We start from the raw sequence: 53,738 nt of genomic DNA on the forward strand, positions 1-53,738 counted from the left end.
GGCCGTCTCGAGGACCGTCCGCTGGCGGTCGGTCAACACGTCCGAGAGGTGATCCTGAATCCGATCGATGGACTCGGTGATCGGCGTCACCTGTCGCCTCGCCACGTTTTCCGCGGCGGGATAGACCTCCTGAATCGCGGCGGTGACGGCGCGAACGTCCGTCCGCTTCGGAAGGTGGACGACCATCGCGTAATCGCCGTCCTCGAGAACGGCCTGGTCCACGTAGCCGCCGTGGTCGGCGACGACCGAGAACATCGGTGGCGACGTAATGCGGAGTTCGAACGACACCTCGCCGTCGACGTCGTCGAGTACCGTCACCTCGTCCCAGTGAGAGACCCGCTCGACGAATCGCTCGAACGCCGGAAACGCCGCGGCGGACGTCGTCCCGTACTCGAGGTACTGGTCGTCGTCGACGCGGATCACCCGATCGAAACTGATCCGCTCGTCGGTGCCGTCGGTGACGCCGAACAGTTCGAAGGCGTTCCGTATCTCGTACTCGAGTTCGATCAGATCGTCGCTGACGAGCGCCCGCTTGCGGTCGTGGGAGGCGATCGCGTGGCCCAGAATGTCGCCGATCTGGGCGATGATCTCGCGCTTGTCGCCGTCGAAGGCGGCCGTGTGCCCGCTCGTCAGCCCGATCACGCCGTACAGCGTTCCCTCGTGGACGATCGGAATCGCGGCGGCGGATCGGTAGCCGCGTTCCCGAGCGTCGTCGCGCCACGGCTCGAAATCGGGATCGTCGAAGACGTCGGTCGAGACCTGCATCGACTGGGTCCGAATCGCGCGGCCGAGCGGGCCACGGCCAGCGGGATCGTCCGGGTCCGTCGAGAGCGGTATCGTGTCGACGTAGCCGTCGACACCGGCCTCGACGCGGTTTCGGATCGACCCGGTCGACGTGTCGACTTCGGCGACGAACGCGAACTCGCAGCCGGGAACGTCGACGAGCGATTCGCAGGCGGTCCGCTCGAGTTCGTGGCGAGTCGACCCCTCGACGACGGCGTCGGTAATCTCGCGAACGACGCCGGTCACTCCCTCGAGCGCGGCCAGCCGTTCGCGCTGGCGCTCGAGTTCGCGCTCCCGTCTGTCCCGTTCGGTGACGTCTCTGAGGATCGAGAGGTGGGTTCCGGGACGCACGTTCGCGACGGCGTCGTACTCGACGACGCGCTCCGTTCCGTCCGGACGAACCACCGAGAACGAGTCGCGAAGCTGCCCCGTCTCGACGAACGCCTCCCACGCCGAGGAGCTGTCGCGGTCGTCGCGGAGAAACTCCCTGAGCGAACGGCCGTACAGCGCCGACCGGTCGAGGCCGAGCAGCTCGCCGGCAGCCGAGTTCGCGGCAGTGATGGACTCCTCGTCGCCGACGAGAATCGCGTCGTGTGCGTCCTCGAAGATCGCTCGAAGCAGCCCGTTCTCGGCCTCGAGTCTCTCCTCGTACGCTTTCCGACCGGTGATATCGTGAACGCGGACCGCGAGCCCGCTCTCGGTCGGGGTCAGCCGTGCCTCGAGCCACGACGACGTCGGCTCGTGATACTCCTCGACGGTGAGCGGGCGCTGGCGCGCCAGTGCCCGCTCGTGGGCCGCGTCGAACGGAGACGCGGGTGGGGACGGCGTCGGGTCCGTCCCCTGAACGGCGCTCGAGCCGTCTCCGCCGTCGCGGTCGGAGCGGGATCGATCGGAATCGAACCCCAACAGTTCGGCGGCCCGCTCGTTCACGAACGTATACGTCAGGTCGGCGTCGAGCGTGTAGAACCCGCCGGAGCGGTGACCCAGCAGCTCGCGCAGGGGCGGAAGTTCGCCGCTCGATTGTCCGCGTTCCCGCGCTCGTTTTCGGTCCCGTCTCGATTCCACGCCGTCGCGGTCGGGCGGCGGCTCACCGTCCGACTCGCCGTCGGGAACGGGAGCGACGGCGGTCGACGAAGGGGTGCGCGATCGGACGATTCCAGCGATCCGGTTTGGCCGGTTCGGATCGTCGAGCCGTCGCAGTCGGTGCGTAGACGATACCGTCTCACCGTCAGCCGACAGGAGCGGGAGGTCGATTTCGATCGTCGTCCCGGCCGGCGGTGCCGTCGCAGTCCCCGACTCGGCATCGGTCGCGGTGGGTTCGCCGTTAGCGGGTTCGGCGTCAGGGGGTTCGCTGTCGGCGGCCAGGAGCGTTCGAACCATCGGCTCGACGCATCCGGTCGTCTCGCCGTCGACCACCGCCGAGAGCTCCGCCCCGAGCAACGCGTCGCGCTCGGTGCCGGTCAGCGCGACGAAGTCGTCGTCGACGGCGACGAACCGGCACTCCGAATCGAGTTCGTACGCCCCGTCACCAGCCGTCGAGATCGGTCGTGCGCAGTCGGTCCCCCCGTCGGTAGCTGCGCCCGGGCCGGTCGCGAACCCTGGCCAGTGTTGTTCCATGTCACACTCCCGGAAACCGCCTGCGATAAGTATACCGGTAATACGTGATTTCGACGCGCTCGGGGATCTACGGGTACGGTCGACAGTTCCGACTGGTGAACGGCCGGACAGCGTCGCCCGCTCCCGTCTCCGAGCGCCGGTCCGTACTCACTCCGAATCGGCCTCGTCGTCGGTCCCAGACTCGAGTTCCAGCCCCCGGAACACGTCCACGATCGCCTCGCGGTCGCGCGCCGGATCGACGTCGAGCGCGGCCGCGAGCAGGTCGGAATCGGGGGTCTCGAGCGGGAGGAGTCCGCCGGCCAGCACGTACGCGTCGGCGGCGGGCCAGACGGCGACGTGGGCTTCGGCGTCGATCGCCGCGTCCTCGACGTCGTCACCGCCGTCGGCGCTCGCAGCGCCGGTCGCCGTTCCCGAGTCGGTCGGATACGCGACCTCGAACACGGTGAGATGACCGACGGAGCCGTCGGGTCGGTCGATGTATTCGCTCGCGCGTTTCTCGCCGACGGCGATCCCGTCGTCTTCGACCGTCTCGACGAATCCCTCACGGGCCTTCGGGGCGGCCATCTCGAGCGCGTCGGCGGGCGAGAGCCCGATCGCGGAGAGCGACGGACTGATATCGAGAGCGACGGTGAACAGCGACCGCGCCGGAATGTCGCCGTCCGCGCGGAGCCGCTCGAGGGCCTCGGCGGTCGGACGGTGTTCGAAGATCGTCGTCTCGGCGGTGACAGTCGCCAGCGAGAGGGTCCGTTCGTCGGTGCGGCGATCGAGGCGACGCCAATCGTCGACGACCGCGGGCGGCAGGTCGATAGCCATCGTCGGCGCGTACGCGACCGGAGCCGTTCAGCGTGGCGGTTCGCGGCGGTCGGTCGGCGATCAGTCCGCACCGAGGCCGTCGAAGTAGATCGCTCGCCGCTCGGCGGCCGCCGGCGAGGTCAGCAGGGAGACGACGACGGTGACGACGAGTCCGAGCCCCATGCCGACGAGGCCGGCCGACCAGCCCGCGTACGATCCCGGAACGGCGGGCAGAAAGAGGCTCGAGACGTAGAAGAGCTGGCTCACCACCACGCCGGCGGTGATGCCGGCCCGCGTAATCCGCCGCCAGTAGAGCGCGAGCAGGACCGGCAGCGCGAGCTGGGCGAAGCCGCTGAAGGCCGCTTCGCCGAGTTCGAACAGCGTCGCCGGCTGCTGCAGGCTGGCGACGAACGCCGCGCTCGCGAAGAACACGACGCCGCCGCGAGCCAACAGGCCCTCTCGGCGGTCGGATAGGTCCCGCTGGATAAACGGTCGATAGAGATCCCGCGTGAAGTACGACGAGCCCGACAGCAGCATCGAATCCGAGGAGGACATCATCGCGGCCATCGCGCCGGCGATGACGAGCGCGGCGAACCAGGTCGGCGTGTACGCCGCGAGGACCAGTGGCAGGACGTTTGCGCCCTCGGGAACCGCCACCTCGAGACCCCGCGCCCACGCGCCGAGCATGAACGAGGGGACGAACAGCAGGACACAGAGGATCGGCCACAGGGCGAACGACCGCTTGAGGACGGTTCGCGATCCCGCGGCGAAAAAGCGCTGATTGACCTGCGGAAACATCGCGACGCCGAACCCGATCACGACCGCCGTCGAGAGCATCCACTGGGGTGTGTAGTACCCGCTACCCAGCGAGAGGAAGTCGGCTGTCTCCGGGTTCGACGCGAGCGCCGCGGTCGCCGCCCCGGGGCCGCCGACGGCCGCGAGCACCCACAGCAGCGCGACCCAGGTGGTGACGAGCATGAAGGCACCCTGCAGGGTATCGGTCCAGGCGACTCCGCGCATCCCGGCGACGACCACGTAGAGGATCATGAACGCGGTGATCAGCCCGGCCCCGGCGGCGTAGCTGACCGCGCCGTCGGTCAGCGCCTCGAGCGCAGTGCCGGCACCGACCTGCTGGAGCATGACGTAGGGAAAGAGCCACAGGAGGCTGACGCCGGCGACGAACCCGCGGAGCCACCGCGAGCCGAAGCGGTCGCCGAGCATCTCGCCGAGCGTGACGTAGCCGTACTGCCGGCCGAGCAGCCACTGTTTGTAGCCGATCACGTACCAGAGGATGGCGAAGATGATGCCGTCCATCAGCCCCATGACCAACACCCACTCGGGGCCCCGTGCGTAGGCGACGTTCGGCCCGGCGAAGAAGGTAAACGCCGAGAGCAGCGTCGCGAAGGTCGTAAACAGCAGGACGACCGTCCCGAGCGTTCGGCTCGCGAGGTAGAAGTCCTCGGCGGTGCGGTCGGTCATTCGGTAGGCGACCAGTCCGACCGCCAGCGCGATCAGGAGGTAGCCGACGATGATGCCGAGCTGGAGCGCGACGCTCATGGCGACTTCCCCCCGGATCGGGTGTCTCGCGTTCGGTCCGGACGGCCTGGACCGTCCTCGTGCGTGCCGTCGGCGGTCGCCGCCGTCTCGATACCGATCCCCCACGCGCGTTCGGAGAACTGCCAGAAAACGACGGACGCGAGAGCCATCCAGCCGATGTGCCACCAGAGCCAGAGCGGCAATCCGGCGACGACGGCCGACGAGCCCCACAGGAACCACGGAATCGCCAGTCCGGCGAGGACGATCCCGACTGCGATCCAGCGCCCGAGTTCGTTCCGTCCCATGTGTGACGGTCCGGCCCGACATGGGTAGTTCTTACTATTCGAAAACCGATATCGAAGAGAATTATTCATCGATAAGGGAGGAGCCGGTCGCGTCCCGCGATTTTGGTAGCTGAAATCGCTCTTTTACCGAGGAAAAAGAGTATATGTGTCTGACAAAGAATAGGAATCGAAACCCCATATGGCCCGTCTGTTCCCCTTTCGCTCCGACACGGCGACCGAAGAGGGCCAACCCCGCGTCGTCGACCTCGAGGGAGAGGACGCCGACGCCGTGTTCGGCGCACTCTCATCGACGACCGCACGGGAGATCTATTCGCGGCTCGACGACGAACCCGGAACCCCGAGCGACGTCGCCGAGGCGATCGACTCCTCGATCCAGAACGTCCGGTACCACCTGGAGAAACTCGAGAACGCGGGGCTCGTCGAGGTAGTCGACACGTGGTACTCCTCGCGGGGCAACGAGATGAGCGTCTACGCGACGACCGACGGGCCGCTGATCGTGACGAGCAACGAGTCGCGGGCGACGCAGTTGAAGGAGGCGCTGTCCCGGTTGATCGGCGGTATCGGCGTGCTGGCAGGCGGCAGTCTGCTGGTCCAGCACGCGATGACGCAGTGGCTCGCGCCGACCGGAACGGGATCGACGGCGAACGGCGGAGCGCAGCCGACGGGAGCGGACGGCGGCGACGAGACGTACCGGGAAAGCGAGAACCCAGCGAGCGAGGACTCGAGTTCCGGGGCGGCGGACGGGAACGACGGCACCGAATCCGCCGATGTCGACGCGTACGACCAGAGTTCGGCGGACGGTGCCGGCGACGGCGATGCGGGGGGAATGGATCCGGTGTTCGATGGCGACAACGAGACGCTCCAGAACGCGACGGACGGGGGCACGGAAGCGATCGAGACGGTGTTCGGGACGGTCCCGCCGGGTCTGCTCTTCTTCCTCGGCGGGCTGGTCGTCCTGCTCGCGATCACGATCTACTGGTACTGGTATCGGCCGACGTACTGATCGCGAACGGCGGTCCCCCCGACTCCAGAACCAGCGGTGGTATCGGAGAACGACCCTGAGACCCATAGCACGGAACCGGTCGACGAGCGTCTCGTCCCGCGCGCCCGGGTTAAGCACTGTATAGCTCGTTTTGTGCGCGGTGAAACCGGGGCCACTGAATCGTCGTCGGAGCCACGCGACTGCGGAACCGAGCACGGCCGACACACGCGGCGGTCAACAGCTATTTGCCCCCCACGAACGAATTCGTATATAAATCGGTCTCTGTACGCGACTCCCGCGTCACCGCGCCCCTCGCGGGGACAGATCTCCAATGGAAGACACATCGAAATACCTCATCCACGCTGACGTTACGGCTGACGGGATCGTCGAGCGGAGCGACGTCGTCGGCGCGATCTTCGGCCAGACCGAAGGCCTGCTCGGCGACGACCTCGACCTCCGCGACCTCCGCCAGTCCGGCAAAGTCGGCCGTATCGACGTCGAAATCGCGAGTACACAGGGCAAGTCACACGGCCAGGTAACGATCGCGACCAGCCTCGACAAAGTCGAAACCGCCACTCTCGCCGCCTCCCTCGAGACGATTACCCGGGTCGGTCCCTGTCGGGCCGATCTCGAAGTATGCGAAATCGAGGACGTCCGGGCGGCGAAGCGAAAGGAAGTCGTCGACCGCGCGACCGAACTGCTCCGGACGGGCTTCGACGACACGATCATGTCCTCCGAAGAGATCCTCGCGGAGGTGCGCCAGCACGTCCGCGTCGAGGACATCACCGAGTACGAGGGACTCCCCGCCGGACCCCGCGTCACGGACAGCGACGCCATCATCGTGGTCGAGGGCCGGTCCGACGTGCTCACGCTACTGAAGTACGGCATCAAAAACGCGATCGCGGTGGAGGGGACGAACGTCCCCGACGCGGTCGCCGAGCTGACCCGCCACCGCACGGTCACGGCCTTCCTCGACGGCGACCGTGGCGGCGACCTCATCCTCGAGGAGCTCGCACAGGTCGGCGACATCGATTACGTCGCGTTCGCCCCGTCGGACAGCTCCGTCGAGGACCTCGACCACCACGAGCTGTTCGCCGCCCTCCGGAACAAGGTCCCCTACGAGACCGTCTCGGAGCTGAACGAACCGCGGGAGGCGGTCGCCGCGACGGACGGCAGTTCGTCGCCCGCACCGCCGCCGTCCGAACCCAGGGCCGCGTCGCCGAAGACCATCGACGAGGAACCGCCACAGCCCGACGACGGACCGGACGACCCGTCGGAGCAGACCGGCGACTCGAGCGTCGAGACGGGGACCGAGGTCGACGACGGACCGGCCGCCCGGTCGACGGCGAAGGCGAAAACCGAACGAACGGACGCGACTCCGACGGCGGTCCAGGCGGAGTCGTCCCGGGCAGCCGACGAGGACGAGTTGAAGACGGCCGCGCGCGACGGCGCTGACGTGCGCCCGCAGGCCGAGGCCGAGGCCGCGGCCGACGCGGACCGCAGTCCGGAAACCGTCTACACCCACGCCGACGCCGTCATCCGGGCGGAAACCGACCGCGTTCGCTTTCTCGACGCCGACGCCGAGCCGATCGACGAGACCGACGCCAGCGACGCCTACGGCGAACTCGAGTCGCTCGAGACGGTGCCGACGACGGTCGTGCTCGACGAGATTCTCAGCCAGCGGCTGCTCGATCTGGCTGCCGACCGCGGCGTCGACCGGATCGTCGCGCGCTCGCTCGGGCAGTTCACCAAGCGGCCCACGGACGTTCGAGTCCACGCGATCGACGAGATCGCCGAGCGGTCGCCGGACGAGGCCTAAGCGGCGTCCGCCGTTCGGGACGCCGAAACCACGATTCCCCTCGGCGAGGACGGCCGCGTCGGCGACCGGCGGCGTCGACCGCACGACGGACGACGAGCGAGGACCGACTACCCGACGATTCGCGCAGCGATCTGCCGGGGCGAGTTCGGTCCCGTCGCGACGAGCAGAATCGTCACCGATCCGAGGACGACGGCGAGGTTCTTCCAGTCCGGTCCGACGTAGAGGATCGCGACGATCATCACGGGAAGGAGTGCCAGCGCCGCGATTCGTACGCCGATCCCCGAGAGCAGCGACAGCACCGCCGCCACTTCGACGAGTCCCGCGACGATGACCGTCGCCGCGGGGGCGGGCACCCCGTACGCGTCGAAGAAGGCGACCGAACTGTCGTACGTGACGAACTTGCTCGCTGCCGGTTTCGCGACGAGCGCGACGAGAACGAGGCGAACGAGCAGGGGAATCCATTCGGGTGTCCGCTGGCCGATCGACCGGACGGTCTCGAGACGGGCGGTATCCATAGGCCGTCGGTGGACCGGAGCCGGAATAAGTGTACGCGAAGGCGGCGCTGAGTGAGTATCGTTTGGTAACCGACTTCGGATCGCGTATCAGGATCGCTGTTCCGACGTGGTCACGTTTTACTAGTTTCCGCCCACACGCTCGACGAGAGGAACGATGTGCGACACTACCGAAGAACGATGCGTCGCGTCGTGGTGTGCCGACGACGACTGGTGTACGGTCACGTGTACGGCCCATCTCATCGGGAAGAAGTGGCATCCGGTTATCGTTCACCGACTGCTCGAGCGAGGACCGCTCGGATTCAACGCACTCGGCGCGGAGATCGACGCGATCTCCAGTACGGTGCTCTCGAGCAGTCTGGAGGAATTAACGGCGAACGGGCTCGTCGATCGGGAGATCGTCAACGAGAAGCCGGTTCGCGTCGAGTACTCCCTGACCGAACAGGGAGCCGCGCTGGAACCCGTGATCGACGCCATGGATACGTGGGGACGGGACTACCTCCGAGGGTCGTCGTGTGGCTGACCGCACCTCTCCTCGCGTGGGCCGAGTTCGTTGCCAACGGTCGGTCCGGTCCGAGTCGTTGATATACCGCCAGTCCCGAGCGCCTCGCATGGCACCACCGCCAACGGCCGCCGTCGCGTTGCTCGGTGTCTGGGTGCTCGTGACCCTCTGGGCGACGACCACCGTCGTCCCGCCGCAGTCGCGGACCGACGACCGGTTCGAGAGCCCGACTCCGGAAGACCGATCCGATCAGCACGACTCGTCGGATCGCGCGTTCCCGGCGGACGACTGACGGCCCCGCTCGCCCCCGGTGGACGAACCGGCTATCGCCTCCTCGCTGGCGCGAAACAGCCGCTCGAGCGGCGCGTCCCCGTCCACGACGATCGTCCGCCCGACGCGCTCGAGGGAGTCGACCCGAACGCTGTCGGGACCGGTGTCGACGTCATCGATCGCGGCCCGGACCCGATCGACCGAGAGCCGATTCGGCTCGGCGACGAGCGCGCACCGCAAACCGACCCGGTCGCGTCCCGGCCGAACCGTCGCCGCCGCTCCGGCCGCGTCGGCAGCGCCGACGAACTCCGCGAATGGAGCCGGCACCTCCCCCGCGATGGGAGACGATCCGGATCGACCCGCCGCGCCGAGGTCGGCCGTCACGACCGCGTTTCCGCCGAGTACCCGATCGAGGTGACCGAGGGCGGGCGACGACCGCCGAGCGGTCGCCGCGACGGCGTGGCGAGTCGGACGGGCGGCGTCGACGCGCTCGAGTCCGGTTCCGGGTCCGTAGCCGAGGACGAGTACCGACCGGGCGGCTCCGACCGCAACGCGCCCGTCGCCGGAGACGAACCGCGCGAGACCCCCGCTCGTCCCGACGGCCGTAAACTCCCGCTGGCGGAGTTCACGGCGGAGCGCACGGCCGTCGAACGAGCCGGTCACGACGACCGTTCCGTCGACGAGACGGGACCCGTCGACGCCGGCGGTCCCGGCCAGCCCGTCGACGTCCGCGAGCGAAACGGCATCGATCCGGTTCTCGAGCGCGTCGACGACCGGCGCGAGACGCGATGGGACGCCGGCGGCGCGAACTGCCGATCGGTCCGCGCTGACGGTCAGCGTCGTCGGTGCCGACGCGGTGCCGTCGGATCGCCCCGTCGCGGTCCGACCCGATCGAGCGGTCGACGCGAGCGAGCGACCGACGAGCGTGGCAGTTCCGGCGACGGCGGTTCCGATCGTTCGAACGAGGGATCGTCTCGAAGTCATAGATCAGTGTTTCGAACGGTCGAATAAAAAGCGGGACCGGCGTTTTCCGAGTCAGAAAGCGGTGGCGACGAATCGAGGGCGGTTCGTTCGCGGACGCACGCGACGGCCCGCGGTCAGCCGAAGAGGGCGAACGACAGGACGAGAAACGCGGCGACGAGCGCTCCCGACAGCGTCGCGAGGAAGTTCACGCCCTGGTTGCCCAGGAGCGTCCCCTCGAGCGTCGCGCCGAGCAGGCTATCGACGGTCATGCCGGCGATGCCGGCGGCGACGATGATCGCCGCACCGACGACCTCGACGTCCGGGAAGAGCCCGTAGGCGAGCCCGGCGACGACGGTCGCGCCGGCGATACCGGCGAGTTCGCCCTGCCACGTGACGCCGCCGTCGGTCCCGGGATCGACCGGCTCGAGGGTCGTGATCAGCCGCGGCTGTTCGAAGACGCTGCCGATCTCGCTCGAGAGCGTATCGCTCATCGCAGTTGCGATGGAGCCGGCGAATGCGAAGAGGAACAGTTCGGGTTCGCGAGGGAGGAAGCCGGCGTCGCTGGCCGCGTAGCCGAGCACCGCGACGAGTGCGACGGCGGCGTTACCGAGGACGTTCCCGCTCCCGCGCGCGCCGTTGTTGTCCTCGGCGACGCCGAGGGACTGCTTGCGGTCGTAGCGGAACTTCGTCGAGAGGCCGCCGATGGCGAAAAAGGAGATGAGGACGGCGAACCAGCCGTAGCCACCGAGGACGATCGTCAGCAGCCCCAGCAGGACGCCGGTCAGCATCCCCGCGATCGAGGCCGTCTCGAGGGCGTAGGACGCGTATCCGAAGGCGGCCGTGACCGCGAGCGCGATGACGACCTCGCTGGCACCGATGGTCGGCTCGAGTTCCGCGAGCAGCCACAGCAGGAGGCCGACGGAGAGAACGACGATTGGGTCGTCGGAGCGGAGGAGGATGTCGCGAAGGAGTGCGGCGAGAAGCGCCCCGCTGGCGGACAGAAAGACGAGTACCGGGATCGCCGACGCGGCGGAATTCCCACCGAACGAATGCGCCGCGGCCTGTCCCGCGACGGCGGCTACGATCCCCGCGAGACAGAAGGTGGCGAGACGAACGACCGACTGCTCCGTTCGGAGTCTGACGAGTTGCTCACCGAGGTTGCCGTAGCCGACGAGCAGTAGCGTCCCGACGAAGACGGCGACTGGCATCGACGTCGCGGTCGCCATGAGACCGAGCGCGACCCCCGCGAGGACGAACGTAATGAGGCCGTAGAGGCGGGAGTCCTCGTAATCGCCCGGATACGCGAGCAGGTCGAACAGCGGGCCGTCGGTGACGACGTAGGCGCCGAGCAAAACGCCGCTGGCGAGCACGGCCGCGACCCGCGGACCGAAGAGCGGAACGGCGAGCGAGAGCGTACAGAGGACCGCGAACACGCCGGCTCGCCGAACGGGTGCTGTCACGATATCGATCCCTTTCTGTGGCGTTCACTTGAAGGTTCGTGAACCCGGCTCGAGCCGGTTTTCACCGGCCTCAGCGGCGTGGTACGGTGAGTGAAGATGACAGGGTGTCCGACTCGACCCGTAACCCGTATGCCGCCGGCCGTGAAAGTCCCGAGCGTGGGACTGTACGAACGGTATCTCGCCCTCCGGATCCGCCGCCACGAGGCTGGCCCGCCCGACCACGTCGCGCTCGTGATCACCGAACGCGACCTGCTGGAACGGGGTGCCTACGAGACGCTCACCGACTTCTTCGAGTGGGCGGTCGAATACGCCACGCAGATTACCGTCTACGTGAGCGTCCTCGACGCCGCGGCGGTGCCGGCCCTGCAGCGCGAACTCGAGACGATCGACGCGCCGCGTCCGGTCGCCGTTCGCGGGCCGGGAGACCAGACCCGGGCCGACGCACCGATTCGGATCGGGATCGGCCTCGGCGGGAAACACGAGTTCACCAGCGCGGTTCGGACGCTGGCGGAGCGCGTCGATGCGGGCGACCTCGAGCCCGACGAGATCGACGACGAGCACGTCGAGGAGCACCTCGTCTTCCCGTCGGAGCCGGATCTGGTGATCAAGACCGGCGCGGAGCGGCTCTCGGATTTCATGATCTGGCAGTCGGTCTACTCGGAACTGTACTTCACCGACGTGAACTGGCGGGACTTCCGCAAGCGGGATTTCCTGCGGGCGGTTCTGGAGTACTGCAATCGATCGCGGCGGTTCGGTCGGTAGGCGACCGGGTCAGGCGGTCGGCTGTCCGTCCTCGTCGGCTCGAGGGCTGTGCTCCGCGATCGGACCGTCGACGGCGACGACCGGCCGGTCGAGTCGGACGGTATCCGCGTCGCGGTCGTAGTCGAGGACGTCGTGGGTCTCGAGTTTCGGCAGGACGACGTGGGCCAGCGAGACGCGGATATCGCGTTCGTCGGCATCGTCCCGACCGGCGACGGCGTCGGTCAGGCTGTCGACCGAGAGCGGTGGTTCACACGTCGAGAGGACGTGGAGCGTGAGACGCGTTCGCGGATTCGCGAGGAGCGCGTACGCCTCGTCGAGCGGGACGTCCGTGAGTCGCACGAACCGCTCGACGTCGACGACGGGGGCGGGAGTCGGTGCCGACATCGTGGGTTGTGTTCCCATAATTATATATAAAGATCTTATGGTGAGCGGGGTCGTTCGGCGACCGGGACGGCACAGGGTCGTCAGTCGGCAGCCCGGCCGCTCGAGTCGCTCGGTTCGAACTCGTCGTCTTCGGGCTGTTCGGAGGAGGGGAGCGAATCGCGGAACCGGTCGACGATCGAGCGGGCTTCGGCGAGTTCGGGTTCGCTGACGGCTCCGAGCAGGGCCAGCGCGCGACGAGCGCGGGTCCGCCGCCATGACTCCTGGCGGTGTTCGTAGGTCCTGATCCCCCGGAGGAAATCGGCCTTCGAGAACTCCGGCCAGTACGGCGTACAGAAGAAGACGGCGGCCTCGTTCCCGTTCGCGTGCCAGGGCAGGAAGTTCGACGTGCGCTCTTCACCGCCGGGCCGGATGATGAGATCGACGTCTCGGACCGGCTGGTCGTACAGCCGGCGTTCGATGTCCTCGACGTCGATCGCCTCGTGGTCGAGGTCACCCGCGTCGACGCTCTCGGCGACCCCGCGGGCCGCCTCGAGCAGTCGCGAGCGACCGCCGTACGCGAGCGCGATGTTGAGGACGAACTGATCGTAGCCGTACGTCCGGCGTTCGGCGTACTCGACGGCGTTTTGAACCCGCTCGGGGAGCATCTCCGTTTCGCCGATCGCGCGGATGCAGACCTCGTTCTCGTGGACGCGGTCGGCGTCCGCGAATTCGTGCAGCTTCTCACAGAGGAGATCGAACAGCGCCTCGTTTTCCTCGGCCGGTCGCTCGAAGTTCTCCGTCGAGAACGTGTACAGGGTGAGCTCCTCGACGCCGATGTCCTGACACCACTCGAGGACGCGTTCGGTCGTCTCGGCACCCGCGCGGTGGCCCTCGTGAGCGTCACCGCCCTGCCGTCGGGCGTACCGTCGGTTCCCGTCCTGAATCACCGCGACGTGGGTCGGTGCGCCGGAAATTTCCTGCGAGAGCAGCCGCTCGTAGGCTGCATCGACGCGCTGACGGAGCCACCGCTTCATTACCCGTAAAAAACTCATCGACGACTATGTGTCTTGTGTGTCAGGAGGTGTCATCGAGAATGAGACGCCGCGCATCGTCCTCGACCGCCACCTCACGTGAATACCCGTCGAACGACGGGACGGTCACTCCGCCGGAACCGTGACGGCTATCAGTCCAGCCCCGCTCGAACCGGACAATGGCAAACACGAACTCCGACGCGCTCGACGAGGATCTCTACCAGCGGACCAAGGCGTTGCTCGAGCCCGGCGACATCGCCCTCAACGGAGCGATCGTCCACACCGACTACGACGGGCAAGAGGACGTCAAGATGATGCAGGCGACGATCGACGTCGGCGACGTCATCGCCGACCACTCGGGGTACGACCCGAAAGACTGCTACGTCTACTCGGGCAACGACGACCCCGACTTCTCCTCGAACCAGCACCAGGGACTGACGCTCGAGGACGAGGCGTTCGTCTGGGAGTGCCAGCAACTGCTGCGCGAGGGGAGCTTCGACATCGTCATCTACTACGAGGCGAGCGCCGACCACGAGGCGATCCTCGAGGACATCGAGGACCTTGGCTTCGACGTGACGGGCGTCGAAGGGGAGTAACCGCCGGGACTCGAGCAAACAGCGAGGCTTAATCGCGGATCCGCTCGAGTAAGTCGGACGGCACGCCGCAGCCGCAGGGTTCGACGGTGCCGCTCCGGGGGCCGGTGACGACGGCGAAACTCACCGGCTCGCCGCAGCGCGGGCAGTCGTCGACCGGTGCCGGCTGAACCTCGCCGCCCGCTTCGTCGCCGTCGCTCATCGGCGGTCCTCCGTGATTGCTCTCGGTCGCAAAATCGGACTCGAGACTGGTCGTGTCGGGCGATTCAGTCGTCGTGCGGGACGTTTATATCCCGGTAGTTTGAACGTAAGCGTGGCTCCAGAACCCTTGCGGGTTTGGAAGCCAGTCTCGGGTGACCCTACCACCCGGGACATTTGACGGACCGTCCCCGACGGAGACCGGCTTCCGTCCGAATCGTTGACGCGTTATGACCTATATCTACTGCTAATACGTCGGAATGAGCGCGTCCGCTCGAGTCGAGTCGCCGTTCCAATTCGCTTATACACCGCCAGCCGTAGTGATCAATATGACCACGGACGTCGACCTCACGGAGCGCGAGCGGGCGGTCATCAACGCCTTCCAGGGCGGGTTTCCCGTCGCGGAACGGCCGTTCGAACCAGCCGCGGCCGCCATGCGCGATCGCGGGGTCGACATCGATGCGGCGGGACTGCTCGAGACGATTCGGGAGTTAGACGAGCGCGGCGTGCTCTCGCGGTTCGGGGCCCTCGTCAACGCACAGGAGATCGGCGGCGCGGCGACGCTGGTCGCCATGCACGCCCCCGCGGACCGGTTCGACGAGATCGTCGAGCGGGTCAACGATCACCGCGAGGTCGCCCACAACTACGAACGCGAACATCCCCACCTGAACGTCTGGTTCGTCGTGAGCGTCGCGGACGAGGATCGCGTCGAGGCGGTGCTGGCCGAAATAGAGGACGAAACGGGACAGGAGACGTACAACCTCCCCAAGCGACGGGAGTTCCGCGTCGAGGCCAAGTTCTACGTCGACGGACCGTTCGACGGCGGCGGCGACGTCAGGGCCGCCGGGATCGACTGCACCGATCTCGGTCCCGACGTCGCACCGACCGACGAATCCGCGCTCTCGCCGGCCGAACGCGACCTCGTCCTCGAGATCCAGGACGGCTTCCCCCTCACGGAGACGCCGTACGCCGACATCGCCGACGCGATCGGTCGGGAGACGGAGTGGGTGCTCGAGACGGTCGCGCGGTTCGAACGCGAGGGGAAGATTCGCCGGATCGGCGTCGTGCCGAACCACTACGCGCTCGGCTACACGGAAAACGGAATGACGGTCTGGAACGTGCCCGACGACGTCGTCCCCGAGGTGGGCCCCGAGGTCGCCTCTCTGCCGTTCGTGACGCACTGTTACCGACGGCCGCGCCACGAGGGCGTCTGGCCGTACAACTTCTTCGCGATGACCCACGGCCGGAGCGAAGACGAGAGCCAGCGGCGCATCGAGCAGGTTCGCGAGACGATGAACGAGTACTGGGACGTCACCGACGACGACTGGGACTCCCTGTTCTCGACGCAAATATTGAAGAAGACCGGAATTCGGTTGGGCGAGCGCGCCGATGCGAACACGACGGAGCGGTAACGCGGGAGAGACAGGACGGTGTTCCCACGATGATACCACTGTTGCACGATTTCACGGACGCGACGGTACTCGTCCTCGGCGGAGGGCACGTCGGGGCACGGAAAGCTCGACGGTTCGCCCGCGAGGCACGGGTAATCGTCGTCAGCCCGGCGTTCGCCGATCGGGACTTCGGTGGGGCGGCACTCGTTCGCGCCGCGCCCGAGCCGGCCGATATCCCGGCGTGGCTCGAGCGCGCCGCGCCCGCGCTGGTCGTCGCCGCGACGGACGACGAGACGATCAACGACGCCGCCGCCGACGCGGCGCGCGAGCGAGGCGTCCTCGTCAACCGCGCCGATCGATCGGGAGAGCGCGACCCTGGCAGCGTCGTCGTACCCGCGACCGTCCGCGAGGGGCCGGTGACCGTCGCCGTCGCGACCGGTGGGACGGCACCCGCGCTCAGCAAGTACCTGCGCCAGGAACTCGAGGGGACGCTCGACGGAGCCGGCGAGATGGCGCGGGTCTGTGCGGAACTGCGCGCGGCGCTCAAATCGCGCGGCGTACCGGCGGACCGACGGCGGGAAATCGTCACAGATGTCGTCAATTCTCCGGCGGTTTGGACAGCTTTACGTACGGGTACTTCCAACTCTTCGCAAGTGATCGAGGACGTGCTCGGCGAGGAACTGTCATCCGGGGGTGGCCGACCATGATGTCCACAGGGGTCGTGACTGCCGCGCGAGTGACACACAGGTGCGGCGGCGTCGACCAGATAGCCGCCGCCAGCCCCGAGAGTCAGGAACGCGCCGTAACGGAACTGCTGACCGTTCCCGAGATCGAGGAAGCGTACGTCCTCTCGACGTGCAACCGAGTCGAGGCGTACGTCGTCGGGGCCGACCACGCCGTCGGCCGGGCCGCCCTCGAAGAGTTTTTCGCTGCGGTCGACGACGAGGCCGTCGTCAGCACCGACCACGACGAGAGCCTGCGCCACCTGCTTCGGGTCGCCGCCGGACTCGAGTCGGTACTCCTCGGCGAAGACCAGATCATCGGGCAGGTTCGGACCGCCTACGAAGACGCTCGCGACGCTGACGGCATCGGATCGATGCTCGAGGCCGCCATCACGAAGGCGATCCACGTCGGCGAGCGCGCCCGCACCGAGACCGCGATCAACGAAGGCGTGGTCTCGTTGGGTTCGGCCGCGACGCGACGAGCCGCCAACGAGGTCGACCTCGAGGGTGCGACAGCGCTGGTCGTCGGTGCCGGCGAGATGGGACAGCTCGCCGCGCGCAGTCTCGCGGCCGCCGGCATCGACGAACTCGTCGTCGTCAACCGAACCGTTTCCCACGCCGACCACCTCGTCGCCGATATCGGGACCGAGACCGAGATCGAGGCCACGGCCGCGCCGCTCGAGGCGCTGGACACGGTCGGGAGCCGTGCGGACGTGGTCGTCACGGCGACCGGCAGCGAGACGCCGGTCGTCGAACCTCGACATCTCGGCGGCACGGCCGGTGCCGACGCGGATGGAATCGAGCAGGTGGTCGTCGACCTCGGCCAGCCGCGGGACGTCGCTCCCGCGGCAGCTGGACTGCCGTCGGTCCGGGTCTTCGATCTGGACGATCTGGAGTCGGTCACCGAGGAGACCCGCGAGCAGCGTTCCGAGGCGGCCCGCGAGGTCGAAGCGATGATCGACCACGAGTTCGACCTGCTCTGCGAGCAGTACAAGCGGGCGCGCGCCGACGAGGCCATCGCGGCGATGTACGAGTCCGCCGAGCGAATCAAGGAGCGCGAGGTCGAAACCGCGCTCTCGCAGCTCGAGGGCGAGGAGGGCGAGGCGCACCGCGAGGTCGTCGAGGCGATGGCGGACTCGCTGGTCAACCAGTTGCTCGCGCCGCCGACCAAGAGCCTCCGGGAGGCGGCCGCGGAGGACGACTGGAGCACGATCCACACCGCCCTCCAGCTGTTCAATCCGGAGTTCGAGGCGGACGACCGGCCGATCGTCCCGCCGTCGATCGCCACCGCGACGACCGGCGAGGCGACGAACGGCGACCCGCCGATCGGGACGGCCGAGGACGACTGACGGGCGCTACCGACGGAACGGGCGCAGCGGTCCGGCGCACGGCACCGATTTTTTCCGACGCCGTGGCTCGCGGACGGGAGTCACGGGTCAGTCTCGAGCGTGAGCGCCGGTGGTCGATCGTCGGAACGGCTTCGCAGAAACCCCTTCCCGCAGTCGGTCGCGTCGAAGACGCGTTATCGATTCGGCGCGCCGTACTCGACGTGGACCGTCGGAACGCTCGCGGAATCGGGCGCTTCGTTCCCGTTCCAGTCGACGAGGCGGACGTTCGCCATCTGCCCGGAGAAACGGAAGCGCTGGACGCCCACGTCGATCGCACCTTCGGCGACGCCGCCGGCGACGACCGTTCCCTCGGCGACGGGATCGTCCGCGAGCATCTCGAGGTCGCCGTCGACGGCAATCTCGTAGTTCGACGGAACCCCGCGTCCCACGATGGTCACGAGGTTCGGGAGTGTACTGTCGGTCGCAGCCGCGTCAGTTCGATTCTGTACCGGAGTATCGCGTGCCATGCTCCGATAACCCGAGCATCCCGGCATAAGCTTTCCTGTCGAAAAAATGGTAAGAGCGCGTGAATACGGCGATTCCGCTACCAGTCATCGTTCTCGAACGGTTCGAACACGGTTGGGACAGCGTGGTCTGCGGTGCCGGTGCTCGAACGCTCGCAGGCGGACGGCCGTCCCCACAGCGCGACCGTCAGCGAAACGCTGACGGCACTCGGCGGCGAGGACTCGATTCCGTTTCTCGTCGCCACCGACCGCGAGGAACCGACGGGTAGCGACGGCCGGCTCCGCGAGCGGCGACGGATCGGCCGAGAAGTGACGGGACTGCGAACGCGCGACGCGGCCCTCAGTCCCTCGAGGGAACTAGATCGCGGACGAACACCTCGCCGTCGACGTCCGGCGTCATCGGACGAACGAGCGACTCGGTCGAGTCGATCGTGTGACCTGTTTCGACGTGGTGGTCGATCGCCGCCTGCGAGCGGTTCCGTTGCGACGGTTCGTCGGCGGCGTTCTGGCTCCAGTCGCAGTCGAGACAGTACTTCATCGTGATGTCGCCTCCGAGCGGACTCCTGAATTCCTTTCGGTCTCCGACTCGAGTGCGACCTGCCCGTCGCTCTCGACGCGCACGGTGCCCCGATCTATCAGCCGTTCGCAGTCGAGCGCGGGGACGTTCAGTACAGTTCGTCGAACGAGCGGACGCGATAGTCGCCGCGCACGCACAGCCCTCGTCGCTCGTGACCGACCCGTTCGACGTGGATCGCGTCCAGGCCGGCGTTCCAGGCTGCACCCACGTCACAGGCACCGTCACCGGCGAGCACGCCTCGGTGGCCGTTGTGGCCGACGCCGAGGTCGGACATGACGGACTGGACGGGGTCGGGGTCCGGCTTCCAGCCCGTCTTCTCGGTACAACAGAGTTGTGCGTCGAACCAGTCACCGATTCCGACGTGGTCCAGGACGGGCTCACAGAGGAACTCCTGACAGTGCGTGACCAGCCCGACCGGGACGTCGAGATCGCCGACGAACGCGGCGTCCTCGTGGAGGTAGGTCTGCTCGGCCCGCACCGAGGGGTCCTCCTCGTCGTGGAAGGCGTTCCAGAACTCGCCGGGATCGACACCCCACTCCTCGAGTTGTTGGTCTCGGGACCCGGTCAGACCGTTCCAGAGGATGTCGGCCTCCCGATCAGTGAACTCGCGTCCGAGTCGGTCACCGACCCGGTCGAACACCTCGCGGGTGTACGACCACTCGACGTCGACGAGCGTCCCGTCGAGATCGAGCAGCCAGAAGTCGTAATCGCGCTCGAGGTCCATCGGACGCAACGCTACGGTGTTCTCGAGTAAATGCCTATCGCCCACTGCCCCGAACGGACGGCGGTTTTCGCGGGGCTCGACGCCGCCTCGGATTCATATAAATAAATCATGTCATCACATCCCCAATATATAACCGGTTACTACTCCCTCCTGATACCATGGTCGGAACGGACTCCGGTGGCAGTGATCGGGGCGAACGGGCCGAGAGCGAACGGGTCGCGGCGTCGAGCGCATCCGGTGCCGGGGACCCAGATCTCGACGAGTTCCTACGGGTCGTGAGCGACCGACGCCGGCGGTGCGCACTGTACAGTTTAGCGTCGGGCGATCCCCAAACGGTAGACGCCCTCGCAACCCACGTCGCCGCCCGATTGGAGCGGACGTCCCCGGACGCCGTGTCCGAATCGCAGCGCGACGCAGTCAGGGTCATGCTCGTCCACGCCGATATCCCGAGACTCGAGGAAACGGGCGTCGTATCGTACGATCGGCGGACCGAAACCCTCCGTCTCGACTATCCCCCGGCGCGGATCGAAACGCTACTCGAGACGTGTGACGGACTCGAGGAGTAGAACGATCGAATCGCTTCGAGACGCTCGTCACCGGTCCGGCGTTCGCGGACGAGCCTCGTGTCGAGGACGGTCGGATACCCGCCGCCCGTCACTGTCCCTCTAACAGCGCCGTCTGATCGATCTGAGACGCGCGGACCGGTTCGTCGAGCGCTCGCGTTTCGACCGCGGTGAGCCACTCGTCGACCGTACAGGTCCGCTCGTCGCCCGTGTACGAGAGTTCCGTACACGGGACGACTCCGCGGAGGATGTCGGCGTCGGCGTCGTCCGCGTCCTCGTAGAGCGCCAGCGCCACCAGCGGAACCCGCACTCGTTCGCGCGGTTCGCCGTCGACACCGAGCGGTGACGGCGGAACCGACCGTCGTCGGAACCCAGGCTCGAGCGAGTAGCCGTTCCGATCGGCCCACCGCTCGAACTCGGCGACGAGTTCGGTGCACGTCGGCCCCGATTCCTCCGCGACCGAGTGTTGCGCCGGCCACCGATTGATCCGCAGCTCGTCGACGTACTCGCGTTCCCGGATCGTTCGGAGCCGTTCGACGAGCGCGGAGAGCTGCTCGGAAACGGCGGCGGGCACGTTCGACCGAACGTAACAATCGACGCGGACGGCTCCCCGGGAATCGGGATCGACGATCAGTGGAGCTGCGGGTTCACGTACAGGCATACCCACCCTCCGTGCGCTCGACGAGGTCCGCCGTCGCGAGCGACTCGAGAACGGCGAGGAGTGTGAGTTTCGACAGGCCGAGCGCCCGCTGCAGGTCGGCCGCCGTCGCTTCGTCACCGACGCTGAGAGTCAGGTACACGAGTTTCGCCTGTGGAGAGTCGAGTTCGTCCGGGACCGCTAGCCGCTGTTTGCTCGTGGACATCATAGAAGGCGGCCACAAGCGAGTACAAAAAAGTGGAGAGAGGAATGGTACCAATCACCATTAATATCTATGGTACGTGGTTTATTCACATGCTATATTACCCGAGAATACCGCGCGACGGAACGAGTGTTCACGAGCAGCCGCAGCCGACGGCCAGCCGTGTGCGGCAGATCCGGGCGTCCGGAACTCCACAGTCGAACGAACGGCGTCCTCGGAGAAAATTGTGAAACCAACGTACGTTGGCAGAGAGACTGTCGGGAACTCTATCCGGTCGGAGCCGTCCGACGCCGCACCCGATGGAGACCGATCACCGACCGCGAGTACGGCCGCGCCTCGAGACGAACGGAGAAGCGGTTCCGAACGGCAGCCGCGAGCACGACGTTAGTCGCTCTCGTCCGTCTCGGTCACTCGAACGCTCGAGCCCAGATACTTCGAGAGCGCTTCGGAGACGGTGTCAGCCTTGAAGGGATCGAGGTCGGCGGCGATCGCCGATTTCAGCGCGTCGAAGTACGCTTCGTCCGTCTGGAGTTCGCGGAAGTCGACGGCCTCGACGGTCCGCTCGGGAACACCGAGCCACTCCGCGGCGAGCCGACGGGCGTACGCCTCGTCGGACACCTCGCCCCGCCAGAGGGTGTCCCGAAAGAACAGCCACCCCTCGGTACCCGGTTCGGGAGCCTCGCGAAAGAGCGTGACCGTCGTCTCGGCGCTGCTCGGCTCGAGGGAAACGTCCTCCCGGCCGGGCTCGAGGCGAACGCGAACGCGGAAGACGTAACTGGCGTCCATCGTGGGTCGGCTCTCGTCTCGGTGGGAGTGGACGTCGAGTCCGGTCTCACGCGTCGCGCTCGGACTCGATCAGTTCCGCCATCTCGATGTCGTTTTCGGTGATGCCGCCCTCCTCGTGGGAGGTCAGCCGGATCTCGACGCCGGCGTACCGGATGATGATCTCGGGGTGGTGGAACTGCGCTTCGGCGATTTCGCCGACCATCTGGGCGAAGTTGACGCCGCGAAGGTAGTCGTCGAACTCGTAGACGCGAACGATCTCGTCGCCCTCGCGTTCCCAGTCGGCGGGGAGTCGATCCTCGATTTCCTCGTCGGAAAGCAGGTCAGCCATGTGGGGCCGAACGCAAGCCACCTAAATAACGATTGTGCCAGTTGCACCCCTATCGCGGGCAATTGACCGGTGCGCGGCCGGTGGTCGCTAGTCGAACCGAGATCCCTCACCCGCGGGCTGGAGTTCGGCGTCGACCAGCGTCTCGTAGGCTCGGCGGAACCGTTCGGAGAGCGCCTGATGAGAGATCCCCAGCTCCGTGGCCAGCTCTTCCATCGAAATCCCCCGTGGGATCTCGAAGTAGCCGTACTCGAGCGCGGCCTCGAGTGCCTCCTGCTGTTCCGGGGTCAGCCGCGTCTCGTGACCCTCGACGTCGGTCACGTCGGTCACGCGCCGGAGATCGGCGTTGATACCGCGCTCGACCAGCCGATCGTACGCGTCACAGAGCGTGTCCCGGTCGCGATAGCGGACCGTCACCTGCCACCAGCCGTCGCTCGCCCGCGCCTCGAGCAGCGAGCCCCCGTCGGCGAGCAGTTCGTCCCAGAGGCGATTCGTGCCCGACCCGTCGACGAACGTCACGTCGTACAGCAGTCGCGATCCCGTTTCGACGAGGAGGTCGGCGTCCGCGACCGAGTGATCGGCCGCGAAGGCGGCGGCGACCGTCTGGGGATCGACGCCGGACACCCACAGCGATGGGCGCGTCTTCGACACCGAAGACTCGAGTTCGAACGTCGCGTCCGGCGCGCGCTCGAGGGTGGTCGCCAGCGCGGTCTCGGTCGCCGGAAGCCGGAGGTCGGCTATCGTCGACATCGGGCTTCGTACACCACCGTCCGGTAAAAATCGCTGTTGCGGCAACCCTGACTGTCGGCTCCGTTGATATCGGTCGACGGTCGCTCGGCCGGCGCTCCCGACGACCGGAACTGGCCGGCCACAACGTGAAGGCCGGCGGCCGCCGAGCGGAGCGTATGCCCTCGCGCCTCGACCCCGAGACCGACTTCGAGGAACTGACCGCTCGCGTCCGCACGCAGTCACAGCAAGCGCCGGGCTCGGACACCGAACGCGTGACGATCCGCTCGCTCGAGGCGGTGCGCTCCGACTCGCTCGAGACCCTGCTCGAGGCCGCCGAGAGCGAACACCTCGAGCCGGGCGACCTCGTCTTCCTCCTCTCGCGGGCCAACGCCGACCGCCTCTGCGAGCGGGAGGCCGACGTCGACGACGTCGACGAACTCGAGGACGTGCTCGGTCGGCGAGTCCGCGTCGAAGACGGGATGCCCGACGACACGGTGCTCCTCTTGCATCCCGACGCCGTCGAGGGGGAGGAACTGGTCGAACCCGAGGCGATCGCCTGCGGAATCGTCGGGACGGACGAGTAGGGGAACAGCCCGCTCCAGTACGACTGTGCCCGCGTCGGAGAGCGACCGCTGGGTCAGCGAGTTCGGGGTCTCACAGGTACTATTAGCTAGAGAGTAGTTCACAAGGCGTCTCAGGATAGTCGTTACAGTTCCTGGTGCCCAAATAAACGGCACCCGCCTCGCAATAAACTGAGACCCACTGGCAGGCCCCCCCTTCCTCGTCCAGCGCGAGTTCGGTCCGCTCCTCTCGGCCGAGCACTTTCGCGGACACGGAATACGCGCCCGCTGCGTCAGTATCCCAGGTACAGTCGATAATCCGAGTTGAGACGGTGTCCGAGGGGGGATCGATCGAAACCGTCTCGTCGTAGACGATATCGCCGTCCCTCTCGACGCGAATGTCGACGTCTCTCGACGTCGCATCGAAGTTCTCGAGTCGCACCCCGCCGAGCCTGACCGTCGAGTCGAACACGCCACACCCGCTCAGCAATGCTGTCCCGGATATCGCCAATAGTTTTCTTCTGTCCATACTGGATCACGTCACTTGTGGGAAATAATTACTTTGGTGCTACCCGTATTCTAGGGTTTGTGCTCTACCGACCGAGTGCCAGTTCGGACTCGATCGCGACGCCGAGCCACGGACCGCACGGGTCGGGTACACCCGCGAAGCCATTACCTGCCGAATCGACGGCAGAGACGCCCGCGGGAACGGGAACCCGTCCACTGCCGACCCGAGTACTATCCGCTGCTCGAGTGTGGCCACAGTATGCGCTATCTCGAGATCACGGTCCCGGAGGGGAAACGGCGATCCGTTCTCGACATTCTGGAGGACGAGGGGGTCGACTACGTCGTCAGCGACGAAACGAGCGGCAGGGGGTACACGGCGGTCGTCCGGTTTCCGATCCCGACGCAGGCCGTCGAACCGCTCCTCGATCGGTTGAAGCGGGCCGGAATCGGCGACGAGGCCAGCGTGGTCGTGATCGACGCCGAGACGGTCGTCTCCGAACGGTTCGCGACGCTCCGGGATCAGTACAGTCGCGGCGGCCAGACCGGCGCGCGCACCTCGAGACAGGTGCTGCGCACGAAGGCCGACGAACTCACGCCGCCGTTTCCCATCTACGCCATCATGCTGCTGATCAGCGCCGTCGTCGCCACGGCCGGGCTGTTGGCCGATTCGCCGGCAGTGGTGATCGGCGCGATGGTCATCGCGCCGCTGCTCGGGCCCGCGCTCGCCGCCAACGTCGGCATCGTGACCGGCGACGGCCGGCTCAAATCGACGGGCTTCACGTACCAGCTCGTCGGCGTGGCGATGGTCGTCGTCGCTTCGATCGGGCTCGCCACCCTCGCCCGCCTGGCCGGACTCGAGCCCGCGGGCGTCGACATCGTCGTCGCCACCGAACTCGAGGAGCGGGTCGCGCCGAACCTGTTCTCGCTCGCGGTCGCCCTCGGTGCCGGGATCGCCGGCATTCTGAGTCTCACGCGGGGGTTTTCGGAGGCCATCGTCGGCGTCATGATCGCCGCGGCGCTCATTCCGCCCTCCGCGGCGGTCGGGATCACGGTCGCCTGGGGGATGTCCGGCGCGGCGATCGGTGCCGCCGTCCTCGTGATCGTCAACCTCCTGTCGATCAACCTCGCGGCGCTGGCGACGCTGTGGGTCGCCGGCTATCGCCCGCAAGGGCTGTTCGAGGCGTCACCGACCCGGACGCCAACGTACACGTACGCGGCGATATTCGGCATCGGGCTCCTGGTACTCGCCGCACCGCTCGCCAGCGTCACCCTGCTCGAGTTCCACACGACCGAACTCGAGTCGGCCGCCGAAGACGAGGTGAACGCAGTGCTCGCGGAGCCGCGGTACGACGAACTCGAGAGCGAAGACGTCGCCATCGAACTCGACGGGGACTACCCGGTCCAGTCGGTCGATCGGGTCGTCGTCACGGTCACTGGGCTGGAATCCGGCCCGGAACCGGGGCTGGCCGACCGGCTCTACGAGGAGATCAGGCCCCACACCGACGAGCCGCTGGTCGTCGAGGTTCAGTACGTCGTCGCCGAACAGCGCGGTGACGACGCCGACCGACGAAACGGGAACGAGCCCTTGGACTGGCCGTGAGCGACGCCTGCGGGCTCAGCCGGGGTCCGACGACGGACGGTACCGACGACTCACGGCCTTCCACCGCCCGGTGCGGAACAGCCAGAGGTTGATCCCGCCCGGAACGGCCGTCTCGAGCAAGAGCGCGAGGCAGAGCCCGCCGACGCCCAGCGGCGTGACCAGCCCGAGCGCGGCCGCCGGGAGCGCGAACGCGTACCGTCCGAGCAGGGAGGCGACGAACGGCCAGCGGGTGTCACCGGCACCGAGCAGCGCCCCCGCGGCGGCCCCGTCGATCCCGTAGCCGATCGAACTGACGGCACCGACCGCGACGAAGAGGGCGGCCTGTGCGACGTTCGCGGGCTCGGTGACGAACAGCCCGGCGATCGGCCGCGCGAAGACCAGGACCAGAACGGTTACGCCGGCGTAGAGCACGACCGAGAGTCGAATGATCCCCGTCCCGTAGGCTCCCGCTTCCGCCTCCTCGTTCGCGCCGAGGTGCTGTCCGACCAGCGAACTCGCGGCCAGGGACAGCCCCCAGTTGACGCTGTTGATCAGGGCCCGCACTCGTCGCCCGACCTCGAGGGCCGTCACGACCACCGGGCCGAACGAGGCGGCGATCCAGAGCAGCGGGAAGACGATCGCCCCCTGCGCGAGCCGACGGCCGATCTCCGGGAGCGAGATCTCGATCAACTGGCGGATCAGCGTCGGTTCGAACCACGGTCCGCCTCGAGTGATCGGGACGGGACTGGGAGCCATGCCGAGGCGGCCGTACGATCGGCCGAGCATCCCCCACGCGAGCACCAGCGTCACGAACGCGCTCGCGAGGGTCGTGCCGATCGCCGCACCGGCAGCGCCCAGACCGAACCCGAAGATGAGAACGCCGCTGAAGACGATGTTGAGCACCGCACCGCCGGCGCGCGCGACCATCTCGGTGAACGTGTCGCCGACGCCCGTGTACGTTCGGCTGGCGATGAGATTGAGCAGTTCGAAGACCACCGCGGGCGCGACGTAGACGAGGTAGACGCTGCCGTGGCCGAGCGCGGCCGAGTCGGCACCGAGCAGAGCGATCAGCGGACCGGGAACGGCGAGAAAGACGGCCATGATCGGGAGCGCGAACGCGAGCGCGAGGACGACGCTCTGGGTGACCGCCAGCGACGCGCGATCGGTCTCCTCGCCGCCGTAATTCTGCGAGACGAGCGTGACGGTGCCACCCGCCAGTCCGAGTCCCAGCAGCGTCACGATCTGCCAGTAGCCGAGCGCGAACGCCAGTCCCGCGGTTCCCGCCGTTCCGACGGCCATCCCGACCATCGCGAGATCCGCCGTCTGCTTCGACATGATCGCGAAACCGGTCACGATCCGCGGCCACGCCAGCGCCATCGTCGACCGGAAACGCTCGGCGTCGATGATCCCGCAGCGCTCGAGGAGCCCCGCGACGAACGCGACCGCTGCCGGCTGCAGTTCCGACATCTATCACTCGTTGCGGAACCGTCGCCTTCGGTCTGTCGGCACCGGCACGCGAGGCGGGACGCTGCTCGTTGCAGTTCGGGACCGGTCGCGGGTCGACCGTCACCTCCGGAATCGCGACAGGAGTGCTCTGAGATGCGAGGGAGAGGCCAGCGACGTCGGGCGATCCATGTGGACGCCGATCTCGCCCGACAACGCACCCAGTCCGAGCCGCTGGACGGGTTCGGGAAGCGAATAGGCGCGTCGGATCCAGCGCCCCAGCGTCTGTTCGCGCTCGAGGTCGTCCCGCCAGGCCCGTTCGTAGGCCGCGAGCGTGGTCGGGCGGTCCGGGTCGATCTCGCGGGCGGCGTGGTCGGCGCTGGTCATGCTGTAGAGGATGCCGCCGCCGGTGAACGGCTTGGTCTGGGCGGCCGCGTCGCCGACGAGGAACGCGCGGCGCGTGGTGACGCGGTCCGGGGGTCCGATCGGGATCGCCCCCGAGCAGCGGTGGGAGACGTCGATCTCGTAGCCGTCGATCAACTCCTCGAAGTGTTTGGTCACCTGCACGCCCGGCGGGGCCGCGAGCCCGTACTCGACGCCGGCCTCGCCGCGCGGGATTCGCCACGCGAAGAAGGTCGGCGGCGTGAGGTGTACGTCGACGAAGTCCTGGTGGTCCTCCTCCTCGGAAAAGGCGAGGACGCCGTGAAGCAACTCCTCCGGCTGGGGCAGGCCGAGTTCGTCACGGACCCGCGAGCGCGGGCCGTCGCAGCCGGCGAGCATCTTCGCCTCGAACTCGACGGTACCGTCGGGGCCGTTCGCGACGACCGCGACGCGGTCGCGGTGCTCCGTGACCGCGGTGACGGTGTGTCCCTCGCGGACGTCCGCACCCGCCTCGCGGGCGAGGTCGGCGAGGTGACGATCCAGCCCGACGCGGTCGACGACGTTCGACGCGACGTCGCGCTTGTAGAACGGGTAGGCGTCGCTGTGGGGGCCGCCCACGTGGAACCGCGCGCCGTAAATCTCGTTCTGGAACAGTTCCTCGCGAGCACCCTCGCCCGTGAACGTCCAAACGTCGGTGCTCACGTGGCCCGAACAGGCCAGCGGCTCGCCGATACTGCCCTTCTCGAGGGCGAGCACGTCGTACCCATCTTCGGCGGCCCGACGGGCGAAGCGTGCACCCGGCGGTCCGACGCCGACGACGACGAAATCGTACATGTCGGCCACGTTCTCGCCGGAGAGTAAATAGCTTCTCGAGACCGTCTCGCCGATTCCAGCGTCGTCTTCAGGACTCGTCATCTCGAGCCGGGGCGCGATGCTGTCGCTGAGAACCAACGTTTAGGGTATCGGTACGGAACCACTCGGGTATGAACTGTCCGTTCTGTTCTATCGTCGAGGGCGAGGAGGACGCCGTAATCCTCGACGAAACCGAGGATACGATTGCGTTCGCACCACTAGACTCGGTTTCGGAGGGTCACCTGCTGGTCGTTCCGAAAGCTCATTACGAGCATCTGTTCGACGTCCCGGAACCGATACTTCACGCGGTGACGGAACGAGCGAGAACGATCGCCGAGCGACTTCGTGCTCACGGGTTCGATGGGGTGAATCTCCTCCACGCCAGCGGTGAGGCGGCCCAGCAGTCCGTCCCACACTTCCACCTGCATATCGCCCCGCGCCGTCACGACGACGAATTGGACCTGTGGCCCGCGAGTACGCACGACGAATCCGATTTCGATCGCACCTACGAGACAGTTCGAACTGCGATCGAAAACGGAGATGCACTGTAGCGGCCGACTCGAACAGGAGAGTTAGTCGCGAGATGTTCGAGTGACGCAACCGATCAGGGGAGTTACTTTCAAATGGCTGTCCCGAATCGTGGCTACTATGAGTGACTTGTTGACAGCCGACAATACCACGTTGATCGACCTCAGCATCGGCCTCGAGGACGGCGTCGCGAGCGAGCCGACGCCGCCGAGTATCGATGCCTTCGATCACGAAGCCGGTGCGGAACGGCTCGCCGAGAGCCTTCGGGCGCAGGGGTACGACGTCGACGCCGACGACTTCCCGGACGGCATGGGACTCGCCTGGGAGGACATCGAGGTGATCCCCCACGCCGGCACGCACCTCGACGCGCCGTGGCATTACGGCCCCGAGGTCGACGGCGAACCGGCGAAGACGATCGATGAGGTTCCCCTCGAGTGGTGCCGCAGGAACGCGGTCGTACTCGACTTCCGGTGGATGGACCCCGGCGAGGAGATCTCGGTCGCCGACCTCGAGGACGCCCTCGCGGAACTGGACCACGAGCTCTCGCCGGGCGAGATCGTCCTGCTCCAGACCGGTGCCGACGAGCTGTGGGAACAGCCCGAGTACCTCACGCAGTTCCCCGGCATGAGCGCCGAAGGAACGACATTCCTCGTCGAGCGGGGGGTGAAGGTGATCGGGACCGACGCCTACGGCTTCGACAAGCCGTTCACCGAGATGGGCAGGCGGTACGCCGAGTCCGGCGACGAGGCCGAACTGTGGCCGGCCCACGTCGCCGGCCGCGAGGTGGAGTACTGCCAGATCGAGAAGATGGCGAACCTCGACGCCTTGCCCCGGAAGACCGACGTGCCGATCGTCGCGTTCCCCATCACGATCGAGAACGCCAGCGGCGGCTGGGTGCGACCGGTCGCGTTTATCGGGATCGACGAGACGGGAGGTGATACCGCGTGAAGCTCGCCACCTTCGAGGTCGACACGCCGGTCGGTCCCGTCGAGCGGCTCGGAGCCGTCGACGAGTCGACCGAGTCCGACGACGCCGGCGACGTCGCACTCGTGGACCTCACCGCCGCCTACGGCGCAGTGCTCGAGGCCGAGGGCGAACCGGCACCCGCGGCCCTCGCTCGCGCCCACGTCCCGCCGGCGATGATCGCCTTCCTCGAGCGGGGCGACCGAGCGATCGAAGACGCGCGGGAGGCGCTCGAGTACGCGGCCGAGACGGACGCCGAGCGCGGACCCAGCGGCGCGACGATCCGGTACGAGCCCGGCGAGTACCGGCTGCTCGCGCCGCTGCCACGTCCCAACTCGCTTCGCGACTGCATGGCCATCGAGGAACACGTTCAGAACAGCATGGACGGGGAGATCGCCGACGTCTGGTACGAGCTGCCGGTCTACTACAAGGGCAACGCCGACAGCGTGGTCGCGCCCGGCGAGACCGTTCGGTGGCCCGACTACTCGGAGATCATGGACTACGAACTCGAGATCGCCGCCGTGATCGGCAAACGGGGTCGGGACATCGCCGCCGACGAGGCGGACGAGTACATCGCCGGCTACACCGTCTTCAACGACTTCAGCGCCCGTGACATCCAGGGGGAAGAGATGGACGGGCGGCTCGGACCCGCCAAGGGGAAGGATTTCGCGAACGGGCTCGGTCCCTATTTCGTTCCCCGGGAGGACATCGACGTTCTCGAGGCACCGATGACCGCCCGGATCGACGGCGAAGTCTGGTCGGCGGGCACCGTCGACGAGATGTACCACTCCTTCGCCGAGATCGTCGCACACGTCTCGCAATCCGAGACGCTCCACCCCGGGGACGTCATCGGGAGCGGCACCGTCGGCGAGGGCTGCGGCCTCGAACTCGGCCGGTGGCTCTCCGACGGCGACACCGTCGCGCTCGAGGTCGAGGGCATCGGCACGCTCGAGCACACGGTCGTCCGCTGACGATCGCGGCGTCGCGCGGTTGCGTATAAAATCCCGGACATACCCTCGGCAACGCCTATCCTCGAGCGTGACATTTCGTCAAGAAACACCGTCTCCGAACATGATCAGTCGAACGTCCTTCGTGACCGTCTGTCTCGTTCTCGTCGTCGCGGCGAGCCTTTCGATCGGGGCGTACTCCGGCGTCTCCACCGACGGATCGACGGCGAGTGCGTCGCTCGCACAGGAATCGGACCCCTATACCGAGGAGTGTCTCTCGACATCGGGACTCGAGAACGTCTCCATGAACGCGTACCGGCAGGAGGCCACGGCTCTCCGGACGCAGTCGGCGAACGTGTCCTCGACCGGAAACGGGACCACCGCCGAGGAGGGCCTGATCGGGATCGAGTCGGGATACATCGAGGGGAACGAGACGTGTTTCGACAGGATCTCGACGGAGAACGAGACGATGCAGATCGCCCTCGAGGAGGTCCAGTTCGAGAACACTACGCTTCGCGGGCCGTGGACGAACATCGAGTTCGGCGAGGGAGAAGCGGACTCGATGACGGTCGTGCTTCCGGGGGACGCGTTTCTGAGCGTACTGAGACAGATGCACGTCGGAGACAGCTTCATCGATCTCTTCAAGGACATCTACGATCTCTCGTCGGCCGACGACGGTGACCACCCGGGAGCCGGTGACGATGAGCCGCCGGGGGACTCTGACGGACCCGCGGACAACGCCACCGATCCGGACGACTCGGCGCCTCGACGACCCTGTGGATGATACCACGGCACCTGACGATCCCGCAGACAACGTCGCCGTAGTCCACCGCGAAATCCTCGACGGCGGTTCGGACGCGACGGCGACCGTCGCCGTCCGAGACAGTTCGACACTGTGAGAGCGTGAGTCGCTATCGCGGGTGGCACGTACTCGGCCCGAAAACGCCCCTCCCGCGATCCAGCCGATGGCCGTGACCGGTGCTCCGGATCTCGTTACTTATATTCCCGTCCATACACGTGGAAATTCATACTTGCATACATATCGACCCTCCTGTCACCTGTGCCAATTGATCGTACTCGGTTTACCGCTGCGTTCCTCGTCACGAACGTCTTCCTGATTACCGTCCTCGGTGCCCTCGCAACTGCCGGCGTCACCGTCGCCGCCCCGATAACCGGGGCGGGCGGATTCACCGTCGCGTTCGACGAACTCCACGGCGAGGGGTTCGAACAGTATTCCACGATGGAGGGCCACGACGGCTGCGAGCGGTATCCCGTCAGCGAGACACGGATCGACAACGGAACGATCGACGGCCTGCACCTGTTCACGGACCTCGAGATGCCCATCACGGACAAGACGGTCCGGGTGTCGATAGCAGCGGAGAACGCGTCGTTCCAGGGGCTAAATCAGCGGTTCACACACCTCGAGGGCGATATCGCGTTCGAGGAGGACCAGGTCGTCGAATACGACGACGATCACGAGCGGATGCGAATTTCGGCGTCGAATATCACGATCGAGAACGGAACGATCCAGACCGAAACGCAGTACATCACCCACCTCTCGCTCGACGAGTTGGCGATCGACGTCGAACTGGACCCCGACGACGCGGGCGTCGACGCGCCGGAGATAGACTGCCAGGCGAACACCAGCGCCGAGAATACGAGTTCCGGAGACGGGACTGCGACGAGCAACAGTTCGGACCGGCCGGGTCCTGGAGGGAACGACTCGGTGAGTCCCGCCGCCGACGGTTCGGCGACTGCGAGCGTCGCACCTATTCGGCGATAAGGGAAGTCGTGACCTCGTCGACGCCCTATCCCAGGAGGGACAGAAAGACGGAGGATTCCGCCTTTCGAAGGTGTTCGTCGACGGTGCTCGTCGCACAGTCGAGTTCGTTCGCGATGTCCTGATGTGTCGCCCGCTTCGGAACGTCGTAGTACCCGATTTCGACCGCCGTCCGAAGCACCTCCTGCTGTCGCGTCGTCAGGTCGAGAATCGACCACTTGCACGTCGGATCGTACTCGCCGGTTTTGATGATCTCGTCGTCGAAGTCGTCGGGAATCTCCTGATACGCGTGCTGAATCAGCTCCTCTTTTCCCGCGACGGTCAGTCGAAGCGAATCGGAGCCGATGAACTCGATCGGCGTCTCGACGATCAATCCGTCCCTCCCAACGAGCGACATGAGCGTCGAGGCCGGTTCGCCGGAGTCGACGGACAGGTAACAGTAGACGTCCGTCCCCGTTCCCTCGAAGAGGTCCCACTCGAGGACGAGGGGATGCTCCTCGAGTCGCGAGCCGACGTTCTCGGCGGACCCGCGGAGTCGGTACAGGAGGATGCCGGTGCCGTCCGGGAACGAATCGACGTAGATCAGTTCGGCGCGTTCGAGCCCCGGTTCGGTCGCCAGTCGCCGACCAACGGGATGGACAGCACCGGCCGGCGGCGTCAGTTCGAGTCGAACGTATCTCATTGTTCGAGTCGGAACCGGACTCGATCCACGGACGAGCCCGTCGTCTCGAGGTCGGTCGATCGAATCGGAATCGTCGGTTCGACCGGCGTCGTACTGTTCGTCCCGTTTCGAACCGTTTCCAGGATGTTCGCCTGACTGCTCGGTTCCGGTATCGTTTCGTCGATCATGGTTCTCCGCTGGTTCGTCTTTCGAAGGGCGTTTCGCGCGTCGAGAGCGGCGCTCGTGGACGAGTTGGCCCGCGTTGCGCTCACAATACGACTCGACGTGCACGGACCGGCACACTCGCTTCGTTCCGGTCCGGAGTGTCACAAATACCGTCACTTCGACGGTATATAAAAACATTATTCCGATTATGACACGCTATTTAAATAATGGGCGGGTACCGGTCACCCGCGGTGCCGTCTCGAGCGACGTGCGCTGCGCCGATCGGGGACGGTTTCGGTTCCGTGTCGACGGACTGGCACGGAGAGATCGAACTGTGAGGAGTCGGACCGATCGTCTTCGAACACAATCGCACCGCCCTCACCGAGACAGCGTCCACGAGACGGGTTAGCTATCGGTTTCGTCCGCCTCGAGGAGTGCCCAGAACCGTTCGGTGTCGCCCTCGAAGCGCTCGAGCAGGTCGCGCATTTCGGATCGGTGGTCGTCGGTGACTTCGACGTGGACCATCCCTTCGCCGGGTTGGCCGTAGACGACGCTCGCGCCCTCGGGTGCGGCGACGATCGCCGGCAGGGCGACTAGATCCTCCTCGCCGTCGACCAGGATCGTCGTCGGTTCGTCGGTCGACAGCGCGCGCCGGAGTGCTCGAATAACGGGGACGGAGAGTTCGGCGGGCGGGTTCCGCACCTCGATGCTCGCGCCGGACGTGACCGCGTCTCGAATCTCGTCGTCGACGGCTTCGCGTTTCGTTCGGCCGTCGACGAGCGCGACGTCGGGCTGGTGGCCCGCCTCGAGCAGATGATAGGTGACGACGTCGCCGACGGCGATGAGCGGACCGTCGACCGCCTCGAGGAGCCGGGAGGCGTCGGTCTCGATCGGGCCCAGCGGCTCCTTGAGCTCGTGGCGGAGGTCGTCGGGCAGAAGCAGTAGCTGTTCGTCGTCCGCGTTCGCCGGGTTCTGGTCGTCGCGAGTCACGTGAGTCAGCGAACCTTCAGGGCGTACGCGCCCGGTTCGGTGATCTGCATCTCCGTCGCGATCTCGCTGTCCTCGGGGTGGGCGATGATGACGTAGCCCGCCCAGTCTTCGGTCAGCGAGGAGGAGTTGCAGGCGTCACAGGTCTCGTTGTCGGGTTCGTTGACCCGGTGACACTCGCGACAGACGAGACGATCGGATGCCATGGTTATTCACCTGCCGTCGCTTCGCGTTTCTCGCGCTCTTCCTCGAGCCAGCCGTGTTTGCCGAGGCCGGGCTGTTTGGCGGTGAGCCCGATCTTCGAGTCCCGTGGGTTGCGTTCGTCGATGCTCTTGGTAACGATACGGGCTCGAACGGCGTCGTCGACGCCGAGCGCGCGGTCGGATTCGTTCGACGACAGCCGCTGGTTCTCGCCGTCGAAGGCGAGGTACTCGTCGCTGATTTGCGAGACGTGGAGCAGCCCGTCGACGGGACCGATGCCGACGAAGGCACCGAACTCGACGACTTCGACGACGGTTCCGTCGACGACTTCCTGCATCTGCGGATCGAACGTCACCGCGTCGAACTCGGCCTCGTAGTAGACGCCCGGTCGGTTCGGCAGCACGGTTCCCTCGCCGATATCGTGGACCTCGGTGACGGAGACGACGCTGCCGACCTCCTCGTCCATCCGCCCCTCGAGCTTGTCCTGGAGCAGTCGTTTGACGAGATTCGGCGAGACGTCGCCGAGCTCTTCCGGTGGTACTTCTACTGTGTCTTTCAGTCTAACCCGTTTGTACATCTATGGTTGAGTGATCGCTAACTTGTTTCTCCCGCGTAATGCAATTACCGGTCTGCTCGCCTCGAGCACCCGGTCGCGCAGCGGGCGGTCGTTCGTGACGACGTAGTCGACGTTCCCCTCGCGGGCGAGTTCGACCAGCGCGTCGTCGGCGTACGATGCCTCCGTGTCGACGACGAGACAGCGTTCGGTCGCCAGATCGTGGCCGACGTTCGCCGCCGTCCCCTCCTGCCCGCCCTTCTCGGACAGTCGGCGGAGTTCCTCGAGGACGGCCTGTGGGATCGTCGGCTCGTAGGCGTCCAGCAGCCGGTCGAGTTCCTCGAACAGCCGAACGTCGAGTTCGACCGGCATCATGAGGGCGCTCGTATCGAGTGCGACTCGCGTCCGCGCGTTCATCGCCTCAGTCCGTGAGTGTTCCCAGGCCGATCAGCCGCCAGCGTGCGCCGATGCGGCGGTTGATCGCGATTTTCGTTCCCGGATCGGCGGCGACGGGGCGCTTGAGTGTGACCTCGCACTCGCCGCTGCGCGCGCTGGTGACCGAGCCGACGGTCGTCGCCGTGCCGACGGTCATCATCAGCGGTTCGCCCGTGCTGATCTCGTCGACCGTCTCACCGCTCTCGGCGCCGACGACCCGCTCGAGCAGGTCGACGTCCATGGTGAACTCGTTCCACGTCGGGGGGAGCGAGCCCGGTGGACCGGCCATCCGGCCGGCCAGCGCGTCGCCTTTCGTCAGCGACGGGTCGAGTCCGGTGCCGACGCCGAGCAGGCCGCCCGGCGTCACGGTGTCGACGGTCTCGCCGCCGGCCTGCAGCGAGCGAATGGTCGTCTCGATCGGCACGTACTCCGTTCGACCGCCCTCCTCGACCTCGCGGCCGGGGCGGATCTCGATCTCGTCGCCGACCTCGAGTTCGCCCTGCACGAGGCTGCCACCGAGAACGCCGCCGGCGAGATCCGCCGCGGTCGTCCCGGGTTTGTTGATGTCGAAACTGCGGGCGACGTGCATCCGGGGGTTCGCGTCGGGGTCCCGATCGGGGGTGGGGATCTCCTCCTCGATCGCCTGGATGAGCAGGTCGAGGTTGACCTCCTGCCCTGCGGAGACGGGGACGATCGGCGCGTCCTCCGCGACCGTGCCCTCGACGAACTCCTTGATCTGGTCGTAGTTGTCGCGGGCGGTGTCGGCGTCGACGAGGTCGACCTTGTTCTGTGCGATGACGATGTTGTCGATCCCGATGATGTCCAGCGCCATCAGGTGCTCCTCGGTCTGGGGCTGGGGGACGGGTTCGTTGGCGCTGACGACCAACACGGCACCGTCCATCAGCGATGCGCCGGAGAGCATCGTCGCCATCAGGGTCTCGTGCCCCGGGGCGTCGACGAACGAAACGGTCCGCAGCGGCTCACTCGCCGAGCCGTCCGGACACTCCTCCTCGACGGTGTAACACTCGGGTTCGTCCAGTCCGTCGCAGTGACGGAACGTGGCGTCGGCGTAGCCGAGTCTGATGGAGATACCGCGTTTCATCTCCTCGCTGTGCTGGTCCGTCCACGAGCCGCTGAGGGCTTGCACCAGCGTCGTCTTGCCGTGGTCTACGTGGCCGACGAGCCCGATGTTCACCTCCGGTTGTCGATTTCCTGCCATAAGACGATGAGTAATCTTGGATATGCCTACCCCCGTGCGCTTGATAAACCTACTGTTCTGGGGGCGTTTTCGCCGGCGGCGAACGCGACTGCACGGGGTTTCAGTCCGACGCTCGCCGGCGGCACGTGCTCACCGCGTGCGATCACAACACCCCCCGCCGAACCGAACGACAGCACGCCATTGCCGGACCAGCCAACAGCGCTCTCGACGCCGAGCCGCCTCACTCGTCGAGCCGTTTTTGACAGATAAAATACAAAAATGGCGTTTAGCGAACGGTTTTGTGGGATTGTGTCGTACGCCCCGCCATGAGCAGATCAGACGTCTCGAGCGAGCGCGAAAGCGTCCTCGAGTGTGCGGAGTGTCTCGACCCCGCCGACGCGTTCGCGCTCGTCGGCAACGAAACGCGGCTCTCGATTCTCGAAGCGCTGTGGGCGACCGACGACACCCCGGTTTCGTTCTCCGAACTGCGCCGCGAGGTCGGCATGCGCGACTCGGCGCAGTTCAACTATCACCTCCAGAAGCTGACCGGCCACTTCATCGCACAGGCGGAAGGCGGCTACGCGTTCAAACACGCCGGAGAGAAGGTGGTCCGTTCGGTGTTGGCGGGCTCGTTCAACGAGCACCCCACCGTCGAGCCGTTCCCGGTCGACGGGTCGTGCGTCGCTTGCGGCGGCTCGCTACGGGCGGTCTACGAGGACGAACGGCTCGCGATCGAGTGTCCCGATTGCGGCCAGGGACACGGCGAGTACGCGTTTCCCCCGGGCGGACTGAACGACCGCACTCCCGACGAGATCGCCGACGCGTTCGATCAGCGGGTCCGACACCTCCACTGTCTGGCCGCCGACGGCGTCTGTCCGGACTGTAACGGCCGCATGCGAACCAGCGTCGTCGAGGACGGCGCGTGCTGTCTCGGCGTCGGCGTTCGCGTCGATCACGAGTGCGTGCAGTGCGGACACACCCTCTGCTCGGCCGCCGGCCTTCGGCTGCTCGACCACTCCGCGGTCGTCAGCTTTCACCGCGAACGCGGCGTCTCGCTCGACGAGCGCCCGTACTGGACGCTCCCCTGGTGCGTCTCCGACGAATACACCCGTGTCGTCGAGCGCGACCCCGTCCGCCTCGAGGTCCGCATCCCGCTCGCGGGCGACGAACTCCGCGTGACGCTCGACGACGACGTCGACGTGGTCGACACGCGGATCGACGCTCGCTGATCGACGCTCCCCTTCTCGCGGTCGTCGAAATCGCCGTCATCGGTTTCGGCCCCCAATCCATCCCGGTACCAGCCGGATTCCCGAAACGGATTTCAGTAGGCTCGCGTACAAAAATATAATTCAGATTACAATTATGGCCGTCCGTCCCCTCGTCTCAGACAGGACAATGATCACACCCAAGCCACCTCGATCGCCACCGCTCGTCACCGATAGCAGCGTTCTCGAGACGGCGTGTATCGCCGCCGGCTCGACGCTCGCCGTCCTCCTGGCGGCCGTCGCCGCGTTCGCGACCGCGTCGGTGGTCGGTGACGACTCACCGCTTGCACTGCCGATTTCGCTGGTCGTCGGCCCCGTGACGTTCGTCGCGCTCGTCGGCGGCGCGAAAGCGATCCGCCGCAGGCTCGCTCGCGGACTCGCGCGTCGCCGATCGGCCGCGACCCGTTTCCGACCGCGGATCGCCCGCAAACCGTGACGGCGGGGCCGGTTCCCCGCGAGTAGCCGGCTGCGCGCTGTCACCGGAACGGCCCTCGCGTTCGCCGAAACGGGGTCGTTTCGAGACGATCTCGGTGCGGCGAACGATACACGAGGTGACGAACCCGACGACTTTTCTCGTCTGCACCCCACCCCACGACCGTGTCGGAGTTCGCGTTCGAACTCGAGCTGTGTGCCCACCTCGAGTCGCGCCGGCCGGGAATCGTCGCTCGCCAGCTCGGTGGGAGCGTCGCCGATCCCGGCGGGCGGATTCTCGACGTGGTCTGCGTCGAACCCGGACCCGAATTCGAAGACCGCGTCGCGATCACGGGGGAGACGATCCCCGACGCCGCGATCGAGTCGGCCGTCGGCACCGGTCGAGCGCGCTACTGGAAGAACGCCTTCGACTGCCACCCCGAGCGGGCTCGCAGCGCCGTCGACCGGGCGCTCGAGATCGGCTTCTTCGAACGCGATCACGGGGCCAGCGCAGCCAGTAGCCGCGAGTACGTCCGACAGGTCGCCCGCTACCCCGACTGGTACGACCGCATCGTCGGGATCGAGAACAAACCCGACCTCGGCCGCCCGGGGGATCTCGAGGCCCAGCTCCGAACCGACGTCAGCCTCGCGCTGGTCGACGCGGTCGTCCTCGCGACCGAGAGTTACGTGACGCGCGCGCACCTGAACCGGATCCCCGAGGCGGTCGGCGTCTGGCGGGTCCACCGCGACGGCGGGGACGGGAGCGACGGGACGGAACCGCCGACGGGGCCGGCGGTCGACGTGATCCGCGAGCCGACGCCGCTGGCCGTCGACGAGCCCGGGATCGAACCGCTCGAGTTTCGCCCGGGCCGAACCGGGATCGACGTCGTAGCTCCCGACGCGAAGGCTCGAGCCCGCCGCCGGCTCGCCGAACGGGCCTACGGCAAGGGGTGGCGAACGTACGCGTTTCCGGACTGTGCCGCGTGTCGTCCGGCGGAGTCGAGCGGTGCGACGCTTCCCCACTGCGAGTGGACGGAACGGGTCGTCGACGCCGGCTCGGAGTGCGGATCGTCGTGTCCGGGACACGAGTCGGTCGCCGACGGGGTCGCAGTCGACCTCGAGGCCGAGCGCGACCGTCGAACCGCGTGGGAGGCCGATCCGACCGGACGGCGACGCCGGCAGTCGGGACTCGATCAGTTCGGCTGACGACTGATCGCGCTCCCGATAGAGACGGTGAGTCGATTCGCTTACAGCACGTACTGCTCGCCGTCGATCGCCAGCGGCTCCTCGAACGCCTCGTCGGCGGGGTAAAAGTGCGCGAGGTGGACCAGCCGCGTCCGATCGGCGTTCAGTTCCGCGGCCAGTGCGAGCGCGCCCTCTCGAGTCATGTGTTTCGTCCCGAACGTCCGGGGGACGCCGTCAGCGTCCTCGTGCCGGCCGCCGATGGGGTGGTACTCGCAGAGGCTCGCCGGGACGATTCCGTCGGCGAGCAGCAGTTCGGCGTCCGCCAGTGCCGCGCGCGACTCGTCGGGAACGTCGTAGCTCGTATCGCCCGTGATCGAGAGCGTCGCGCCCGTCTCGGGGTCCTCGACGGAGAGCCCGTAGCAGACCAGCGGCGGGTGGTCGACCGGCACCAGCGTCACGTCGAGCCCGCAGATCCGGACCGTCTCGAGGGGCGTCGTCGGGACCACGGTGACCGGATCGAGGTAGTGGTAGTCGTCACGGACCGTCTCGGCGACGCTCTTCCCGGTCTTCGGATCGGTCTCGTCGGCCGCGTAGACCGCGAGGTCGTCGAACACGCGAAAGACGTTCCCCAGGCCGTCGAGGTGATCGAAGTGGACGTGGGTGATGACGGCGGCGTCGGGCAGCGGGACGTCGTCGCGGAGGAACTGGTACCGGAAGTCCGGACTGAAGTCGATCAGGAGCGACTCGCCCGTGCGCTCGTTCTCGACGTGTACCGAGAACCGCGTCCGCTCGACGCCGCGCTCGCGAGCGGCCCCGCAGGTGTCGCAATCGCAGCCGACGGTCGGCGTCCCGGTCGTGTCCCCGGTCCCGAGCAGGGTGACGCGCATGGTTACGCGGCCCTCCAGACTGCGCTCGCGGCGCGACCCGGTCCAGGCCCGAGGCCCGCGGATCGCCGCCGCCTACACATACGATCGCCCTTCCTCGAGCGCCGTCCGGACGAACGGGTGCTCCGTCCGGGCGTCGAACCGCTCGGCCGGGAGGACGTGCACCGTAAAGACGACGCCGTGCTCGATCCCGACGGTCTCGGCGAGCGCCTCGAGCCGTCGTTCGAGTTCGCGGTCGTCCGCCTCGTCCTCGAGGACCAGCAGTACCTCCACGGACGTGTGAACGCCCCGGTCGTCGCCCCGGACGGCGTCCCCGAAGACGACGAGTCGGCGGATCGACTCGCCGTGCTCGGCCCGTGCCCGGTCGGCGAACGCGTCCGCGGCGTCTCCCTGTGACGCGTCATCGCTCATGATGGCTGATTAGTAGCCGTCACATAAAGGGTATTCCCCGCGGGAGGGGACGATCCGACTCGGCCTCCGTGTCCGAGTCGCCGACGCCGCACCCGTCGGCATCGGACGTGCGCCGTCGTCGGCCGCACAGCGCTCTGTACCCCGCGTATAGCGCCGCGTACAGCGCCGGCACCGCGAACCCGACGGCGACCGTATTCGAGACTCGCCGCTGGCGAACGCTCGTGTAGCGGCTCGAGTCGGCGACGTGGCCCTCGTCACCCCTCTCGACGGGTTTCAGATCCGGATTCGTGCGCGTGTGTGGCAGTCGGGATACCGCCTCGAGACGGTGCTACTCGACGCCTGAATTGGCGAATTGGTCGGTAGCTGGCTGTTCGGCTCGTCGGAACGGAAAACAGGCGACAGCGGACCGAGACGGCGGTTCGGCACCGAGCGCGGATTCGAATCGGTGCTCAGTGGTCGTGGCTGTGCTCGTGGTCGTGATCGTGGGAGTGTCCGCCGTCGCTGGCCGCGTCGCCGAGGTCGCCGCCGGCGACGAGCGCGTCGTGATCGCCCCCCATCATGTCCATGTTCTTGAGCGTGTCCCGCTCCTCGAACTCCTCGACGGCGTCGAGGAGATCCTCCTGGGTCAGCGTCGTCCGGTCCTCGGTCAGCGCCTCGAGGACGGCCTCGCGGAGCACCATCCGGAGGTCGCTGCCGGTCAGCCCCTCGGTGACTTCGGCGATGAGCTGCGGGTCGAACTCGTCGATGTCCATCGTTCGGGTGATGAGACCGAGGATGTCAGCCCGCATTCCGTGATCGGGCTTGGGGAAGTTGATGATCTCGTCGAAGCGCCGCCAGGCGGCGTCGTCGAGCTGGTCGGGGTGGTTGGTCGCCCCGATGAGCAACACGTCGTCCTCGATGAGCGAGATGTTGTCGATGCTCTTGAGGAGGGTGTTGACCGCTCGTTTCAGGGCGGCGTGTTCGTCGCTGCGACGGGTCTTGGCGACGAAGTCGAACTCGTCGATAAAGAGGATACACGGCGAGAGTCGTTTCGCGACCTCGAAGGTCTTGTCGACGTTTTTCGCCGTCTCGCCGAGGTACTGGCTCGTGATCATCGAGAGTTTGACCTCGACGAACGGCAGGTCCATGTCCTGGGCCAGCGCCTGTGCCGTGGACGTTTTCCCCGTCCCCGGCGGCCCGACGAACAGCAACTTGCCGATCTCACGCAGGCCGATGTTCGCGAGGTAATCCCGGTGTTCGATCGCCTTCGAGATCTTGTCGAGTTCGTTCTCCTGGTCCTCGGTGAGGACGAGGTCGTCGAGCGACATATCGACCTCTTCGGGCGCACGGACCTCGACGAGGTCGAGCATCTCCTCGTCGTCCTCCTCGTCGAAATACTCGTCGAGGAGGCCGTCGATCCAGACGCGGTCGGCCTGAATGGGCCGGTTTCGTTCGCGTGCGTCCTCGTGCGTGACGTCGAACTCGTACTCCTCGTGGTTCGAGAAGTGTTTCGCCAGCGTCGGATTCTCGAGCAGACGCTCCGCGTCGACGCGCTCGGCGAACCACTCCTCGGCCATCTCCCGCTGGGCGAGGGTGATCGTCCCGGAGAACTCGTCGCGTTCGGTGAACATCAGGTCGGCGATGGCCTCCCACGGGCGGTCGACGCCGGTCGCCTCGCGCGCGGTAGTGGTCGTGGCCGAGAGCGGGCGGCTGATGCCGGCGGGTTTGCGACCGCTCCCGCCGCCGTCACCGTCCTCGCTCTCGTCGTCGACGCCACCGGTCCAGAAGACCCGGCGAAACGACGGTGGGAGATCGTTCTCGTCTAGCGTCCGGTCGTCCGAATACACGCTCGTCGTGAGCAGAAACTCCACGACATCGAGCGCCGCATCACTCATTCGGTGAACGTACTCACTACACGTTCTTAACAGCGTCGTCACGCGCAACGTATGCGATGCCGTTCCACCGCACGACGGTGGACCCAGCGCGGCTCGAGGACGGAAACCGGCACAACCGTTTTCGTGTATCGGCACACAGTCACGTGTATGAAGGTGTTGCTGGGTCTCGGCGGCAGCGACGAGTCGGTGAAGACGCTCCGACGGACCATCGAGCGGACGCGCGACGTCGGTGACGACCTCACCGTCGTCGTCGTCGACAAACCCGAATCGAAACGCGCACAGGACGAGATGTACCAGCAGGCGGTCGACCGGCTCGCGGACGCGGGCCTCGAGGAGGTCACGGTCGAGAAACTCGAGGGCGATCCCGGCAGTTCCCTCGTCAATTACGCCGAGCGGGGAGAGTACGACCAGCTGGTCATCGGCGGCGGTACCCTGAGTCCGATGGGAAAGATTCAGCTCGGCCCGATCACCGAGTTCGTCCTGTTGAACGCGCCGACCACGGTCAAACTGGTGCGATAACGATGGCCGGGTCGCGTCAGTATCCCGACGAGCCGGTCGGTCCCTTCCCCTCGCCGCCGACGACGATCGAGGACCGAGAGGGTCGGTCGATCGGAATACGGGCACCGACGCCGTTCACGGGCGACACCCTCTCGGACGTCGTCGACATGTACGATCAGTTCGATCCGACCGACCGAGCGCAGGGGATCCCGCCGACCGGCGAGGACCGCATCCGAAACTGGCTCGAGACGATCGGCGAGGACAGCGTCAACGTCGTCGCCCGCCACGACGGTGCCGTCGTCGCACACGCGATGCTCGTCCCCGACACCGACGATCCGTCCGCCATCGAGCACAGGGAGGACATCGAGTGGGAGCTGGCGATCTTCGTCCTGCAGGCGTACCAGCGGGCCGGCATCGGGACGACGCTGCTGAAAAACCTGCTCGGCCACGCCGCCGACAGCGGCATCGAGCGGGTCTGGCTGACTGTCGAACGCTGGAACAATCCCGCGATCGCCCTCTACGAGCGCGTCGGGTTCGAAGCAACCGGCACCGAGAGCTTCGAGCAGGAGATGGCCATCCTGCTCGAGTCCGAGAGCGACGACGATCGGTGATCGGAGAGTGGTGATCGCGGATCGATGATCGATGATCGCACGCCACGTCCGCCCCGGCGGCGATCGGTCACGGAGACACCGCGGTCAGACCGACAGTACCGGCTGACTCGCGTACGAGAGGACGTACTCGGCGGCCTTCTCGAGGACCTCCGCCTCGGTTTCGGTGACCGGTTCCCGGGGGAGGACGATGAAGTCGGCGTCGACGGCGTCGGCGGTGTCGAGGACGACGTTGCCCGGATGGCGCGTCTTCCGTGTCTGCGAGAAGCCGTCGTCGACGGACGTGACGAGCGGAACGTCGGCGTCGGCGGCGATCGCACCGACGTCGTCGAAAAAGCCCTGGGTGTTCTCCGCGACGTCGGTCTCGTCGACCGTGCCAGCGTCCAATCCCCGGACGACGCCGCGTCCGAGGACGAAAAGCGCGTGCACGGAGGCATCGTATCGGTCGGCGACGGCGACGGCGTACTCGACGGCGGTGGCTGACTCGGCGCTCCCGTCGACCGGTGCGAGGACGGTGTCGACGGAAAACGGCTCGCTGGCGTCCATACGCAGGAGTGGGCGGCCGGTCACAAAAAAGTCACCTCACCGGTCCGCACCGGCCCGGCGATCGTCCCGCTTCGGGGTCGAACAGCGAACAGGGGTGTTTAAGCGACCGCGAGCGCAATCCCAGTCCATGTTCGATACGGTCGTAGTCGCCACCGACGGCTCCGACAGCGTGAAACGGGCCGTCGACGTCGCGCTCGATCTCGCCGACCGGTTCGACGCCGAGGTCCACGCGCTGTCGGTGATCGACGCCAGCGAGGTCGACGCCTCGCCCCAGCAGCTCCGCTCCGAGCTCCGTACCGCCCTCGAGACGACCGCCGACGCGGCGCTCGCGACCGTCGAAGAGCGGGCGGACCGAGCGGTGCAGACCGCCACCCGCGAGGGGCGGCCCGCCGCGGAGATCTGTGAATACGCTCGCGAGGTCGACGCCGACGTGGTCGCGACCGGAACCCGCGGTCGCCACGGCGAAAACCGACTCCTGCTTGGCAGCGTCGCCGAGCGTATCGTCCGGACGTCGCCCGTTCCTGTGCTGACGGTGCGGCAACTCGATCCGGCTGGCGACGGTGACGACGGCGACGAACTCGCTGTCTCCGGCTGATTCGGCGAGCACGCCGGCTCGACGCCGGGTCGCGATACCGGCGATTACTTCCCGGCCGGTCACGCAGCACGTACCATGTACGACGAACTCATCGAGAGCGGCGACCTGCCGCTCTCCCGGAAATCCGTCCTGCCCGGAACCGGCTTCTTCCTGCCCGACGCGCTCGAGGAGGACCTCGAGGATCAACAGACCGAAGCCGCACTCGAGGGGGCCGACGTCGCGGTCATCGCGGACCCGGACGCCGACGGACTGGCCTGCGTCGCGCTCGTTCGGGAGGCCTACGACGACGTGCGGAACGTCCCGACACCCGACGATGCCGAGGCGGGAGACGGCGACGGCACGCCCGCACCGGCGGCGGACGCGACGGACGACGCCGACGAGCAGAACGTCGTCGTCGCGACCGGCGACGACGAGCCGCTCGAGGAACCCGAGCCGACACCCCACAATGTCGCGCTCGTCCCGGCGAGCCCCCACGACGTGGAGGACGCGCTGGCTCGCGTCGCCGAGTACGGCGACGAGGGGATCGACCTCTTCGTCTGCGACCTCGCGCCGGACAGGTACGAGTACGTCGAGACGGAACTGGCGGCAGCGCTCGAGACCGCCGACCGCGTCGCGTGGTACGATCACCACCAGTGGGGCGACGACGTCGCGCAGGCGGTCCGCGACGCCGGCGTCGACCTCGTCGTCGGCGACTCCGACGAGGAGTGCAGCGCCGACGTCGTCTACCGTTCGCTCGAGTACGAGTTCGGCCCGATGTACGAGGAGCTGGCGGCGGTCACCCGGGACCACGACCTCTGGCTGCGCGAGGACCCGCGAAGCGACGACCTCGCGGACTACGCCTACTGGACCGATCCCGCGGAGTACGTCGAGGTCGTCCGGGAGTACGGCGTCGACCTGCCCGAGTGGGTCACGGACTACATCGCGGAGCGTCGCGTCGAGAAGGAGGCGCTGATAGACCAGGCGGTCGGGCGGGCGGAGCTTCGAGAGATCGGCGGCTACACGGTCGGGATCACCTACGGCCGCTGTTCACAGAACGAAGTCGCGGAGGCGATGCGCGAACAGGGAGCCGACGCCTCGGTGATCGTCAAACCCGCCGGATCGGCCTCCATTCGCGGCACGGACGCGTTCGAACGGTGCCACGAGGTCGCGGGGAAGGTCAACGGCGGCGGCCACCCCAAGGCCGCGGGCTGTAAACCCGACATCTACGACGACATGCTCGACTACGCGAACCACTGGACGACTCGCGGTGCCGTGACGAAGCGGGTTATCCTCGACGCGTTCCGGGACGTCGTCGCGGAAGCGGACGAGGATGCCGACGGCGACGCGGACGCAAGCGACGACTGAGCGGCTCGAAAATCGATCGCGAACCGACTGCCGAACGAATCACTTCATCCTTCTCGTCGGCCCGGCACGGGGATGCTTCAGATCGTTTTTCCAGTGGAAACGGAACGCTCGCGTATGTCCCAACAGCGTTTCTTCACCGGAGCGGCCGCTTCGCTCGGCGTCCTCGCGCTCGTCCACGCCGCATTCACCTGGCCGAGATACGCAACGCGCGCGTTCTTCGGTGGCGGTGCACTCGTCGCGTTCGTCGGCGAAGCAGTCGTCAGCAATCTCGGCTGGCTGAAACACCACATCGGCCCCACGGTCGTCGGCGTCCCGGTCTACGTGCTGTTCGGGTGGGCGGGGACGATCTACGTCGCTCCGCGTCGCCCTCCTCGTAACCGACGGCTGGACGGCAGTCGTCGCCACCAGGGCACTCGCGACGACCGACGACGTACTCACTGACCATCGGGGCGTCGCAGACGCCAACTGGACGTACACGGACGACCTCCCCGGACCCCGGTATCGCGGTGTTCCCTGGTGGAACTTCGCCGGTTGGTTCGGTATCAGTTGCCTGACGGCAGCGCTCGCCGTCGCTGTCATCTGACTCGGCTGCTGCTTCAGCCTTCGATATCGTTCGCCGCGACCCGTCTGCCCGCTCTCGAGCCGATCGATCACTGCCGCGACGCGAAGTACCGCAACACCAGTTGGAGGACGTGGACGAAGACGCCGGCGACGGCGATGTAGACGCCGATCGTCTGGAGCGCGACCGACTCGCTGCGCTGGTCACGGACCTTCCAGATCTCCCAGCCCAACCGGAGCAGGAACCCCAGAAAGATGAGGACGAACCCGAGGAGCAACACCGGCGCGACGACGCTTCCGATCAAAATCGCGACGATGCCGCCGACGAACGCGTAGTTGGCGTACGACCCCCAGTGGTCGAACGTCTTCGATCGGGCGTAGACGTAGGCCGAAATGACGGCCGTCAGGACGGCGACGACGACCGCCGTCACCACGAGAATCGTCGACCGCGACTCCGGAGGCGCGAAGCGAAGGACGCCGGCCCCGAAGATTCCGAAGGCCAACTGCAGGATCACCATCCCGACGAACGCGACTCCCGCGTCACCGCCCTCGACGCCCCGCTCGGCGACGAGCTGTCCGCCCATGATCGCCGCGCCGTACGCGATCGCGCCGACGATCGGGACCGCGAACAGGTAGTCGTTGACGCTCGCGAGCGGCGTCCCCGCGAGGACGTACATCACCACCACGTTGATCGCCATCAGTACGCTCGCGCCGCCGACGACGCGCGCGTCGCGACTCGAGAGACCGAACCCGCGGCCGGTCTCGTACGGGGTTTCGGTCGAACGCATTGCGTTACGGTAGGTCGCTGAGCCGCAAAAGACTGCGGCTTACTCGGTCACGTTCCACCGATCCGAGAACGCCGTGCCGCACGTGCACTGAGCGTAGGCGTGGACGACGGCGCCCTCGGCGTAGATTCCCCCGACCTCCTCGTTTTGCCCCTCGGCGAACGCGAAGACGAACTGCACGTCGTGGGTCTCGGCGTCCGATTCGTCCGGACAGTGCCCGCCCGTGAGGTCGTCGTCGATCGACCCCTCGTTGCTCATCGCGGACTTGGCGAACTCCATCGCACCGGTCCCCGTCGCCGCCTGAAAGGCGCCCCGACCGCGCTCGCCGTCGACCACGATCAGGGTGCCGTCGTCGACGCGCTCGCCGAACTGCTCGAGCCGGTCGTCCGAGACGTACGAATCGGCCAGAAACAGCGCCACGTCCTCGAGGCGCTCGCCCGCCAAAAACTCCTCGCGCTGGTCACTCATAGCGTCGGATTCGTCCTCGAGGTGGAAAAAGAACGTTATTCGCGACCCCGCTCGAGGAGCGAACCGGACGAACGGAACCGAACCGAGTACACGCCGTGGGTTCCCGTGGATCCGCGCGCCCTGTATTCGCGCGGATCGCGACGAACTAGACGTCGAGATCGGACGCAGCCAGCATGACCCGGAGCGCCTCGCTCGGCGACAGATCGTCGTCGAGTTGGCCGGCGTACCAGGTCAGGAGATCGACGAACACCTCGCGGACGTCGTGCGACGTGGCGCGGTGGCGTGCGATCTCGCCGTCGGTCTTCAGCGCGATGTCGACCCCGTGTGGTTCGGGGGCGTCGGCGAGTGCGCCGGCCGCCTCGGGGGTATCGACTGCCGACGGCGACGGGCCGTCGATCCCGTCCCCGGCGGGAAACTGACGCGTATTCAATTCGTCAGCGTCCGCCCTGATGACGTACTGATTCTCGTCGAGTCGCCGTACGTGGTCGCCCTCGAGCGCGAGGTCGTCCGGCTCGAGGACTGAATCGGTGTCACTGGTATCTGTCATGGATTTCTGATCGAAACGTATCGCTCGAGGAGATCCGTGATCGGCAGGGCGAACTGTCGGCCGCTCCCGAAGTACTCCACCCCGGAGAGCAGCAGGAACACCGCCATCGCGGCGACGGCCAACGCGAGCGCGAGCGCGCCGACGCGATCCCACCGCTCGGTCCGAGCGGCGACGGCGATCGACGAGGCGAGGACACCGGCGACACAGAGGTTGACGATCGCGTGCGTCTGGACGACGGTTCCGACGCTGACGTCGACGGCGCTGAACGCGGCGATTGCAGCGACGATCCCGACAGCCGTGAATCCACACGTCGCCGCCACGAACGGTCGCCACTCCCGGTCGACGATCCGCTGGATTGGCTCGAGGCGGAACACGCCGTACACCAGGACGGGAACGATCGGGGCGAGATAGCGGACCGTGATCGTCGAGTGGAGCGGGAGTCGCGAGAGGTACATGAGACTGAAGAGGCAGACGTAACAGCCGGCGAAGACGTCCGTCTGCGTGAGCGGGTCGCGCAGCCGCTGCCGAACGGAACGGGAGCGGGCGATCCGTCCGACGACGACGAACGGCGCCGCGACGAGCGCGCCGAGGACGGGTGCGGACTCGGCAATCGTCAGCTCGACGGTCTGACCGCCGGTCTGCCCGTAGTCGACCCCCGGGATTCGCCCGCTTCGGAGGAAGACGTGGGTGAGGCGGTCCGAATCCAGCGCGTCGAGGCCGGTATCGAGCAGGCCGCCGAATACGTCAACCGCGTGCAGCGCACCGTCGATTCCCGTCGACGCCAGCGCGATCGCCCCACCGACGAGCCGGGTGATCGGACCCCTCGGTTCCGTCATCGAGTCGCCACTCTCGCCCGCTGGGGTCCCACCGGCGGACGCTCCGCCGGCCGATTCGGCACCGCTCGCACCCGCGCCGGTGCCGACATCCTCGATCAGAACGTCGCCGCCGGTGTACGCCGACAGTAACCGCGGCGGTTTGACCGGATTGCCCGAAATGAGCGTGTTCGTCACGAAAAACGGCACCAGCGAGAGGAGGAAGACGCCGCCGACGATCCCGAGCGTCCGCGGGTCCCTCGAGCGGGCCGTCAGCAGATCCGCCGGGAGAAGCACGGCCAACAGCGCGAGCGCTTCCGGGGCGTGGATCCAGGCCGTCGCGCCGACCGCCGCGTAGGCGAGCGACCGGAACGCCAGCCCCTCGTCGCCGTCGGCGATGGCGACGCGGCTCCGGTAGAAGCCGTACAGCGCGACCAGGGCGAACAGCGCGGTTATTGCGTGGCGCTTCGGGATCGACGCCCAGAACCCGATCGGAACGAGCACGACGCCGGTGATCCCGGCCGCGATCGCGACCCGTCGTCCGTGTGCGTGGACGAACAACCGGTAGAGCACGACCGGAACGAACCCGGCCGCGACCATCGTACTCGCCTGGAGCGCCAGTAGCGGAAACAGTCGCGGTGGAATCGCGGTCGCGGTCGCGAGATTTACCTGAAAGAGGCCGAACGCGAGCGCGCAGCCGGCCGCCGTCGCGAGACGGCGGCGGCCGACCAGCCGACCGAACTGGACCCAGACGGCGAGCACCAGGAGACTCCACAGTGCTGCGATCGCGATCCGCGGATCGGCGACCAGCGCGAGCGCCTCGAGTCCCCAGAGGAACGGCAGCGCGAAGACCACGTGGCCGTAGTTCCGGGCGTAGAGTCGGCCGTCGACGATATTCATACCCGGCGTCGACGGGTCCGTCGGCCCGTAGACCGCCTGGCTGATGTGTAGCTGCCCCTCCGAGAGGGCGACGAGCGCGTTCCCGATCGCGAACGTGTCGACGATGAAGATGTCGACGCGCCAGTAGAGGGCGAACAGCGCGAGCGCGCCGAGGTAGATCGTGAGTCCGGTTCGGTCGCCAAACAGCAGCCGAACCAGCGCGGCCCGGTCGACCGCGAGCCCCGTCAGCTCCTCGCGGACGCGGTGGGCAGTGCTCATCGCTCCACCTCGAGCGCGACGGTCTCCTCGGTCACGGTGAACGCCGCGCCGTCGGACTCGGCGGCGACGGCGACCGTCGCCTCGACGCTCGAGTTGTCCGGCCCGGCGACCGTCTCGCCGGGGATCGAGAGCGGAACCGTCCGCTCCGTTCCCGCGGCGACGCTCTCGGTCGACGTCCCGGTGTAGTTCAGTTCGGGGACCGACACGCGATAGGTGATCGCAACCGGCTCCGCCCCGGTTTCGACGTAGACCAGCGCGTCGGGAACCTCGAGCCGGTGTGCGTCGGTGGTCGGTTGCTCGAGGGTGAGGTTCTCAGCGGGGACCCGCGTCGGGGAGACGAACAGCTGTCTCTCGACGGAGACGCCCTCCTCGTTCCCGGCGAACGAGGTGTAGAGCTCCACCGATTCGTCTGCGGGCTCGGTCCCGCCGATTCCCGGCACCAGCGGTCCGGCCGCGAACGTAACGAGCAGTATGCAAAGCGCGGTGACGACGACCCACTGGCGTTCTAGTTCCATAAAAATCGGAAAGGGAGAGTCCCTAGTTAGACGAGGACGTAGCTCTTGTCACCGAAGGTGTTCGGGACATTGACACCGTAGACGGACGTCGCACCGGACTGATCGACGATCTGAATCGTCGCGTCGGCTCCGGTTTCGAGGCCATTACCGTTCGACTCGATCGCAGAGAGGTCGAGCCAAATGGAGACGCGCTCATCGCTGTTGATGAGTGCGTCTTTCTGTCCGGTCGAACTCTCCAACGCCGTCGAAAATTCGGAAGCGGTGGGTCCTGTAGCATCCGCGTAGGTCAGCGTTGTCGCGGTCGTATCACTCGTGTACTGGATCGTTGCCGAGCTGAGGTCGATCTCTTCCGAACCGGCCGACTTCTTGACCGTCAGGCTGAGATTACCGATGTAGTCGTTCCCGGAACCGTCCGACGTCGTAACCCCAACTGCGTCGATGACCGAAATCTGATTCGCGACTTCCTGCTGCGTGTCGGAGCCGGTATTCGAGGCCTGACTCTGGAGGAGTCCGGCCGTGTTGATCAGTACGCCTGCCGCGATCGCCGCGACGAGCACCATTGCGATGAACACGATCAGCGTACCGATACCGACCTGACCGCGCTCGTCTCTGTCTGTAATTATTTCGAACATTATGTGTACACCCTGAGTGCCATCCCCGCCCGGTCGGACTCGCCGTGGCGTTCGACGCCACCGCGAGTCCTCGCGACGCCAGCACGGGCGTCGGTCCTCGGCTCGACGGGCTGGGCCCGTCGCTCCCGCGGTGGGCGTGGCGACGGGTCAACAGTCGTGTCCCGTCGAACTCCGAGGTGAGGCGAGTGGTTTGGCATCACAGTATCTGGGGATGCACCCCAGCGAACACATCGCCTATTCGGATTATCAAGCTCCGTTTCACCTCACAGGGCGTATCGAGACTCGACTCACGACTCGAAACGCGGACCGATTCGGCGGACGAACTCGAGCGGACATCTATACGAACACCGCGACTACAGGGGAGTAGTATGACCGTACCGTCCGACGATGATCGTCGCCGACAGCGACCGAGCGCGGCGAGATGTCGAACTACGCACGCGCAGAGGTAGCATGGATTTCGGACTCGACTCCCTGCGGACCGTTATCGAAGACTTCCTCAGCAACAGCGGTGGCCGACGGGGTCGCCAGCGCGAGGAACAGCGTCAGGAGGGGGCGGACCCGTTCGAGGACGACGCGAGCGCAGCCGACGCGCAGGCGGAGGACGACGAGACGACTGAGACGGACGAGAGCGGACCAGACGAGGGAGAGAGCGCCGCGTCAGACGCCGGTTCGGAGAGCAGCGGCGGACTGTTCAGCCGCGGCTCGTCGTCGACCGACGAGGACGACCTCGACGACCTCTTCTACCGGATCGAGGAACTCGAGGAGGAGCTCGACGACAAGGAGTCGACGCTGGGCACGGTCCAGGACTCCCAGCAGCAGGTGGCGGATCAGGTCGAGGAGATGAACGACACGGTTCGCCAGCTGCTCGGCGTCTACGATATGTTGACCGACGACGTGAACCCGTTCACGGGTGCCGGCGAGGAGCGAAACGGGTTCGGCGTCTTCGGCGAAGACGACGCGACGAGGGAGGAATCGACCGAGGGCGGGATGGGCGTCGCGGACGGCGGCTCGACGGTCGACGCCGGCACGGAGACGGTTTCGTTCGACGACCTGAAGGGCGTCATCGAGGACGCGGCGGCCCAGTCCGAACGGGCCGGCCGTGACGGCGGCGAGACGATCACGTTCGACGAAGACGGGGGCGACGGCGACGCAAGCGCCGCCGCCGACGCCGACGACACCAGCGTCGAAGTGCAGGCCACCGAGAGCGTCGACGGCCCCGAAGACGACGAGTCGGACGAGACGGCCGACGCTGCCGACGGGGACGGGGGCGGCTCCGACGTCACCCTCGAGACGCTCGCGGACACGTACGCGACGGACATCATCGTCCTCGAGTGGCTGACCGACCTGGTCCGGACGGCGGGACCGGCCGCGACGCTGCGGGCGATCTCGTACTACGCCGAGATCGGCTGGATCGACAAGGAGGTCAGAGACCACCTCGAGGCGACCCTCAGCGGCCCGGATCTGGACATTCACGTCGATCCGGGGGCGACGCCGGAGGAGCTGACCGCCGAGGATCACGCCGATAGCTACACGTACATCATGAAGCTCCAGGAGATCCACGAGACGAAGCGGGACGTCGAACCGAACGCGGAGTCGGGGCCGTAGCCGTGTTCCGGGCCACCGGCGAGAGACGGTGATCGAACGTGGGATTCAGTACCAGTGGCGCGACGGTGATCATCTTCGTGGGCGTCCTGATCGCTGCGGGGATCGCCTACCCGGTGTTCCAGACGGCCTCCGAGAATCGGTCGGCGGCGATCGACGACCGCGACGATCGAGCGCTCGCGATGCGCAACACCGCGATCGACGTCGCAGCGTGGCGCTACAACGAGAGCGGAAACGAGAATTTCACCATGGACGTGACCAATACCGGCTCGACGGTGCTCTC

General features: G+C 67.0%; 66 protein-coding genes and 1 pseudogene (2 of these 67 running past the window's edge). 29 read left to right on the top strand and 38 right to left on the bottom strand.

Translation table 11 applies throughout. From position 1 onward, the window contains the following. The 4 genes from BMX07_RS14860 to BMX07_RS14875 all read right to left on the bottom strand — a co-directional run. Positions 1–2,400 carry the 5' portion of a bacterio-opsin activator domain-containing protein gene (locus BMX07_RS14860; protein WP_090618893.1) on the bottom strand. The gene continues 174 nt to the left of window position 1, outside the view, so the window shows 2,400 of its 2,574 coding nt (coding positions 1–2,400); the start codon lies at positions 2,398–2,400; its stop codon lies off the left edge, out of view. A 147-nt stretch (positions 2,401–2,547) separates the two neighbouring features. Then, a complete protein-coding gene (locus tag BMX07_RS14865; protein ID WP_090618896.1) occupies positions 2,548–3,213 on the bottom strand; it encodes a DUF6517 family protein in 666 nt (221 codons plus the stop codon). Between the two features lie 60 nt (positions 3,214–3,273). After that, positions 3,274–4,749, bottom strand: coding sequence for a sodium:solute symporter family protein (locus tag BMX07_RS14870; protein WP_090618899.1), 1,476 nt, complete (start codon positions 4,747–4,749; stop codon positions 3,274–3,276). After that, positions 4,746–5,033, bottom strand: coding sequence for a DUF3311 domain-containing protein (locus BMX07_RS14875; RefSeq protein WP_090618901.1), 288 nt, complete (start codon positions 5,031–5,033; stop codon positions 4,746–4,748). The genes BMX07_RS14870 and BMX07_RS14875 overlap by 4 nt, the downstream gene beginning before the upstream one ends. 178 nt (positions 5,034–5,211) lie before the next feature. Between BMX07_RS14875 and BMX07_RS14880 the strand changes: the two genes are divergently transcribed. Then, a complete protein-coding gene (locus BMX07_RS14880) occupies positions 5,212–6,036 on the top strand; it encodes an ArsR/SmtB family transcription factor (RefSeq protein ID WP_090618904.1) in 825 nt (274 codons plus the stop codon). Between the two features lie 310 nt (positions 6,037–6,346). After that, the gene (dnaG, locus tag BMX07_RS14885) at positions 6,347–7,834 is read left to right on the top strand and encodes a DNA primase DnaG (protein WP_090618907.1); all 1,488 of its coding nucleotides are present in this window, start codon (positions 6,347–6,349) and stop codon (positions 7,832–7,834) included. A gap of 107 nt (positions 7,835–7,941) precedes the next feature. Here the strand turns inward: dnaG and BMX07_RS14890 are convergent, their stop codons facing one another. Next, positions 7,942–8,349 (bottom strand): DoxX family protein, encoded by a 408-nt coding sequence (locus BMX07_RS14890; RefSeq protein WP_090618910.1) that lies wholly within the window; start codon positions 8,347–8,349, stop codon positions 7,942–7,944. A 154-nt stretch (positions 8,350–8,503) separates the two neighbouring features. On the opposite strand from BMX07_RS14890, the gene BMX07_RS14895 reads away from it, so the two are divergent. Both BMX07_RS14895 and BMX07_RS14900 read left to right on the top strand, forming a co-directional pair. Next, positions 8,504–8,869, top strand: coding sequence for a winged helix-turn-helix transcriptional regulator (locus BMX07_RS14895; protein WP_090618912.1), 366 nt, complete (start codon positions 8,504–8,506; stop codon positions 8,867–8,869). An 88-nt stretch (positions 8,870–8,957) separates the two neighbouring features. Beyond that, complete coding sequence (locus BMX07_RS14900; RefSeq protein WP_090618914.1) at positions 8,958–9,140, top strand: hypothetical protein; 183 nt, start codon at positions 8,958–8,960, stop codon at positions 9,138–9,140. Here BMX07_RS14900 and BMX07_RS14905 read toward each other — a convergent pair. Together BMX07_RS14905 and BMX07_RS14910 are read right to left on the bottom strand one after the other, a co-directional pair. Then, the gene (locus tag BMX07_RS14905; RefSeq protein WP_090618916.1) at positions 9,098–10,102 is read right to left on the bottom strand and encodes a hypothetical protein; all 1,005 of its coding nucleotides are present in this window, start codon (positions 10,100–10,102) and stop codon (positions 9,098–9,100) included. The two genes, BMX07_RS14900 and BMX07_RS14905, sit on opposite strands and share 43 nt — an antisense overlap. A 113-nt stretch (positions 10,103–10,215) precedes the next feature. Then, positions 10,216–11,541 (bottom strand): DUF92 domain-containing protein, encoded by a 1,326-nt coding sequence (locus BMX07_RS14910; protein WP_090618919.1) that lies wholly within the window; start codon positions 11,539–11,541, stop codon positions 10,216–10,218. Between the two features lie 156 nt (positions 11,542–11,697). Here BMX07_RS14910 and BMX07_RS14915 point away from each other — a divergent pair, with 156 nt between their 5' ends. After that, positions 11,698–12,303, top strand: coding sequence for an undecaprenyl diphosphate synthase family protein (locus tag BMX07_RS14915; RefSeq protein WP_090619926.1), 606 nt, complete (start codon positions 11,698–11,700; stop codon positions 12,301–12,303). 9 nt (positions 12,304–12,312) lie between these two features. Here BMX07_RS14915 and BMX07_RS14920 read toward each other — a convergent pair whose 3' ends face one another. Both BMX07_RS14920 and uppS read right to left on the bottom strand, forming a co-directional pair. Beyond that, positions 12,313–12,687, bottom strand: coding sequence for a DUF7344 domain-containing protein (locus BMX07_RS14920; RefSeq protein ID WP_090619928.1), 375 nt, complete (start codon positions 12,685–12,687; stop codon positions 12,313–12,315). 80 nt (positions 12,688–12,767) lie between these two features. Then, positions 12,768–13,700, bottom strand: coding sequence for a polyprenyl diphosphate synthase (gene uppS, locus BMX07_RS14925; RefSeq protein WP_090618922.1), 933 nt, complete (start codon positions 13,698–13,700; stop codon positions 12,768–12,770). A gap of 176 nt (positions 13,701–13,876) precedes the next feature. Here uppS and BMX07_RS14930 point away from each other — a divergent pair, with 176 nt between their 5' ends. Beyond that, entirely contained in the window at positions 13,877–14,293 is a 417-nt protein-coding gene (locus BMX07_RS14930) for a DUF5778 family protein (protein ID WP_090618925.1), read from the top strand. Between the two features lie 28 nt (positions 14,294–14,321). Here BMX07_RS14930 and BMX07_RS24560 read toward each other — a convergent pair whose 3' ends face one another. After that, on the bottom strand, positions 14,322–14,492 hold the full coding sequence (locus BMX07_RS24560; protein ID WP_175480168.1) for a hypothetical protein: 171 nt from the start codon (positions 14,490–14,492) through the stop codon (positions 14,322–14,324). A 325-nt stretch (positions 14,493–14,817) separates the two neighbouring features. On the opposite strand from BMX07_RS24560, the gene ahbB reads away from it, so the two are divergent. The 3 genes from ahbB to hemA are packed head-to-tail and all read left to right on the top strand — an operon-like array spanning position 14,818 to position 17,950. Beyond that, complete coding sequence (gene ahbB / locus BMX07_RS14935) at positions 14,818–15,900, top strand: siroheme decarboxylase subunit beta (protein WP_090618928.1); 1,083 nt, start codon at positions 14,818–14,820, stop codon at positions 15,898–15,900. Between the two features lie 29 nt (positions 15,901–15,929). Continuing rightward, positions 15,930–16,586, top strand: coding sequence for a precorrin-2 dehydrogenase/sirohydrochlorin ferrochelatase family protein (locus BMX07_RS14940; RefSeq protein ID WP_090618931.1), 657 nt, complete (start codon positions 15,930–15,932; stop codon positions 16,584–16,586). After that, the gene (gene hemA, locus BMX07_RS14945; protein ID WP_090618934.1) at positions 16,586–17,950 is read left to right on the top strand and encodes a glutamyl-tRNA reductase; all 1,365 of its coding nucleotides are present in this window, start codon (positions 16,586–16,588) and stop codon (positions 17,948–17,950) included. Before BMX07_RS14940 ends, hemA begins: the two co-directional genes overlap by 1 nt. 173 nt (positions 17,951–18,123) lie before the next feature. Here the strand turns inward: hemA and BMX07_RS14950 are convergent, their stop codons facing one another. From BMX07_RS14950 to BMX07_RS14960, 3 genes are all read right to left on the bottom strand, one after another. Further along, positions 18,124–18,456 (bottom strand): hypothetical protein, encoded by a 333-nt coding sequence (locus BMX07_RS14950; RefSeq protein ID WP_090618937.1) that lies wholly within the window; start codon positions 18,454–18,456, stop codon positions 18,124–18,126. A 337-nt stretch (positions 18,457–18,793) separates the two neighbouring features. Further along, positions 18,794–18,991: a hypothetical protein gene (locus BMX07_RS14955; protein ID WP_090618940.1), complete on the bottom strand. Its 198-nt coding sequence runs from the start codon at positions 18,989–18,991 to the stop codon at positions 18,794–18,796. Between the two features lie 127 nt (positions 18,992–19,118). Beyond that, on the bottom strand, positions 19,119–19,754 hold the full coding sequence (locus tag BMX07_RS14960; RefSeq protein WP_090618943.1) for an HAD family hydrolase: 636 nt from the start codon (positions 19,752–19,754) through the stop codon (positions 19,119–19,121). A 158-nt stretch (positions 19,755–19,912) separates the two neighbouring features. On the opposite strand from BMX07_RS14960, the gene BMX07_RS14965 reads away from it, so the two are divergent. Next, complete coding sequence (locus BMX07_RS14965; protein WP_090618946.1) at positions 19,913–20,320, top strand: DUF7344 domain-containing protein; 408 nt, start codon at positions 19,913–19,915, stop codon at positions 20,318–20,320. Between the two features lie 88 nt (positions 20,321–20,408). Here BMX07_RS14965 and BMX07_RS14970 read toward each other — a convergent pair whose 3' ends face one another. The 5 genes from BMX07_RS14970 to BMX07_RS14990 all read right to left on the bottom strand — a co-directional run bounded on the left by BMX07_RS14970 (position 20,409) and on the right by BMX07_RS14990 (position 23,038). Continuing rightward, complete coding sequence (locus BMX07_RS14970) at positions 20,409–20,978, bottom strand: HTH domain-containing protein (RefSeq protein WP_090618948.1); 570 nt, start codon at positions 20,976–20,978, stop codon at positions 20,409–20,411. Continuing rightward, the gene (locus BMX07_RS14975; RefSeq protein ID WP_175480169.1) at positions 20,965–21,183 is read right to left on the bottom strand and encodes a helix-turn-helix domain-containing protein; all 219 of its coding nucleotides are present in this window, start codon (positions 21,181–21,183) and stop codon (positions 20,965–20,967) included. The genes BMX07_RS14970 and BMX07_RS14975 overlap by 14 nt, the downstream gene beginning before the upstream one ends. Before the next feature lie 378 nt (positions 21,184–21,561). Beyond that, complete coding sequence (gene lwrS / locus BMX07_RS14980) at positions 21,562–21,963, bottom strand: LWR-salt protein (RefSeq protein ID WP_090618951.1); 402 nt, start codon at positions 21,961–21,963, stop codon at positions 21,562–21,564. 46 nt (positions 21,964–22,009) lie between these two features. Further along, complete coding sequence (locus BMX07_RS14985; protein ID WP_090618954.1) at positions 22,010–22,291, bottom strand: 4a-hydroxytetrahydrobiopterin dehydratase; 282 nt, start codon at positions 22,289–22,291, stop codon at positions 22,010–22,012. Positions 22,292–22,378: 87 nt separating this feature from the next. Further along, positions 22,379–23,038, bottom strand: a complete 660-nt coding sequence (locus BMX07_RS14990) for a helix-turn-helix domain-containing protein (protein WP_090618960.1) — start codon at positions 23,036–23,038, stop codon at positions 22,379–22,381. Between the two features lie 155 nt (positions 23,039–23,193). On the opposite strand from BMX07_RS14990, the gene BMX07_RS14995 reads away from it, so the two are divergent. Further along, a complete protein-coding gene (locus BMX07_RS14995) occupies positions 23,194–23,601 on the top strand; it encodes a hypothetical protein (RefSeq protein ID WP_090618963.1) in 408 nt (135 codons plus the stop codon). A gap of 82 nt (positions 23,602–23,683) precedes the next feature. Here the strand turns inward: BMX07_RS14995 and BMX07_RS15000 are convergent, their stop codons facing one another. Next, a complete protein-coding gene (locus tag BMX07_RS15000) occupies positions 23,684–24,106 on the bottom strand; it encodes a hypothetical protein (protein ID WP_245742123.1) in 423 nt (140 codons plus the stop codon). A gap of 237 nt (positions 24,107–24,343) precedes the next feature. Between BMX07_RS15000 and BMX07_RS15005 the strand changes: the two genes are divergently transcribed. Next, positions 24,344–25,684 carry a TIGR00341 family protein gene (locus BMX07_RS15005; RefSeq protein ID WP_090618965.1) on the top strand — a complete coding sequence of 447 codons (1,341 nt, stop codon included), beginning with the start codon at positions 24,344–24,346 and terminating at the stop codon, positions 25,682–25,684. Between the two features lie 15 nt (positions 25,685–25,699). Here the strand turns inward: BMX07_RS15005 and BMX07_RS15010 are convergent, their stop codons facing one another. Then, positions 25,700–27,130: an MATE family efflux transporter gene (locus tag BMX07_RS15010; RefSeq protein WP_090618968.1), complete on the bottom strand. Its 1,431-nt coding sequence runs from the start codon at positions 27,128–27,130 to the stop codon at positions 25,700–25,702. Positions 27,131–27,229: 99 nt separating this feature from the next. After that, positions 27,230–28,321 carry a geranylgeranyl reductase family protein gene (locus BMX07_RS15015; protein WP_090619935.1) on the bottom strand — a complete coding sequence of 364 codons (1,092 nt, stop codon included), beginning with the start codon at positions 28,319–28,321 and terminating at the stop codon, positions 27,230–27,232. A gap of 149 nt (positions 28,322–28,470) precedes the next feature. On the opposite strand from BMX07_RS15015, the gene BMX07_RS15020 reads away from it, so the two are divergent. The 6 genes from BMX07_RS15020 to BMX07_RS15040 all read left to right on the top strand — a co-directional run bounded on the left by BMX07_RS15020 (position 28,471) and on the right by BMX07_RS15040 (position 32,560). After that, positions 28,471–28,890, top strand: a complete 420-nt coding sequence (locus tag BMX07_RS15020) for an HIT family protein (protein WP_139210923.1) — start codon at positions 28,471–28,473, stop codon at positions 28,888–28,890. 97 nt (positions 28,891–28,987) lie between these two features. Then, a complete protein-coding gene (locus tag BMX07_RS15025; RefSeq protein WP_090618970.1) occupies positions 28,988–29,815 on the top strand; it encodes a cyclase family protein in 828 nt (275 codons plus the stop codon). After that, positions 29,812–30,801, top strand: a complete 990-nt coding sequence (locus BMX07_RS15030) for a fumarylacetoacetate hydrolase family protein (protein ID WP_090618973.1) — start codon at positions 29,812–29,814, stop codon at positions 30,799–30,801. Before BMX07_RS15025 ends, BMX07_RS15030 begins: the two co-directional genes overlap by 4 nt. A gap of 100 nt (positions 30,802–30,901) precedes the next feature. After that, positions 30,902–31,561, top strand: a complete 660-nt coding sequence (locus tag BMX07_RS15035; RefSeq protein ID WP_090618975.1) for a hypothetical protein — start codon at positions 30,902–30,904, stop codon at positions 31,559–31,561. Beyond that, positions 31,554–31,676 (top strand): hypothetical protein, encoded by a 123-nt coding sequence (locus BMX07_RS25470; RefSeq protein WP_281246968.1) that lies wholly within the window; start codon positions 31,554–31,556, stop codon positions 31,674–31,676. The genes BMX07_RS15035 and BMX07_RS25470 overlap by 8 nt, the downstream gene beginning before the upstream one ends. A 161-nt stretch (positions 31,677–31,837) precedes the next feature. Further along, complete coding sequence (locus tag BMX07_RS15040; protein WP_090618978.1) at positions 31,838–32,560, top strand: DUF6230 family protein; 723 nt, start codon at positions 31,838–31,840, stop codon at positions 32,558–32,560. A gap of 25 nt (positions 32,561–32,585) precedes the next feature. Here BMX07_RS15040 and BMX07_RS15045 read toward each other — a convergent pair whose 3' ends face one another. The 7 genes from BMX07_RS15045 to BMX07_RS15070 form a co-directional block, all read right to left on the bottom strand. Next, positions 32,586–33,239 carry a helix-turn-helix domain-containing protein gene (locus BMX07_RS15045; RefSeq protein WP_175480170.1) on the bottom strand — a complete coding sequence of 218 codons (654 nt, stop codon included), beginning with the start codon at positions 33,237–33,239 and terminating at the stop codon, positions 32,586–32,588. After that, the gene (locus BMX07_RS24565) at positions 33,236–33,406 is read right to left on the bottom strand and encodes a hypothetical protein (protein WP_175480171.1); all 171 of its coding nucleotides are present in this window, start codon (positions 33,404–33,406) and stop codon (positions 33,236–33,238) included. Before BMX07_RS24565 ends, BMX07_RS15045 begins: the two co-directional genes overlap by 4 nt. Before the next feature lie 382 nt (positions 33,407–33,788). Next, complete coding sequence (locus BMX07_RS15050) at positions 33,789–34,373, bottom strand: GTP-dependent dephospho-CoA kinase family protein (RefSeq protein ID WP_090618983.1); 585 nt, start codon at positions 34,371–34,373, stop codon at positions 33,789–33,791. Positions 34,374–34,378: 5 nt separating this feature from the next. Further along, positions 34,379–34,576 carry a transcription elongation factor subunit Spt4 gene (gene spt4, locus BMX07_RS15055; RefSeq protein WP_006180733.1) on the bottom strand — a complete coding sequence of 66 codons (198 nt, stop codon included), beginning with the start codon at positions 34,574–34,576 and terminating at the stop codon, positions 34,379–34,381. Positions 34,577–34,578: 2 nt separating this feature from the next. Beyond that, positions 34,579–35,148, bottom strand: a complete 570-nt coding sequence (locus BMX07_RS15060) for a DNA-directed RNA polymerase (protein WP_090618986.1) — start codon at positions 35,146–35,148, stop codon at positions 34,579–34,581. Beyond that, positions 35,149–35,541 carry a PIN domain-containing protein gene (locus tag BMX07_RS15065; protein WP_090618989.1) on the bottom strand — a complete coding sequence of 131 codons (393 nt, stop codon included), beginning with the start codon at positions 35,539–35,541 and terminating at the stop codon, positions 35,149–35,151. Between the two features lie 4 nt (positions 35,542–35,545). Then, a complete protein-coding gene (locus BMX07_RS15070) occupies positions 35,546–36,778 on the bottom strand; it encodes a translation initiation factor IF-2 subunit gamma (protein WP_090618992.1) in 1,233 nt (410 codons plus the stop codon). A 305-nt stretch (positions 36,779–37,083) separates the two neighbouring features. Here BMX07_RS15070 and BMX07_RS15075 point away from each other — a divergent pair, with 305 nt between their 5' ends. The 3 genes from BMX07_RS15075 (at position 37,084) to BMX07_RS15085 (ending at position 39,639) form a co-directional block, all read left to right on the top strand. After that, on the top strand, positions 37,084–37,986 hold the full coding sequence (locus BMX07_RS15075; RefSeq protein WP_090618995.1) for a winged helix-turn-helix domain-containing protein: 903 nt from the start codon (positions 37,084–37,086) through the stop codon (positions 37,984–37,986). 166 nt (positions 37,987–38,152) lie between these two features. Further along, complete coding sequence (locus BMX07_RS15080) at positions 38,153–38,458, top strand: hypothetical protein (RefSeq protein WP_090618998.1); 306 nt, start codon at positions 38,153–38,155, stop codon at positions 38,456–38,458. 161 nt (positions 38,459–38,619) lie between these two features. After that, entirely contained in the window at positions 38,620–39,639 is a 1,020-nt protein-coding gene (locus BMX07_RS15085; protein ID WP_090619001.1) for a DUF5787 family protein, read from the top strand. A gap of 41 nt (positions 39,640–39,680) precedes the next feature. Here BMX07_RS15085 and BMX07_RS15090 read toward each other — a convergent pair whose 3' ends face one another. From BMX07_RS15090 to BMX07_RS15100, 3 genes are all read right to left on the bottom strand, one after another. Further along, positions 39,681–40,505 (bottom strand): MBL fold metallo-hydrolase, encoded by an 825-nt coding sequence (locus BMX07_RS15090; protein WP_090619004.1) that lies wholly within the window; start codon positions 40,503–40,505, stop codon positions 39,681–39,683. Between the two features lie 72 nt (positions 40,506–40,577). Next, on the bottom strand, positions 40,578–40,913 hold the full coding sequence (locus BMX07_RS15095) for a hypothetical protein (RefSeq protein WP_090619006.1): 336 nt from the start codon (positions 40,911–40,913) through the stop codon (positions 40,578–40,580). Positions 40,914–41,362: 449 nt separating this feature from the next. Further along, positions 41,363–42,787, bottom strand: coding sequence for an ATP-binding protein (locus BMX07_RS15100; protein WP_090619009.1), 1,425 nt, complete (start codon positions 42,785–42,787; stop codon positions 41,363–41,365). Between the two features lie 147 nt (positions 42,788–42,934). Here BMX07_RS15100 and BMX07_RS15105 point away from each other — a divergent pair, with 147 nt between their 5' ends. Both BMX07_RS15105 and BMX07_RS15110 read left to right on the top strand, forming a co-directional pair. Then, positions 42,935–43,306 carry a universal stress protein gene (locus BMX07_RS15105; RefSeq protein WP_090619012.1) on the top strand — a complete coding sequence of 124 codons (372 nt, stop codon included), beginning with the start codon at positions 42,935–42,937 and terminating at the stop codon, positions 43,304–43,306. A gap of 2 nt (positions 43,307–43,308) precedes the next feature. Beyond that, complete coding sequence (locus BMX07_RS15110; RefSeq protein ID WP_090619015.1) at positions 43,309–43,896, top strand: GNAT family N-acetyltransferase; 588 nt, start codon at positions 43,309–43,311, stop codon at positions 43,894–43,896. 84 nt (positions 43,897–43,980) lie between these two features. Here BMX07_RS15110 and BMX07_RS15115 read toward each other — a convergent pair whose 3' ends face one another. Then, on the bottom strand, positions 43,981–44,439 hold the full coding sequence (locus BMX07_RS15115) for a universal stress protein (RefSeq protein ID WP_090619017.1): 459 nt from the start codon (positions 44,437–44,439) through the stop codon (positions 43,981–43,983). Between the two features lie 127 nt (positions 44,440–44,566). Here BMX07_RS15115 and BMX07_RS15120 point away from each other — a divergent pair, with 127 nt between their 5' ends. From BMX07_RS15120 to BMX07_RS25670, 4 genes and pseudogenes are all read left to right on the top strand, one after another. Then, complete coding sequence (locus tag BMX07_RS15120; RefSeq protein ID WP_090619021.1) at positions 44,567–45,034, top strand: universal stress protein; 468 nt, start codon at positions 44,567–44,569, stop codon at positions 45,032–45,034. Between the two features lie 75 nt (positions 45,035–45,109). Continuing rightward, complete coding sequence (locus tag BMX07_RS15125; RefSeq protein WP_090619023.1) at positions 45,110–46,378, top strand: DHH family phosphoesterase; 1,269 nt, start codon at positions 45,110–45,112, stop codon at positions 46,376–46,378. A 114-nt stretch (positions 46,379–46,492) separates the two neighbouring features. After that, positions 46,493–46,819 carry a hypothetical protein gene (locus BMX07_RS15130; protein WP_217643696.1) on the top strand — a complete coding sequence of 109 codons (327 nt, stop codon included), beginning with the start codon at positions 46,493–46,495 and terminating at the stop codon, positions 46,817–46,819. After that, positions 46,815–46,961 (top strand): annotated as a pseudogene (locus BMX07_RS25670) (carotenoid biosynthesis protein); the annotation flags it as partial. The gene BMX07_RS15130 and the pseudogene BMX07_RS25670, both read left to right, overlap by 5 nt. A 67-nt stretch (positions 46,962–47,028) precedes the next feature. On the opposite strand, the gene BMX07_RS15135 reads toward BMX07_RS25670, so the two are convergent. The 6 genes from BMX07_RS15135 to BMX07_RS15160 form a co-directional block, all read right to left on the bottom strand. Further along, on the bottom strand, positions 47,029–47,724 hold the full coding sequence (locus BMX07_RS15135) for a hypothetical protein (RefSeq protein ID WP_090619025.1): 696 nt from the start codon (positions 47,722–47,724) through the stop codon (positions 47,029–47,031). A 39-nt stretch (positions 47,725–47,763) separates the two neighbouring features. After that, positions 47,764–48,189, bottom strand: coding sequence for a DUF5807 family protein (locus BMX07_RS15140; protein WP_090619028.1), 426 nt, complete (start codon positions 48,187–48,189; stop codon positions 47,764–47,766). A 145-nt stretch (positions 48,190–48,334) separates the two neighbouring features. Continuing rightward, on the bottom strand, positions 48,335–48,736 hold the full coding sequence (locus tag BMX07_RS15145) for a DUF7500 family protein (RefSeq protein ID WP_090619031.1): 402 nt from the start codon (positions 48,734–48,736) through the stop codon (positions 48,335–48,337). Next, entirely contained in the window at positions 48,733–50,706 is a 1,974-nt protein-coding gene (locus BMX07_RS15150) for a hypothetical protein (protein ID WP_090619035.1), read from the bottom strand. Before BMX07_RS15150 ends, BMX07_RS15145 begins: the two co-directional genes overlap by 4 nt. Continuing rightward, entirely contained in the window at positions 50,703–51,221 is a 519-nt protein-coding gene (locus BMX07_RS15155) for a hypothetical protein (protein WP_090619037.1), read from the bottom strand. The genes BMX07_RS15150 and BMX07_RS15155 overlap by 4 nt, the downstream gene beginning before the upstream one ends. Before the next feature lie 26 nt (positions 51,222–51,247). Further along, on the bottom strand, positions 51,248–51,853 hold the full coding sequence (locus BMX07_RS15160; protein WP_090619040.1) for an archaellin/type IV pilin N-terminal domain-containing protein: 606 nt from the start codon (positions 51,851–51,853) through the stop codon (positions 51,248–51,250). Between the two features lie 450 nt (positions 51,854–52,303). Between BMX07_RS15160 and BMX07_RS15165 the strand changes: the two genes are divergently transcribed. Together BMX07_RS15165 and BMX07_RS15170 are read left to right on the top strand one after the other, a co-directional pair. Further along, positions 52,304–53,458 (top strand): FlaD/FlaE family flagellar protein, encoded by a 1,155-nt coding sequence (locus tag BMX07_RS15165; protein WP_090619043.1) that lies wholly within the window; start codon positions 52,304–52,306, stop codon positions 53,456–53,458. Between the two features lie 38 nt (positions 53,459–53,496). Next, positions 53,497–53,738, top strand: the 5' portion of a protein-coding gene (locus BMX07_RS15170; protein WP_090619045.1) for an archaellum stator protein ArlF. It continues 190 nt past the right edge of the window; 242 of the gene's 432 nt are visible here — the first part of the coding sequence; it begins with the start codon at positions 53,497–53,499; the stop codon falls past the right edge of the window.

It is taken from the genome of Natrinema salaciae, assembly GCF_900110865.1.
Lineage (GTDB): Archaea > Halobacteriota > Halobacteria > Halobacteriales > Natrialbaceae > Natrinema > Natrinema salaciae.

Coding starts and splice junctions, on each gene's coding strand:
- BMX07_RS15020 (WP_139210923.1), top strand. CDS start 28,471: ATGAACTGTCCGTTCTGTTCTATCGTCGAGGGCGAGGAGGACGCCGTA.
- BMX07_RS15005 (WP_090618965.1), top strand. CDS start 24,344: ATGCGCTATCTCGAGATCACGGTCCCGGAGGGGAAACGGCGATCCGTT.
- BMX07_RS24565 (WP_175480171.1), bottom strand. CDS start 33,406: ATGATCGACGAAACGATACCGGAACCGAGCAGTCAGGCGAACATCCTG.
- BMX07_RS15115 (WP_090619017.1), bottom strand. CDS start 44,439: ATGGACGCCAGCGAGCCGTTTTCCGTCGACACCGTCCTCGCACCGGTC.
- BMX07_RS15060 (WP_090618986.1), bottom strand. CDS start 35,148: ATGTACAAACGGGTTAGACTGAAAGACACAGTAGAAGTACCACCGGAA.
- BMX07_RS14865 (WP_090618896.1), bottom strand. CDS start 3,213: ATGGCTATCGACCTGCCGCCCGCGGTCGTCGACGATTGGCGTCGCCTC.
- BMX07_RS15120 (WP_090619021.1), top strand. CDS start 44,567: ATGTTCGATACGGTCGTAGTCGCCACCGACGGCTCCGACAGCGTGAAA.
- BMX07_RS15035 (WP_090618975.1), top strand. CDS start 30,902: ATGATCAGTCGAACGTCCTTCGTGACCGTCTGTCTCGTTCTCGTCGTC.
- BMX07_RS15110 (WP_090619015.1), top strand. CDS start 43,309: ATGGCCGGGTCGCGTCAGTATCCCGACGAGCCGGTCGGTCCCTTCCCC.
- BMX07_RS15165 (WP_090619043.1), top strand. CDS start 52,304: ATGGATTTCGGACTCGACTCCCTGCGGACCGTTATCGAAGACTTCCTC.
- BMX07_RS14960 (WP_090618943.1), bottom strand. CDS start 19,754: ATGGACCTCGAGCGCGATTACGACTTCTGGCTGCTCGATCTCGACGGG.
- BMX07_RS14900 (WP_090618914.1), top strand. CDS start 8,958: ATGGCACCACCGCCAACGGCCGCCGTCGCGTTGCTCGGTGTCTGGGTG.
- BMX07_RS15090 (WP_090619004.1), bottom strand. CDS start 40,505: ATGCGCGTCACCCTGCTCGGGACCGGGGACACGACCGGGACGCCGACC.
- BMX07_RS14895 (WP_090618912.1), top strand. CDS start 8,504: ATGTGCGACACTACCGAAGAACGATGCGTCGCGTCGTGGTGTGCCGAC.
- BMX07_RS14970 (WP_090618948.1), bottom strand. CDS start 20,978: ATGCCTGTACGTGAACCCGCAGCTCCACTGATCGTCGATCCCGATTCC.
- BMX07_RS15025 (WP_090618970.1), top strand. CDS start 28,988: ATGAGTGACTTGTTGACAGCCGACAATACCACGTTGATCGACCTCAGC.
- BMX07_RS15130 (WP_217643696.1), top strand. CDS start 46,493: ATGTCCCAACAGCGTTTCTTCACCGGAGCGGCCGCTTCGCTCGGCGTC.
- BMX07_RS15125 (WP_090619023.1), top strand. CDS start 45,110: ATGTACGACGAACTCATCGAGAGCGGCGACCTGCCGCTCTCCCGGAAA.
- hemA (WP_090618934.1), top strand. CDS start 16,586: ATGTCCACAGGGGTCGTGACTGCCGCGCGAGTGACACACAGGTGCGGC.
- spt4 (WP_006180733.1), bottom strand. CDS start 34,576: ATGGCATCCGATCGTCTCGTCTGTCGCGAGTGTCACCGGGTCAACGAA.
- BMX07_RS15100 (WP_090619009.1), bottom strand. CDS start 42,787: ATGAGTGATGCGGCGCTCGATGTCGTGGAGTTTCTGCTCACGACGAGC.
- BMX07_RS15065 (WP_090618989.1), bottom strand. CDS start 35,541: ATGAACGCGCGGACGCGAGTCGCACTCGATACGAGCGCCCTCATGATG.
- BMX07_RS15015 (WP_090619935.1), bottom strand. CDS start 28,321: ATGTACGATTTCGTCGTCGTCGGCGTCGGACCGCCGGGTGCACGCTTC.
- BMX07_RS15155 (WP_090619037.1), bottom strand. CDS start 51,221: ATGGAACTAGAACGCCAGTGGGTCGTCGTCACCGCGCTTTGCATACTG.
- BMX07_RS15135 (WP_090619025.1), bottom strand. CDS start 47,724: ATGCGTTCGACCGAAACCCCGTACGAGACCGGCCGCGGGTTCGGTCTC.
- BMX07_RS15075 (WP_090618995.1), top strand. CDS start 37,084: ATGAGCAGATCAGACGTCTCGAGCGAGCGCGAAAGCGTCCTCGAGTGT.
- BMX07_RS15145 (WP_090619031.1), bottom strand. CDS start 48,736: ATGACAGATACCAGTGACACCGATTCAGTCCTCGAGCCGGACGACCTC.
- BMX07_RS15000 (WP_245742123.1), bottom strand. CDS start 24,106: ATGGACAGAAGAAAACTATTGGCGATATCCGGGACAGCATTGCTGAGC.
- uppS (WP_090618922.1), bottom strand. CDS start 13,700: ATGAAGCGGTGGCTCCGTCAGCGCGTCGATGCAGCCTACGAGCGGCTG.
- BMX07_RS14880 (WP_090618904.1), top strand. CDS start 5,212: ATGGCCCGTCTGTTCCCCTTTCGCTCCGACACGGCGACCGAAGAGGGC.
- BMX07_RS24560 (WP_175480168.1), bottom strand. CDS start 14,492: ATGAGCGACGGCGACGAAGCGGGCGGCGAGGTTCAGCCGGCACCGGTC.
- BMX07_RS14940 (WP_090618931.1), top strand. CDS start 15,930: ATGATACCACTGTTGCACGATTTCACGGACGCGACGGTACTCGTCCTC.
- BMX07_RS14995 (WP_090618963.1), top strand. CDS start 23,194: ATGCCCTCGCGCCTCGACCCCGAGACCGACTTCGAGGAACTGACCGCT.
- BMX07_RS14875 (WP_090618901.1), bottom strand. CDS start 5,033: ATGGGACGGAACGAACTCGGGCGCTGGATCGCAGTCGGGATCGTCCTC.
- BMX07_RS14930 (WP_090618925.1), top strand. CDS start 13,877: ATGGCAAACACGAACTCCGACGCGCTCGACGAGGATCTCTACCAGCGG.
- dnaG (WP_090618907.1), top strand. CDS start 6,347: ATGGAAGACACATCGAAATACCTCATCCACGCTGACGTTACGGCTGAC.
- BMX07_RS15105 (WP_090619012.1), top strand. CDS start 42,935: ATGAAGGTGTTGCTGGGTCTCGGCGGCAGCGACGAGTCGGTGAAGACG.
- BMX07_RS14890 (WP_090618910.1), bottom strand. CDS start 8,349: ATGGATACCGCCCGTCTCGAGACCGTCCGGTCGATCGGCCAGCGGACA.
- BMX07_RS14965 (WP_090618946.1), top strand. CDS start 19,913: ATGGTCGGAACGGACTCCGGTGGCAGTGATCGGGGCGAACGGGCCGAG.
- BMX07_RS15160 (WP_090619040.1), bottom strand. CDS start 51,853: ATGTTCGAAATAATTACAGACAGAGACGAGCGCGGTCAGGTCGGTATC.
- BMX07_RS15045 (WP_175480170.1), bottom strand. CDS start 33,239: ATGAGATACGTTCGACTCGAACTGACGCCGCCGGCCGGTGCTGTCCAT.
- lwrS (WP_090618951.1), bottom strand. CDS start 21,963: ATGGACGCCAGTTACGTCTTCCGCGTTCGCGTTCGCCTCGAGCCCGGC.
- BMX07_RS14905 (WP_090618916.1), bottom strand. CDS start 10,102: ATGACTTCGAGACGATCCCTCGTTCGAACGATCGGAACCGCCGTCGCC.
- BMX07_RS14985 (WP_090618954.1), bottom strand. CDS start 22,291: ATGGCTGACCTGCTTTCCGACGAGGAAATCGAGGATCGACTCCCCGCC.
- ahbB (WP_090618928.1), top strand. CDS start 14,818: ATGACCACGGACGTCGACCTCACGGAGCGCGAGCGGGCGGTCATCAAC.
- BMX07_RS15080 (WP_090618998.1), top strand. CDS start 38,153: ATGATCACACCCAAGCCACCTCGATCGCCACCGCTCGTCACCGATAGC.
- BMX07_RS15150 (WP_090619035.1), bottom strand. CDS start 50,706: ATGAGCACTGCCCACCGCGTCCGCGAGGAGCTGACGGGGCTCGCGGTC.
- BMX07_RS15010 (WP_090618968.1), bottom strand. CDS start 27,130: ATGTCGGAACTGCAGCCGGCAGCGGTCGCGTTCGTCGCGGGGCTCCTC.
- BMX07_RS15095 (WP_090619006.1), bottom strand. CDS start 40,913: ATGAGCGATGACGCGTCACAGGGAGACGCCGCGGACGCGTTCGCCGAC.
- BMX07_RS15140 (WP_090619028.1), bottom strand. CDS start 48,189: ATGAGTGACCAGCGCGAGGAGTTTTTGGCGGGCGAGCGCCTCGAGGAC.
- BMX07_RS14975 (WP_175480169.1), bottom strand. CDS start 21,183: ATGATGTCCACGAGCAAACAGCGGCTAGCGGTCCCGGACGAACTCGAC.
- BMX07_RS14955 (WP_090618940.1), bottom strand. CDS start 18,991: ATGAAGTACTGTCTCGACTGCGACTGGAGCCAGAACGCCGCCGACGAA.
- BMX07_RS14990 (WP_090618960.1), bottom strand. CDS start 23,038: ATGTCGACGATAGCCGACCTCCGGCTTCCGGCGACCGAGACCGCGCTG.
- BMX07_RS14950 (WP_090618937.1), bottom strand. CDS start 18,456: ATGGCACGCGATACTCCGGTACAGAATCGAACTGACGCGGCTGCGACC.
- BMX07_RS15070 (WP_090618992.1), bottom strand. CDS start 36,778: ATGGCAGGAAATCGACAACCGGAGGTGAACATCGGGCTCGTCGGCCAC.
- BMX07_RS14870 (WP_090618899.1), bottom strand. CDS start 4,749: ATGAGCGTCGCGCTCCAGCTCGGCATCATCGTCGGCTACCTCCTGATC.
- BMX07_RS14920 (WP_090619928.1), bottom strand. CDS start 12,687: ATGTCGGCACCGACTCCCGCCCCCGTCGTCGACGTCGAGCGGTTCGTG.